The organism is Pseudomonas sp. P105 (genome assembly GCF_032614175.1).
GTDB classification, from domain to species: Bacteria; Pseudomonadota; Gammaproteobacteria; order Pseudomonadales; family Pseudomonadaceae; genus Aquipseudomonas; species Aquipseudomonas rhizophila.
In genome coordinates, this window is sequence record NZ_CP126693.1 from 2,882,455 (window position 1) to 2,940,125 (window position 57,671).

The window sequence follows — 57,671 nt, forward strand, 5'->3', positions numbered from 1 at the left end:
CGTGCCGGCAAGAAGATCCCGCTCAAGACCAACGTCGACGACGCGCTGACCAACCCGGAAACCAGCAGCATTCAGAAAGTCATCGTGTGCCAGCGCACCGGTGGCGACATCGAGTGGAACCAGCATCGCGACATCTGGTTCGAAGACCTGATGAAAGTGGCGGGCAGTGTCTGCGCGCCGAAAGAGATGGGCGCCGAAGAAGCACTGTTCATCCTTTATACCTCCGGTTCGACCGGGAAGCCGAAGGGCGTGCAACACACCACCGCCGGCTACCTGCTGTACGCGGCGATGACCCACGAGCGTGTGTTCGACTACCGCCCGGGCGAAATCTACTGGTGCACCGCCGACGTGGGCTGGGTCACCGGCCACAGCTACATCGTGTACGGCCCGCTGGCCAATGGCGCGACCACGCTGCTGTTCGAAGGCGTGCCGAACTTTCCGGACATTACCCGGATGGCGAAGATCGTCGACAAGCACAAGGTCAACATCCTCTACACCGCACCCACCGCGATCCGCGCGATGATGGCGCAGGGCACTGCGGCCGTTGAAGGCGCTGATGGCAGCAGCCTGCGTCTGTTGGGTTCGGTGGGTGAGCCGATCAACCCGGAAGCCTGGGACTGGTACTACAAGAACGTCGGCAAGTCCCGTTGCCCGATCGTCGATACCTGGTGGCAGACCGAAACCGGCGGCAACATGATGAGCCCGCTGCCTGGTGCTCACGGTCTCAAGCCGGGTTCGGCGGCACGTCCGTTTTTCGGCGTAGTGCCGGCACTGGTGGACAACCTAGGCAATATCCTCGAAGGCGTGGCCGAGGGCAACCTGGTGATTCTCGATTCGTGGCCAGGCCAGGCGCGTACGCTGTATGGCGACCACGATCGCTTCGTCGATACCTACTTCAAGACCTTCCGCGGCATGTATTTCACCGGTGACGGTGCGCGTCGTGACGAAGACGGTTACTACTGGATCACCGGTCGCGTGGATGACGTGCTCAACGTGTCCGGCCACCGAATGGGCACTGCCGAGATTGAAAGTGCGATGGTTGCCCACCCGAAAGTTGCCGAAGCGGCCGTGGTTGGTGTGCCGCACGACATCAAGGGGCAGGGCATTTATGTCTACGTCACTATCAATAGCGACGAAGAGGCGGACGACAAACTGCGTATTGAGCTTAAAAACTGGGTGCGCAAGGAGATCGGTCCGATAGCTTCACCCGATGTCATCCATTGGGCGCCGGGCCTGCCGAAAACTCGTTCGGGCAAGATCATGCGCCGGATTCTGCGCAAGATTGCGACTGGCGAATATGATGGGCTGGGTGATATCTCCACTCTGGCCGATCCGAGCGTGGTTCAGCACCTGATCGACACTCACAAAACAATGAACGCCTCATAAATTAAAAAGCCATGTCGAGCATGAAGCTTCGCCCGGTCATTTACCGTGAGGAGATTCTTTGTCCATTGAGCTGTTGGACAGTAACGTTGTCTTCACCGTGATCTCTGAAAATAATCGATCCCTGGAAAACTCAGGCGCTTCCAACAGGCAGGATCGCTCGGCTGTAACGATACTTAATTCAACATCCTGGCGAAGCGGCCAGTGTGTGACGTCCCGGCCTACTCGGCGCAAAGCGCCGCCGAGTTGGTGATTGCGTCAATCTTCGCCCTGCGTCCACAGCTGTTCGCCTACCAGTCTGCAGCGCTGCAAGACTAGCCGAGTTCACGATATTTTTTGCGCCCGTCGCGCGCCGATTCAGGATGTTCAGGGCAGCGTGCTGGGCATCATCGGTCGGGGGAGGTATCCGCCGCCTGGCCACAGCACGTCTGGCGAACGCCGTGAACATGCAGTTGCTCGTTGCCGACCACCGTGGCGTCGTCCCGGTGCGTCTTAGGAGTGTTTGCGTCCGGCCAAGTCATCTGCCCAACCCCGCAAAGCCAAGACATGGTGTGCACTTGAATTTAAGTGGGCACCATGTCTAGCCTTTTAAACGGGTATTTCATGCAGCGACAACGTCGTTCCTACTCCAAGTCCTTCAAGGCTCAGGTCATTCAAGAGTGTGCCCAGCCCGGCGCTTCAATTGCCAGCATCGCACTCAGCCATAGCCTCAACGCAAACCTCGTCCACAAATGGATTCGGATACACACACACAGAAAACACGGCACTGCAACCTGCATTTAGTCCGCTACCCATGCAGATGGCCGGAGCGAAATCGCAAGGTACCCAGAACCCGCTGTGCTTCGACGAGAACAGTGGGTTATGCAACGCATCGATACTCACCGGTGGGCAGGTCACGGCGTTCGCTCATCGTCAGCAAACCCTGGCCAACCCACCCTGGTGAAAAACGCCGGATTAAGTTGGATCGATCTGCTGCATGTGCATCTCTGACATACGCTCGCCATGCACCGTCAATTTGGAGAACTGCTGCTCCATTGCCAACAGGTCGTCGCTTGCCAGTTGAATATTCAACGCGCCGAGGTTTTCGGTCAGGTGATCGACTATGCGTGTGCCTGGGATTGGGACGATCCAGGACTTCTGTGCGAGCAACCATGCAATCGCGACTTGTGCAGGTGTCCCGCCTTTTGCCGTGGCAACCTTTCTCAGGATGTCCACGACCGGCATGTTCGCTGTCATGTTTTCAGGGGACATGCGCGGGAATGTTCCTCGGAAATCGGTCTTTGGATCGAACTTGGTGTTAGCGTCCATCTTGCCAGTCAGATAGCCTTCACCCAACGGCGCCCATGGGACGAAACCGATCCCTAACTCCTCGCAGGCCGCGAGTACCCCGTTATGCTCCGGGTCTCGATGGAAGAATGAGTATTCCGTCTGAATTGCAGCAACAGGCTGCACGGCGTGCGCGCGGCGAATGGTTTTGGCACTGGCTTCAGATAACCCAAAATGCAGGATCTTGCCTTCCGCAATCAGATCCTTGATAGCGCCCGCTACGTCTTCAATGGGCACGTTGGGATCGACGCGATGCTGGTAGTAGAGATCAATACGCTCGGTCTGCAAGCGTTTGAGAGATTCCTCTACGACCTTTTTGATGTGTTCTGGGCGGCTGTTCAGACCGATGGTGCCATCAATGGCGAAACCAAATTTGCTAGCGATCTTCACTTGGTCGCGAAACGGCTTGATAGCTTTGCCGACCAGTTCTTCGTTGGTATAGGGGCCGTACACTTCTGCTGTATCGAAGAAGGTGACGCCTTTTTCAAAAGCCGTACGAAGCGTTTGAATGCCTTGATCAATATCAGCCGGTGGGCCGTAGTTGGAGCTGATGCTCATGCAACCGGCGCCGATGGCTGAAACTTCTAAACTTCCTAGATGGCGTTTAGTCATTTTTCCAGTTCCTCCAGAAGGGAGTTTTTCGAGTTATGGACAGCAATGGGCGGGACCGATCCTCCCCATACCGAAGCTCCGACTGCAAGGGCAGCCCCTGTAAGCGCTGCTCTCGTCACGAACTCGCGGCGGCCAAGAGATGTGAAAAAGCCGGTACCACTGGCTTGTCGCTGCCCATTAAAACTCCTGAGTTCGTATGGTTTTGCGTCTTATAGAATCAGTGCGCTGTGAAGCCGCCATCGACTGGCAATGCCGTAGCGACAACAAAACTCGCCGCTGAGCTGCACAGCCAGAGCACGGCTGCGGCAATCTCGTCCGGATGACCCAGGCGGTTAATAGGTTGTTCGCGCTTAACCCCCTCCATCGCTTCGGGAGATCGCTCAAGCAGGTCGGTGAACATAGGTGTGTCGATGACGCCAGGACAAACCGCGTTCACCCGGATGCCGCGAGCTGCATATTCAACGCCTGCACTTTTGGTCAATCCGATCACGCCATGTTTGGTCGCGTGATAAGCGGCGCGATCAGCCAGGCCAACCAACCCCCCTAGGGACGAGCAGTTAACAATCGCACCGCTGCCTTGGCGTTCCATCTGGGCCAACTCATGTTTCATACAGGCCCAGACACCACGCAAATTGATGGCGTTGAGTCGGTCGAAAGACTCTGCAGTTTCGTTGGTCAATGGGCCGGAATGGCCAGCGATACCGGCATTGTTGAAGGCCATATCCAGTCGGCCATAAGTGGCTACGGTACGTTCAACCATCGCGGCCACTTGCTTCTCGTCCGCCACGTCGCAGACGACGGCCGTCACCTTGAATCCGGCAGCGCGCAGCTTGTCGGTTTCGCTGTGAAGCGTCGCTTCGTTGATGTCCGCCAAGATGACGGCTGCGCCTGTTTTAGCGAAAGCTTGTGCCGCAGCGAGACCAATGCCAGCACTCGCGCCAGTCACTAAGGCTACCTGTCCGTTAAAATCGTAGATTGGGTTCAAGGATGAGTTCCACACTGAATGTAGAGCCAATCTAGCAGCGCACCGAAAAAATGATTAGATGGTATGGTGGGAATGAACCTATATCAGTTGGATATCAATCATGCGAGATACCGTTAATGACTTGGTCGCCTTCCTAACGGTTGCGCGAGAGCGGAGCTTTACAAAGGCAGCGGCTCAGTTAGGAACGTCACAGCCTGCACTGAGCCGGACGCTGAGGCGTCTCGAAGAGCAATTAGGTGTGCAGCTGCTAACTCGCAGTACCCGAAGCGTTTCGCCGACGGACGCTGGAGAGCGCTTGATAGGCTCTATAAGTCCGCACTTTGAAGGCATCGAAGCTGGACTTGCGGATCTGTCCGAGCTAAGTGGAAAACCGGCAGGCACCTTACGGATCACCTCGGTTGAACATGCCTCAGCAATAATTCTGACTCCAGCAGTCAGTAGGCTCATGCTGGATTATCCAGAGGTCGGGGTTGAAATCAACAATGACTACGGCTTGGTCGATATCGTCGAGCAGCGGTACGACGCCGGGATTCGTTTAGGCGAGCAGGTGGCCAAGGACATGATCGGGGTTCGGATAGGTCCAGACTTCCGACAGGCTGTGGTCGGTTCGCCTTCGTACTTCGAGCGCAGGCCTAAACCCGTTACGCCTCATGATCTGACAGCCCATAACGGAATTAATCTGCGTCTGCCGACATCAGGTGGTCTCTGGTCCTGGCCGTTCGCAAAAGAGGGGCGGGAGGTGAGGGTCCGAGCGGAGGGTCGAATGGTGTGCAACACGGTCCCCCTGATGCTGGACTTCGCGCTCGCGGGCGTGGGACTTGCCCATCTGCCGGAAGACGTTGTTGAACATCACCTCCTCGGAGGCCGTTTGGTACGCGTATTAGATGACTGGTGTCCTACGGTCACCGGGTATCACCTCTATTATCCGAGCCGTAGACAGCCCAAGCCTGCGTTCAAGCTTTTGCTGGACTTGCTGCGTTCAGGCGTGTGATGTGGCAATGAGAATGCGGCTGAGCGGGACTGGCAGTTAGCGCTAATGACTGCTATGGCCGATAGCCCAATCATCGACCTGGCTGTGTGCTGAGTTGCACTGGATCGGTTTCGATAAGCGCTCTTGACAAGATCATCGACTTTGTAGTGCTCACGTATTTCTGAAAATGGGCGGACGCGATATGGCTCTTGTAGGCCGCTTCGTTTGCATAGATTTCGAAGAAATGCAGCCGGTTCGGGTAATCTTTTTCCGCAACCGAATAAATCGCCAGCACGCCTGGCTCAAGACGGACGGAGTCAGCCATTTCCTCCTTGACTGCAGCTTGGTAGGCCACCAATTGATCAGGGTCAATCACGAGTTGCGCAATGCGCACGACCTTTTCGGTCGACTCGGCGGCCAGCACCGAACTTACCCAAAGGCACCCGATGGCAACAGCTGTACGCAGGGCAGACATGTGCATTTACTCCTGATGGTTATTAATGTGGCGTTCTCGGGACGTTGAGCAAGCCACCGGCCCAGTACTTCTTCAGATGCGCCGCCTCCATGAGCGTCGGCGGTGCCTATCATTTTGCCTCGCGATATGAATGAAATTCAGAGGATCTTGGGTGTGCCTCAGCTAAACAACGCGCGCTTAAAAAACGGTGCCAGCTGATTCATTGCCAAATCCGAACCGTGCCCGTCGTAGAGATTCATGTGAGTTGCCCCCGGCATAATGAACAACTCTTTAGGCACAGTAGTTTTCGCATAAAGCGCTTTACTATGCCACAACGACCAGCCTCACTACCGGCAATAATCCCGGTTGGGTGAGCAAGGTATCGGCTCTGTCGAAACCGGTAAATGACACCATCGCTGTCAAGCTGGTGAATAGAAGTTTGTTCGGCGCATTTGGGTGCTGGCTGCGAGGGGTCAGGTAGTAATCTGCCGCTTCTTGAAGATTACGTGGAGCGGTTTTATCCCCAATGCTCCAATGCGGTCAGCGTCAACAAATGGCAATGACCATGTAGTCAACTGAGTGATAGATGTCGTCCACTCGGTTCATCGGATCGTCCAGAAAGTGTGGAAGACTGCCGCTTGCCCCCTTGATGAGAAGCGTCAAAGGCCAAGGTCACAAAACCCTATTCCGCAAGCTTTTGGGCGTATAGGCCAGCCGTCTGCTCTTTCACTCCGCCGTCGGGGTGAATATATTATATTTCAATAAGTCGGACGCTAGATACGAGTCTCGTTTCCCTTTCCAAAAACGCAAAAAACGCCGCTCACTGCAGACCGTGTGAAAACGCGGTCTGCCAAGATCAAAAACAAATGCCCCGACTTGTCGGGGCATTTGTTTTTCTGAAATCGGAAAAATAAAGGGCCTCTCAGCCCATCAGCGCGATCAACTTTTGTGCGCCCAGCACCTTGATCGCTCTTTTCAAATTGTAGGCCTGCACTGCCAGTGCCATTTCGGCTCTGGCGCCTTTCAGCTGTCGCAGCAAGAACCGGCCATTGCCAAACAGCCATTGCTTGAGATTGCCGAAGGGGTGTTCGACGATGGATCGCCGGCGGGTCATCATCTCGGGATGGGCCCGCATTCGTTGCGCCATTCGCTCGAAGGCGGCCTCTTGAGCATGACGCGTGAGGTAGCGGTGGCTCGCTTTGGTGCAGCGACTTTTTAACGGACAAACGCTGCAATCGGCGATAGCTGCCTGATAAATCCGGTCGCCTTTGTTCATCTGCTTGAGCGTTAGCCACTGGCCGGCAGGGCATTGATAACTGTCGCTGTCCTCCTCGTATTTGAAGTCCGCACGGTCGAAAAACTCAGTGCCGCCACCTTGATTGTTAACCGACCGATTAGGGGGCACAAAAGCCGTGATACCGGCCTCTTCACAGGCCTGAAACTGCTCGCCGTTAGAGTAACCAGCATCGGCCGTCACGCTGAGTTGCGGCTGCTGTAATTCAGCTTTGGCGGCTTTTGCCATGGGTTCAAGCTGGCGATTGTCGGTGCCTTCCTGGGTGACTTCGTGGTGCACAATCAGGCAATGCTCCGCATCCACGGCACTTTGAATGTTGTAGGCCACCAGAGGGCCGGACGCCGTTCGCATTTTTTGCGCCTCGGGCTCGCCCACAATGTGCTGAACCAGACCTTGAGCCTCCATCAGCCCTTGACAGGTCTGGTTATTGGCCTTTTTTACCTGCAGCTCACGAAGTGCTGTTTGCACCGCTGAACGATCGATCGACTCCCCATCCTCGCCACGATCTGCTTCATCGAGCTGCGCCAAATAGCGCGCAATTCGTTTGTCGAGTACCGCTTCCTGGTGTTTGAGCTTTTTCGGCGTCATGTGCTTGCGATTAGACGCCACCGCCTGAAACTTGCTGCCGTCGATAGCCACCAACTCACCGGCAATTAGGCCGGCGTGTCGGCAAAACTGAACGAAGGCACGGCACGTGGCGGTAAACGCCGCACTGTTGTCGCGGCGAAAATCGGCGATGGTTTTAAAGTCCGGCGCCAGCCGGCCCAGCAGCCACATGACTTCGACATTGCGCTGACACTCGGCCTCGAGCCGCCGCGACGAGCGAATCCGCTGGAAATAACCGTACAGGTAGAGTTTGAGCAGATCCGCGGGATCGTACGAAGGGCGCCCCGTGGCCTTGGGTCTGGCCTTGTCGAAGCCCAGCTGCTCAAGGTCCAGAAGGGAAATATAGGCCTCGATTACCCGAACCAGATGGTCATCGGGGATAAGTTCGTCCAGCGACAGTGGAAACAGCGCGCTCTGGGAGCGGTTTTCACCTTGGATATAGCGCATAAAGAAAATGCCCGTATCTTGCGATACGGGCATTTTCTTTAACCGGCCAGCAGATTGCTAGGTTTTCACACAGTCTGCACTGAGCGGCGTTTTTGTTTGCGTGTAGTTTTGTTGGGCTGCGTCGAAGAGAGATTACAACCTCTGTTTTCGTTCCGGAAGCTGCCTCTAAACCCGTTCTTGAGGCCTGTAGGTGTAGGCAAGAGACCATTCGAAAAATTAGCCGTTGGTCGAAAAGCAATACTTCATCCAGGGTGTGGGCTGAAGTGTGGGCTGGCAGGTTTTTCCAAAAGCCAAAAACGACAAAGCCCTGAATAATCAGGGCTTTGTCGTATAAAGATGGCGGAGGCGATGGGATTCGAACTCATGGACCTGTTACAGTCGACGGTTTTCAAGACCGTTGCCTTAAACCACTCGGCCACACCTCCGTATTGCGTTGCGGGCGCCATAATACCCGAATGAAACACACTGTCAAACTCTCTACGTAGCTTGTTACAGAGCGTCTGTTATCATCCTTGCCACTGAATGTTTCAAAACCGGAGGAGTGTCGCCATGCGCGAACAGGATTACGCAGTGAACAACAGCGTGCAGGCTGAGCAGCTAGAGGTTAGCCGCGTCCTGCGCAACACTTATGGCCTGCTGGCACTCACGCTCGCTTTCAGCGGTGTGATGGCCTTCGTTGCACAACAGATGCGCGTCGGCTACCCGAACATCTTCGTGGTGCTGATCGGTTTCTACGGCCTTTTCTTCCTCACCAACAAGCTCCGCGATTCGGCCTGGGGCCTGGTTTCGGCCTTCGCCCTGACCGGCTTCATGGGCTTTCTGCTCGGCCCGATCCTCAACCGTTACCTGGGAATGCAGGGTGGCGCCGAAGTGGTCAGCTCGGCATTCGCCATGACCGCGCTGGTGTTCGGTGGTCTGTCGGCCTACGTGCTGATCTCCCGCAAGGACATGAGCTTCCTGAGCGGTTTCATCACCGCAGGCTTCTTCGTGTTGCTCGGTGCGGTAGTTGCCAGCTTCTTCTTCCAGATCAGCGGCCTGCAACTGGCAATCAGCGCCGGCTTCGTGCTGTTCTCGTCGGTCTGCATCCTGTATCAGACCAGCGCCATCATCCACGGCGGCGAGCGCAACTACATCATGGCGACCATCAGCCTGTATGTATCGATCTACAACCTGTTCGTCAGCCTGTTGCAGCTGTTCGGCCTGATGGGTCGCGACGACTGATTGCATGCGTGATATGAAAAGCCCGCTTCGGCGGGCTTTTTTTCGTCCCCGATTTTTCGTTATGGCCAATTGCCCGCAAAAAAGCCGAATCGTGATGGCGCCTTTGAATAATTGATCTACAACTATGACAAGGGATTGCATTGCCAGGGGCGGCATGAGGTAAACCGGTCAACCACCGCGCGAAATCTTCGCCACGTTCCCCCCCGATATCGTTCGCATTCGGCTATCCGAGCCAGGTCTGATTGCGCCCGTTTTTCAGGCGCCAAGGAGGTGTACGCACGTCACTGAGCGTTAACCGTGAGCCGGCGGGGGCAACGCGCCCTGGCCCATAACAAAGGAAGCCCTGCGCATCAATCAGGAGATCGATGATTTGGCAGGCGTTGCCCCTATAAGGAGATACCGATGATTAAGTCCCACGCAAAGATCCTTGTACTCATGACCTTGGCCGGCGGGTCGTCCATGGCCAATGCCGGCACCTTCCCTGATTTCGGCTTCGCCCCTCCCAAGAGTGAATATTCCGGCCCTGCGTTCCAGCTCAGCCAGAACTATCCCACCACTGCCCCTGGCGCCGCGTCGATGCCAGCGTTCTTCAAGATTCTGCCAACAACACGCAGCAATGATTTTGAAACCTGGCGAGCCTATATGGAGGGCGTCAAGCAATACTGTCTGGAGGGCAACGCCGAGACCAACTGGAATGTGCAGAAAAACACCGTCCGCCAGTGGTACCACATGCCCTGGCAGCATTACGGGCCGAGCGGGCGTGAAGGCATCCACGGGCTGACTCGAGAGGCGCCGATTCAGCCTAAACAGCTCGCTCACACACAGTTGGAGTCCGGTCAGACTTATGCGGTGGGGATCTATAACGATATCGGTGCCTTTACCATCGGCCAGGTCTGGAAAGATCCGCAGAACCCTGACCCGAGCTTCACTTCAAAGCCCAAGAGCTTCCCCAACGGCACCGTGGTGTGCAAGGCGTTGTATGCCGACATCGATGTCAATTCGGTGCCGTCGTTGGCCAATCCCTTGCTGCTGGATGCCTACACCGCCGTCACGTTTACATCCACTGATCGCGTCGTGAAAAAAGTCGCATTGATCCAGATGGACATTGCCGTGCGTGACTCGCGTGTCAGCGAGACCGGATGGCTCTTCGGGACCTTTCAGTACAACGGCATCGATAAAAGCAAAGGCGACTGGGAAAACCTGGTGCCGGTCGGAATCATGTGGGGTAACGACCCTGAAGTGACCAGCAGCGAGTTCACCAATCCGACCCCGACAGAAACTAAAATCAACCCGGCATTGAAGCAGACCGCAATCAATGCCAATACCAAAGAACTGCCGCCGACCCACCTGGGTTGGAACGGACGCCTCAATGGGCCGGTGGACAACCCGCAGGCTTCATGCCTGAGCTGTCACATGACCGCTGAATACCAGCAACTGGCGATCATGAACCCGACTTTCCAGGCCAACCCACCAGCGCCGGGTACTGAAGAGTGGATGAAATGGTTCCAGAACATCCCCGCCGGCCAACCCTTTACGCCGGGCACCCAAAGCACGGACTACAGCCTGCAATTGTCCGCGGCCTTGGCCAACTTCTATGACTGGAAATGTAACCACAGTGGCGTCTATGCCGATGGCAAGAATGCTTGTGAAAAAATCGTGCCGCTAAAATTGATGAAAGCAAGCAATGCGCCTCAGGATGAGGTGCAAAAAGTGCAGCGCAGTCCTGAGCTGGAAGACCTCGAGTAACATAAATCCCGGCCTCGGATGACACCGAGGCCGGGTCAGGTTCATGCCATGGGTGGCAGTCGCCGCTTGACCGGAGTCTTCTTGACGATGGCAGTGTTGGTTTCTGCCAGAACATTGAGCTTGTCCAGCAACGTGTCCAGTTGCTCCATCGAACGCACATGCAGCCGAGCGATGAAGCAGTCATCGCCGGTGACCTTGTCACATTCGGTAAATTCAGCGATGGCCTGGATCTGCCGTTCCACTTCTTGCAACTGCCCCGGTAACGGGCGAATACGCACAATCGCCTGGAGCTGGTAGCCGAAGCACTTGGGGTCCACTTCAACGGTGTACGCCCTGAGCACGCCACGCTCTTCGAGCCTTCGAAGGCGCTCGGCGACGCTGGGGGAAGACAGGCCGCTCAAGTTTGCCAGGGTCTTGAGGGAGCGCCGGGAGTCTTCCATCAGCGCGCTGATGAGGATCTGGTCGATGTCGTCAGTCATTTTTCACTCCGTTAGGCCAATGCTCGAAGTTGCCTTGATAAAAAAGGTCGAAAGCCAGTTTAGCCTTTCTCGTGCCATGGAGGAGCGCCCCTTTGGCTCGGCATACTGTGCCCACTTGCTGAAGGAGCCTGAAGATGGACAAGACCTTACGTCGCGGTTCGCTGGAAATGACCGCCGCCATGTTGATTTCCGGAACCATCGGCTGGTTCGTGCTGGTTTCCGGTGTGCCGGTGCTGGACGTGGTGTTCTGGCGCTGCGTGTTCGGTGCTGCGACCTTGCTGCTGATTTGCGCCGGTTTCGGATTCTTGCGTCCGGGTCTCCTGACGCGCACCACCTTCCTGCTGGCGGTGCTCAGTGGCGTGGCGATCGTGGGCAACTGGGTGCTGCTGTTTGCTTCGTACTCCCGCGCGTCGATTGCCATCGGTACGGCGGTGTACAACGTTCAGCCGTTCATGCTGGTGGGATTGGCGGCGTTGTTGCTGGGGGAAAAAATCACCGCCCAAAAGCTGTTCTGGCTGGCGGTGTCGTTTCTCGGCATGTTGGCCATCGTCAGCGCCCACGGTGAGCAAGGGCAGGGTGGCGGCGACTATCTGACGGGTATCGCCCTGGCGCTGGGCGCTGCCTTGCTGTACGCCATTGCGGCGTTGATCATCAAGCATCTGACCGGGACACCGCCGCACTTGATCGCGCTGATTCAGGTCAGCACCGGTGTGTTGCTGTTGGCACCCTGGGCGAACTTTTCGGCGTTGCCGCAGCAGCCCGAGGCCTGGGCTAGCCTGGTAACCCTGGGCATGGTTCATACCGGCGTGATGTACGTGTTGTTATACAGCGCGATTCAACGGCTACCCACCGCATTGACCGGCGCATTGTCGTTCATCTATCCGATCGCGGCGATTTTCGTCGACTGGTTCGCCTTCGGTCATCGCCTCGAGTTGCTGCAGTGGCTGGGTGTGGCAGCGATCCTGCTGGCGGCCGCCGGCATGCAGCAGGGCTGGGGCATCAAGGTGCGCCGTCCAGCCCTGCCATAACCCATCGTTCGGCGCGGGTCAGAAGATGTAGTCGGTGGTCAGGAAGTTAGAGTCCCGCCCGCGGATGATGTCGCTGATCAGCGCCTTGTTGCTGTCCTGGAACTTGGTCGCCACCAACGTGCGGATCGAAAAGGTGCGCAGCGCATCGTGGACCGACAATGTGCCCTCGGCCGAGTTTTTCCGGCCGTTGAACGGGAACGTGTCCGGGCCACGCTGACATTGGGCGTTGATGTTGATGCGTCCGACCTGGTTGGCGAAGATGTCCACCAGTTTGCCGACTTCGGCCGGGTTGTTGCCGAAGATGCTCAACTGTTGGCCGAAATCGGACTCGAGCACGTAATCGACCACGGTATTGAGGTCGCGGTACGGCACGATGGGGACGACCGGGCCGAACTGTTCTTCGTGGTAGACCCGCATTGCAGTGTTCACCGGATAGAGCACGGCCGGATAGAAGAACGAACCGCGGGATTCGCCACCGTGTTCATTCGTCACCTGCGCACCTTTGGCGGCGGCATCGGCCACCAGCGCCTGCAGATAATCGACCTTGCCCGCTTCGGGCAACGGTGTCAGTGCCACGCCATCTTCCCACGGCATGCCAGGTTTCAGGGCAGCCAGCCCGGCGTTGAACTTCTCGATGAATGCCGGTGCCAGGTCTTCGTGGACAAACAGGATCTTCAATGCGGTGCAGCGCTGGCCATTGAAAGACAGCGAGCCGGTCAGCGCCTCGCTGACGGCGTTGTCCAGATCCACATCCGGCAGAACCAGGCCCGGGTTCTTTGCGTCCAGGCCCAGGGCGGCACGTAAACGGTGCGGGCGCGGATGGAGTTTTTTCAGATCGCTTGCAGCTTTGTTGGTGCCGATGAAGGCAAAGATGTCGATCTTGCCGCTGGCCATCAGCGCGCTGACGGTTTCCCGGCCGCTGCCGTAGATCACATTGATCACACCGGCCGGGAAGCTGTCGCGAAATGCCTCCAGCAGCGGCCGCACCAGCAGTACGCCGAGCTTGGCCGGCTTGAACACCACGGTATTGCCCATGATCAATGCCGGAATCAACGTGGTGAAGGTTTCGTTCAGCGGATAGTTGTAGGGTCCCATGCACAAGGCCACGCCCAGTGGCACGCGGCGGATCTGTCCGAGCGTATCCTGTTCCAGCTCGAAACGGCTGGAGCGGCGGTCCAGTTCCTTGAGGGCGTTGATGGTGTCAACGATGTAATCGCAGGTGCGGTCGAATTCTTTTTGGGAGTCCTTGAGATTCTTGCCGATTTCCCACATCAGCAACTTGACCACCGCCTCGCGTTGTTCGCGCATGCGCGCCAAGAACGCCTCCACATGGCGGATGCGTTCTGCAACGCGCATCGTTGGCCACTGGCCCTGGCCGCGGTCGTACGCGCGGACGGCCGCGTCCAGGGCGGTGAGCGCGGTCTGTGCATCCAGCAGCGGCGTGCTGCCCAGTATCACTTGTTCGTCCCCCTGCGGGCCTGCCAGGTACACCGGGCTGCGAACAACTGCCAGCGGCCCTTGCCAGGTTTGCAGCACGCCATCGATCAGGTATTCGCGCTGCTCGATCTGTCCCTCGAGGCGGTAGGCCTGCGGAATATCGGCAGCGCTGGGAAACAGGTTGGCGAAGAGGTTGGCTTGGGTCATGTCGTTACTCCATCAATGAAATGAGCCATGGGCTGACGGCTTTCAGGCGTAAATCGCTTTTAGGGTTATACGCCCAAATGGCGGTGCGTTTTAAGTGCCGGGGGGCGAGGGACAGGATTTTATCGGCGTCAGGCAGGTGTGGAGGCGGGCAGGCTGGACTCATTGTCGGTTGGCATGGCGAGTCGCCAACACATGGCTGCGACCCGCCCTGAAGCGCTGGTTTACCAACGCATCCGTACCCCCAGGCTGCCGATCAGCCCGTTGAGGTCGTTGTCGTCGACGTCGCTGCTGTAGTCAGCGCTGATGTAGAGGCTCACCACCGGTGTAACCCGCGCCACCAACCCCAGCCCTACCTCGACGGTGGAAGATTTGCGGCTGCTGCTGATCTTGTCGACTTTGTCCAGGGTCAAGGTGTCGGCACTCTGGACCGTGTGCCAAAGGTTGGTGCGCACGTAGGGTTCCACGCCCAGGCCGTTGACCTGATACGTCCCTTTGAGGCGTGCCCCGACGCGCCCGCTCCAGGTGCTCAGTTCGTTGCCGGAGCCGTTCTCGGCATTGGGGTTGTCAAGGGTGATGCGCTGGTTGATCAGTTGCGCCTGGGGTTCGACCACCCAATGGTCGCTGATACCGATGGGAAAACCGCCTTCGACCGACAACGTGACGGCATTGCCTTCAGCGGCCTGACGCTGGCCTTGCTCGGTGCGGCTGTAACCGTTGACGCGCCCGCCGCTGGCACTCAGATCCACATGCCAGCCTGCCGGACCGGTCAGGCTCCAGTACGCGCCCAGATGGGTGCCTTGCAGGTTCAGTGCTTCTTTGCCGGGCTCGGCCATGGCCGGTGTCACCAGCGTGCCATTGACGCGGGTGATGACCTGGTTCTGTCCACTGATCAGGCCCACGCGTTGGGTATGGCCGCTGTCGTTTCGCAAGGTGAAGAGGGCGGGACTCTTGCTGGAGGTGGGGTCAGTGTTTATGGAGGCGGCGCCCTGGCTGTCGGACTGTGTTCGGTCATACCAGGGTTGCGACGTCTGCTCGGCGGGCCAGGCCCATACCTCCATGGACGAACACAGTAACAACGAAGTCGAGATTGTGTAGAAAGTGGTAGTGATCTCTTGTGGACGGAGGGAAGTTTTCATGGGGGCCTGCCTTGCAATCGCATGCGTTTCTCGCTTATGGCGTCTCTCCTACCCCGAACGAGGGGCGACCGAATGGATTGAGGCAAACCTCGGGCCGTCCGCTGTAGCGGGGTTCCGAGGCTTGCCCCTGACTGTATTTCCGGGGGTAGTACGTTGTAGTCAAGAAGACCGGTGCCGTCGCGTCAAGAAAATGAACGATGAATGGCAAACTGAAATCAGAGCCAATAAATAACTGATTTTTTTCGGTTATCCAGATCAGTGAATTGACGTCAATCCACCGTTTCCCCTCTGGTTCATCGACTCACCATTTGATTCGAACGCCGATGTTGCCCGACACACTGCGTTGTTGCGTGCTGTCGAGGTCATGGCTGTAGTCCGTCGCCGCATAGATGCTGACCGTGGATGCCAGGCTCACGATGACGCCGACGCCCAGGTCGCCGGTGGAGGCGCGCTGCTGGGTCTCGATCCGATGGGCATCGTCGAATGTCACCGTATCGGTGCCGGAAAAGGTGTGCCAGACATTGGCCCGCAGATAGGGCTCCACCGGCGTGCCGCTGACCAGGTAGCGACCCTTGAGCCGGGCGCCGAGGCGACCGGTCCAGGCACTATCGGCATCGAACTCGACCCTTGAGACCCCGTCGTCCTGCGTATCCAGAGAGATCTTCTGATGGATGACTTGGACCTGGGGTTCCAGGACCCAGTCAGCAGTGACAGCGAATGGATAACCGGCCTCTGCCGACAAGGTCAGGGCGTGCCCGCGATTATCGATTTTGAGACCGCGTTCGGAGCGGTTGTCGCCGTTGAACCGTGTGCCCATCACCACCGCGTCGACATAGCCGCCGCTGGGGTCGGTGAGTGTCCAGTACAACCCGTAGCTGTCGCCGTCGAGCTCTATCTTGCCGGCGTGTCGGCCCTCAAAGCCCAGGTTGAAACCGTCGACCTTGCCATTGAGTTCGGTATGGCCGACGAAGAAACCGATGCGCTGGGTTTGGCCGCCGGACATCGGCGCGCTGTACAAATCGTTGCCCACCTGAAAACCCTTGATGGACCCGTCCAGCCGCGGGGTCACCGTGCCGGCCCAGGTCTGGTCCAGATCCTTGCCGTAGACCCGGCCCCAACCTGCTCCAAACGCACCGGTTTCGGTAAGCAGGCGCTGGTCGCCCTGACGATCATGGAACGTGCCCAAGGCCATCAGGGTCAGTTGCGCGGCGGCGGGAGGCAGCACCGACCAGTTGGGCACTTCCGGGCGGTACAACGGGATGGGCGCGGCACCGGGCACTGCCGCTGGCAAGGCCGGCAACGTCGAGCTGGGCGCCGCTATCGGTCCGGCGACCAAGTCTGAGCGCAGGTACCAGCTGTTTTCATTGCCGGCCACGCCGCCTTTGAACAAACGATAATCGAAGGCGCCGGCCGAGACCGATTGCGCCAGCGAGAAGGCACCGATGTCGCTGACCGCGCCACCCTGAGCCTGGACCAGCTCGATGCCGTTCTGGGTGGTTTGTGCGCCCATGCCGCCCAGGTTCGTGACCGTAATGGACGTGCTGCCTGTGAGTGTTCCGCCATCGACCACCAGTTTGTCGCTGGAAGAGTCGTCGGCGCCGACCACCGTCTGCAGGCGCAACTGGCCGTTCGTACCGACATAGTTGCCTTGCACGGTGAGGGTGTCGTCGGTGCGGGTGTTCTCGCGGGTGAGGTCAATGATCCCGTTGTTGTTGAGGGTTGCCAGCTGGCCGGCGGTAAACGGCGCGACGCTGCCCTGGGTCGACGTCAGGGTGCTGCTGTCATCGATCGTCAGCGTCCCGGTGCCAGTGGCGCTATCACCTAGCACCAGCGCGTCATCCAGATCCAGGCGTGAGTCCCGGATCAGATTGATCGTTTCCCAGTTGGCATAACGGGCTCCCGTGCCGGAGGTGCTGCTCTCAAAGGTCAGTAGGTCCTGGCCCAACCCGCCATCCACACTGGGCGTGGTGGCGAGCCCTGTTTCGTCAAGGGCGCGCAATACCGCCGTGTCGCTGCCTTCACCCATCAGAACAGCCGAGTGAATGAGGCCACCGCTCCACTGCAATCGGTCATCGCCGGCACTGGCCCGGACTTCGCCGATGATTTCGCCACCGCTCACGGTGATACGGTCGTTGCCACCGCTGACGCTGACGTTGCCGCCGATACGGCCTGCGGACAGGATGATGGTGTCGTGGCCGAAACCGGCCACCAGGTTGCCGATGATCTGCCCGCCCGACATGTCGAACACATTGTCATCGAGTTTCATATCGACCCGGCCGATGCTGCCGCCGGACATTCGCGCAATGTCGCCGTCTTCGAACGCATCGACGATGGTGCCGCCGGTCATCGTGAACTGATCGAGGCCATCGCCTTGGGAGATGGAGAGAATCCTGCCGCCATTCATCACGAACTCATCGCCCTCCGAACCTTGCTCGACGTCGCCGTCAATCACGCCGTTGGCATTGATCTCGATGCGGTCGATCCCGGCGTCGAAAATGACGTCGCCCTGAATGATACCGCTGCCATTGGCCGGCATTGTCAGGCTGTTGTTGCCAGAAAGGTCCGTCAGTCCAGGGCTGGTGCCGCTGTCACAGACATAAACGTCATCGCCCGCCGTTGGCGTCAATGTGCAAGCCGCCATGGCAGATTGAGCGGATAACAGGAAAGGGGCCGATACGCATACCGCGTGGAACAGCCGATTGAAACCTTGATCGCGCAAGCTCATGTGCTATCCCTCTGCATCGGCACCCGTGTTATGCCGGTTTCAGCATCGGTTGCACTACAGAAGGCACGCAGGGCCTGGCAACGCTCGCTGTATGGAAAGGACCCTAACAACGAATAACGAGCGTCGCTACTGTCAGAACTTACAGGTATTGCAGGTAAAGAGCAGTGTTTGGCCTCACAAATGCACTTCCACGCAAAGCGGCAGGTGATCGCTCAGGTGTGTCCAGGGTTTGCTGCCCAGGATTTGCGGGGCATGGCTGGTGGCGTTGCGCAGGTAAATACGGTCCAGACGCAGCAGGGGGAAGCGGGCCGGGTAGGTCCTCGCCGGACGACCGTGATGGTGCTCGAAGGCTTCGTGCAGGTATTGGCGACGGGCGAGGGCGGTATTGCCGCGCAACTGCCAATCGTTGAAATCACCGGCGATGATCACCGGGGCGTCTTCGGGCAACGAATCCAGCAATTGGCAGAGCAATTTGAGCTGCAACTGGCGATGGCTTTCCAGAAGGCTCAGGTGCACGCAGATTCCGTGGACCTCGGCATGACCCGGTACGTCCAGCACGCAATGCAGCAGTCCGCGCCGCTCGGGACCGGTGATGGAAACGTCGAGGTTACGAAACTCACGGATCGGGTATTTGGAGAGCAAGGCATTGCCATGATGGCCATCGGGATACACCGCGTTACGGCCGTAGGCAAAATCGCTCCACATGCTGTCGGCGAGGAACTCGTACTGGGACATTGGCGGCCAGTTCTCGTAGCGCGAAGCGTGGCGGTCGTGTTCGCCCAGTACTTCCTGCAGGAACACCAGGTCGGCACCGGTGCTGCGTACCGCTTCACGCAGCTCGGGCAATATGAAACGACGGTTGAGGGCGGTAAAACCCTTGTGGGTATTGACCGTCAGAACCCGTAGCCGATGGACCGCCGCGGGCGTGTCCAACGGCGTTGAATCGGCGGCTTGCCGGTTGGGATCGCCAGTCACGTTCACTCCTGAATCAGACGTACCTGTTCATGCGACTTATGGTGGCTGCCGCAGTTCCGGATTTTTCCCCGTTGCCAGGTCAATCACGTCACCCGCTGAACCACCGTTATCGCGAGCAGGCTCGCTCCCACAGGGTAGGGGGCATCGCTTTTGTGACATCCCTCACACTGGATTGGCGGTGGTCAGATGAACACAATTTCATAGGGCAACCCCATGCGATCAAGAATGACCCGTGGCACCAACGGTGCGATGCCGCTGGCGGGCTCGCCGTTGAGTTGGCTGGCATAGGCGTGCATGGCGTGACGTTTGCGGGCGGTGGTCCAGATATCCAGGCGCAGCTTGCGGGCCCGGTGCCAAGGGATCTTGTTTTGCTCACGGACCGGCCAGTGCCAGGCCCACACCGGCAGCTCAATGAACACCGCCTTGATGCTTTCGGCGGCCAGGGCCCCGGCGCGGCCAACGGCATCATGGTCGCTGTCACCATCCTTGCGCCAGGTACTGAACACAACGTCGCCCGGCTTCAAGTACCGAGCGATGAAAGCGCTCAGTTGGGCCTCATGGTCGGCGAGGGTTTTTTCCGGGAAACCACCGCGCACCCACTGCATGCCACGGGCAGGTACCCCCAGGCGATGCAGGGCGTCCACGCTTTCCTGGGGATGGGGGCGGTAGGCATGCTGGCGCTCATCGGTCCACAGTGGTGAGCCGGGATGGCTGATGCTGCCGTCGGTGACCGAGATCAGCAAGATGGGATGACCCAGATTGCTCAGCAACTGGAGCAGACCGCCACAGGCACCGACCTCATCACCCGGATGTGGAGCAAGGATGACGGCGCGTGCGCCAGCGGGAATGAGGGTCTGGGTACTGATGATTGGAATGTCGGCCAGCTGGGGGGCGCTGTTCCATATTTGCGGATGCTGTCGACCTGGCAAGCGAGAAGCGAGTTTCATGAGAGACGTCCCTGTTTGTATTCAATCTTTCAGCCATGCACCGGGCCGATTGCCCGGTGGTGCCCACCAGGGCCTGACTGCGTGCGGCGATGTTCCGATCCTGGAATCTACCGCTCGCCAAGTATTGATCATGTTGGGCGATTCGTCGCGCCCCATGTTGTTGCGAATGCTGTTTTTCTGCGCGGGGACTGAGCGGGTGAACAAACCGCGTCCCTGCGGTTGTGTTTTTTCACCCGTTTATCGAAGGTTTATTCCTCCTCCTCACGTTGCAACTCGAACAACAACAGCGAGCGGCCGGTGACGGAGTATTCGTAGTCAAAATCGAAACGCTCCTGGCCACGCACCTTTGGCTGGTTAGTGTCGACCATGCATGTCCAGAAACTGCCTTCGGGCACTTCCGGCAGGCGGAAGTTGACGATGTCGTGATGGGCGTTGACCACCAGAAGCAGGGTCGCGTTGCCACCCTTGCGACGAATACCGGTTTCCTGGGCGCGCCCGTCCATCAGCATGCCCAGGCACCGACCGTGGCCGTCGTGCCATTGCTCGGTGGTCATCTCGCTGCCATCGGGGGCCAGCCAGGTGACATCCTTGACGCCCAGGTCTTCGTTGTAATTGCCCACCAGGAACCGCCCGCGCCGCAGGATCGGGTAGGTCAGGCGCAGTTTGATCAGGCGCTTGACGAACTTGAGCAGCGCCTCGCCATCCTCACTGAGGTCCCAATTGACCCAGCCGATTTCGCTGTCCTGGCAATAGGCGTTGTTGTTGCCGTGCTGGGTCCGAGCGAACTCATCGCCAGCGACGATCATCGGCGTGCCCTGGGCCAGCAGCAAGGTCGCAAAGAAGTTGCGCATCTGCCGCTGACGCAGTTCATTGATCTCAGGATCGTCTGTCGGGCCTTCGACGCCATGGTTCCAGGACAGGTTGTTGTTGCTGCCGTCCTGATTGTTTTCGTCGTTGGCTTCATTGTGTTTGTCGTTGTACGACACCAGGTCGTGCAGGGTAAAACCGTCGTGGGCGGTTACGAAGTTCACCGAGGCGTATGGGCGACGACCGCGCTGGTTGAACATCTCGCCTGAGGCGGTCATACGGCTGGCAAAGTCGGCGAGTTGGCCGTCGTCGCCTTTCCAGAATGCGCGCACCGTGTCGCGGAATTTGTCGTTCCACTCCACCCAGCCTGGCGGGAACCCACCCACCTGATAACCACCAGGGCCGCAATCCCACGGCTCGGCGATCATTTTCACCTGGCGCAACACCGGGTCCTGGCGACAGGCGACGAGGAAACTGTGGCGCTCGTCGAAGCCATCGTGGTATCGACCCAGAATAGTCGCCAGGTCGAAACGGAAGCCGTCGACGTGCATTTCCGTGGCCCAGTAGCGCAGGGAGTCGGTGACCATCTGCAGCACGCACGGGTGACTCAGGTCCAGGGTGTTGCCGGTGCCGGAATCGTTGATGTAGTAGCGTTTGTCATCCGGCATCAGCCGGTAGTACGAGGCATTGTCGATGCCGCGCATGGACAGGGTAGGGCCTTGCTCGTTGCCTTCAGCGGTGTGGTTGTAGACCACGTCGAGGATGACTTCCAGGTTGGCCTCGTGCAGGTGCGCAACCATCTCCTTGAATTCGGCGATTTTGCCGCTGGCCAGGTAACGCGGGTCCGGGGCGAAGAAGGCAATGCTGTTGTAGCCCCAGTAGTTGGTCATGCCTTTGTGCAGCAGGTGCTGGTCATTGACGAACGCGTGGACGGGCAGCAGCTCCACCGATGAAACACCCAGCTTGCGGATGTGCTCGAGCACATCGTCCACCATCAATCCGGCGAAGGTGCCTCGCAGGTTTTCCGGTACCGAGGGGTGACGCATGCTGATACCGCGAACATGGGTTTCATACAGGATGGTCTTGTCCCACGGCACACTGACACGCTGGTCGTTGCCCCAGGTGTGGGCCGGGTCGATGACTTTGCATTTGGGTACGAAGGGCGCGCTGTCGCGTTCATCGAAACTCAGGTCGCCGTCCGGGTGGCCGATGGTGTAGCCAAACAGTGCCTCGGACCACTTCAGCTCGCCGACTAATTGCTTGGCGTAGGGGTCGATCAGCAGTTTGTTGGGGTTGAAGCGGTGGCCATTCTCCGGGTCGTAAGCGCCATAGACCCGGTAGCCATAGATCATCCCCGGATGGGCGTCAGGCAGATAGCCGTGGTAAATCTCGTCGGTGTACTCCGGCAGCTCGATACGCTCGAGCTCGACTTCGCCGGTATCATCGAAAATGCACAGTTCAACCTTGGTGGCGTTCGCTGAGAACAGCGCGAAATTGACCCCCAGGCCATCCCACGTCGCACCCAGCGGGAAAGGCAGCCCTTCACGAATCCGCGAAGCCTCGATAACGGGCGGCGGCGTAGTGTTTTTTGGATGGGTCATAGTTGCTCCTGCAAAAGACAGACAGATACGGCAATGCTGTTCACTTAAAATCTATTCTTTTCACTGTGGCGAGGCAGCTTGCTCCCGCTGTGCCGCCTAGCGGCACCATTGATGGACACCGCGCACCCAGGCGTCGGCCTGGTGTGGCGTCAGCACGCGCCCTTGTCAGCACGGGGGCGCATGCCCTTGAGGCGGATGTCAGGTATGGATCAGTTAGCCGGCGGCTTGCGCGGCGCTCGTGGCTTTTTCTCCACAGGTTTTTCCGCCGCGGTGCTGACAGCGGCAGGTTTGGCTGCAGGCTTGGCCTTGGGCGTAGTGCTTTTCGTGGCAGGCTTGGCTGCGGTGCTCTTGGTCGCGGCAGGCTTGCTCGCCGCTGGTTTACCGGCCGCCTTGGCGGGTTTGCTCGGTGCCAGGGCTTCGGCCTCGGCAAGTTTGCGAGCCATCTCCCAGTGGCGTTTTTCCTGCCCGGCAGGCTTACCCTCGGATTCCCAGATCTGATAGGCGAATTCACGAATGCGTTTATCGTCGGTACTCATCGCAGTGCTCCTGACTGAACTCAAGATTGGATAAAGACATTGACCGGGAAATCCCCCAGCGCGTCGCTGACCATCAGCTCCCTTTGGGGTGTGACTGCCGCGCTGGAAAAAAGTCCCTTCAGTTTTTCATCCCCACGGGCAAACGGTAGTGATACGCGGGTGTCGCCCCAGTCCGATGCAGCCACCAGCGGCACGGCACCGTTTTCCAGCAGGCGTGCTGCATGAATCGGTACCACTATGATTGCCCGTTGTTGCTCATGCTCTCGCATAAAGGCCAGGACCCGTTCGGCCTGCGCGCCAACCACTTGCAGTGGCTGATAGCGGCCTTGCTGGAACAGTTGCAAGTGTTCGGTGCGCACGGCCAGTGTCCTGGCGATCAACGCTTGCTTGACCCTGCCATCGCGCCAGGTGCTTACCAGTTGCGCTGGGGTGCCTGGTGTTTGCATCGCCTCGCGGCGCGCCAGGAAATCCACCGGGCGGCGGTTGTCCGGATCCACCAGGCTGAAATCCCAGAACTCATTACCCTGGTACAGGTCCGGTACACCAGGCACAGTCATGCGCAGCAAGGTTTGCGCCAAACTGTTGAGGGCGCCCGCCGGGGCGATGACCTGGACCGCTTCGGCGAGGGCGTTGCGCAGAGGCAGCCCCTCATCACCGAGCAACAGCCGCTCCAGGAACAGTTGGGTCGCCTGCTCATAAGCGTCGTTGACGGCCGACCAACTGCTTTGCAACTTGGCTTCGCGCAAAGCCTTGCGTTGCCATTGCCACATGCGCTCGTTGTAGTCGGCCAGTGCCGTGTGGTCGTGCACATCCAGGTCTAGCGGCCAACTTCCCAGTAGCGCCTGGTACAGAATCAATTCATCACCGGCTGAAGGAGCGGCGGGGTCGCTGTGCAGCGATGGCGCAAGAATGCGCCACTGGTCCACGCACGCCATGTACCAATCAGCTCGTTCGCTGATGACCGCCAGCCGCGCCCTGGTGTCTTCGCCGCGCTTATGGTCATGGGTGGCGGTGGTCATCAGGTTGTCAGGGAAATGCTCCAGGCGCTCGAGGCAGGCGTCATGAAACGCTTGCGGCGGGGCGCTGAACCGTTCGGTGTTGTAGCCCACGTCATTGCGCGACAGCAGTACTGCCGAACGATAAAGCGCCGTGTCTTCCACGGCCTTGGCGGCGGCTGGCGAGGTCAGTTGCTGGAAGCGCACGCAAGCATGGCGCAGCCGTTTGCGCTGACCACCCCGTGGGCGATCCCGCCAGGGCATGCCGCCGAGCCAGTCGGCCAGGTAGTCGAGCACCGGCCAGTCGGCTTCGCTGAGGGTCTGTCGGGCGTCTTCCAGGGCCTGACGAAAAAACACATCGTCTTCGTTGGAGCGGCCGAGCGGGTTGATGTAGGTGCGGTACACCGGGAAGTGCACGATCAGTTCCTGCAACGCGCGGCGAATGGCGCCGAGGGTCAGGTCACGGGTCATCACGTCGTCCCGCGCGACTTGCAACAGGGCCTGGGCGACGCTTTCGAAGTCTCCGGCCAGGGAGCCATTGAGAATCTGTTGACGGGCCAGACGCGCTTCTTCGATGAAGTGCGCCGGTCGCTCGCTGTGGCGACTCCAGAACTCGGCAAGGGGTTCGGCACCGGCCGGGTCATGCTGCAGCAACGAGATCTGGTTCATGAACTCGTAACCGGTACTGCCGTCGATGTTCCAGTCCCGACGCAGGCTCTCGCCATCGCCGAGGATTTTCTCAATGAAAATGGGCAGGTGCCGCGAGGGCGAAAGCGAATCAAGACGCCTGCGCAATTTGCGGCAGTAGCCGCGAGGATCGGCAAGACCGTCGATGTGGTCGATCCGCAAGCCGTCCACCAATCCTTCGGATATCAATTCGAAAATTTTGGCGTGGGTGGCTTCGAACACCGCGGGGCGCTCGACCCGCAGGCCACCCAGCTCATTAACGTCGAAAAAGCGCCGCCAGTTGATGTCGTCCGCCGCCGTACGCCAACTGGCGAGCCGGTAACTCTGGCGCTCCAGCAATTGATGCAGACGCTCGAACCCCTCGGGTTGCCGGGAGTCGTAGGCGCGCAAGTTCTCTTCGATGGTGGCCTGGATACCTGGCTGGCTGGCCAGCTCTTGCAATTGCTGCTGCAGCGGTCGGGCCAGGGTATGGGCGTCGGTCTGGTAGTTCAGCGTGGTAAAACGCTCGGCCAACGCCTTGAGGGATTCGGCCTGTTCGGATGGCAGCGTTTCGGCAGGTTTGAGTAATTCGCCGTACTGCATGGGGCAGATAGGGAAGTGATGCTCGTAATGCTCGGCCAGGAAGCTGCCTTGTGTGGCATCGAAGCGTAACTTCAGGGTGCCTTCCTGCAAGGCCACTCCGTAGTCGCTGCCTAAAAACGGCAGCAACAGTTGGCCCTCCATCAAGGGGTCGGGAGAATGCCACTGGATATCGAAAAACTCGCCGAAGGGGCTCAAACGTCCCCATTCCAGCAGGTCCTGCCACCAGGGATTGTCATTGCCGCCGACGGCCATGTGGTTGGACACGACATCGAGGATCAACCCCATTCGGTGCTCACGCAGGCTGGCGACCAGGCGTCGAAGCGCCGCTTCGCCGCCCAGTTCCGGGTTCACCTGGGTCGGATCGACCACATCGTAGCCATGCATGGAGCCGGCGCGGGCTTTGAGCAGTGGCGAGGCGTAAATATGGCTGATGCCCAACGATGCGAAGTACGGCACCTGGGGGATGGCATCGTCCAAGGTGAAGCCTTTATGAAATTGCAGGCGAAGGGTCGCCCGCAATGGTTGGATCAACGTCTGATTCATCGGTCACGCTCGTTCGCCTGAAGCCTTGCGCAGGCGAGGATTTCCAGACGCCGGGCGGCGCCCGGGTCATCCAGCAGCACCTGGCTGTCACACGCCAGGCGACGCCGCCAGTTGGGGTGGGTATCGGTAGTGCCAGGCAGGTTGGCCTGCTCGTCGATGCCCAGGGCGTCTTCGAGGGGCAGCAACACCAGCGGCGCACGGGTATGGCCGAGAAAACGCACACTGGCGTCGAGTATCTCGTCGGTATCCTGGTGTTCTTCACGAAAGTTCTGCGGGTCCTGATTCAACACATTGCTCAGGCCTTCACGTTCACGCTCGCGGTGTCTGCGCCAGTCCATCTCGGTGTGGGAATCGATCAGGTCCAGCCGGGCATTCCAGTCGATATCGTGGCCGTGCCACCAGCCATTGAGGGTCGGCAAGTCATGGGTACTGGTCGTGGCCAGGGCATTGTCCGGCCAGTCGAGGATGGGTTTGAAGTGGGTGTTGTCCTGTTCGAACAACAGCACGCGCATGCCGAGGATCGACCGGGCGCTGAGCTTCTCGCGAAGGCCCTCGGGCACGGTGCCGAGGTCTTCGCCCAGGACGATGGCTTGATGGCGATGGGATTCAAGGGCCAGCAGACGCAGCAGGTCGTCCACCGGATAATAAAGGTAGGCGCCATCGCTGGGCGGGGCGTCGTTGGGGATCACCCACAGGCGCTGCAAGCCCATCACATGATCGATGCGCAAGCCGCCGGCGTGGGCGAAGTTGGCCCGTAGCATCTCAATGAACGCGCGAAAACCATTGCGTACCAACCCCTCTGGCGAGAATGCCGAGATGCCCCAGCCTTGGCCGGAGCGGTTGAGGATGTCCGGCGGTGCGCCCACGGTCAACGAGGCGAGCAGTTCATCCTGCCGACTCCAGGCCTGGCTGCCTCCACCATCGGCGCCTACTGCCAGGTCAGCGATCAGGCCAATGCCCATGCCGCTGGATTTAGCCGCGCTCTGGACGCGCTCCAGGCACCGGGTAATCAGCCACTGGCAAAACGCGTAGAAGCCGATTTCGTCGGCGTTCTCCTCGGCAAAATGCGCCAGCGTCGAACTACGCGGGTTGCGCCATTCTTCGGGCCAATGGCGCCAGTCCAGGCTCTCTCCCCGAGCCGCACGTTCGGCCTGCAGGGCTTCGAAGCGGCAATGATTCTCCAGGGGTTCGCCGCTGGTGTGGCGGAAACTGCTGAAATCCTCATGCAATGGATGCTCGCCCTGGCTGAAGCCGTCGTACAGGGCGCGCAGGACTTTCTGCTTGGCCTGGGCCGCCACGGGCCAATCCACCAGCGGTTGTTCTTCCAGATTGCGCAGTTGGTTGGTCAAACCAGTGGCGTCAATGGCCGCGCGCAGCGCGCGTTCGCCGAGAACGGTGCCCGGCGCGGCATAGAGACTGTTGAGGAAGAGCCGGCTGGACGGTGAATAGGGGCTGTAACGGCCGGTGTCGCTGCTGAACATCGCGTGCATCGGGCTGATCGCCAGGGCGTCGGCACCGCGCTCGCCGGCGACCCGTACCAACTCCTCCAGGGCCTGGGTGTCACCGAAACCTCCGTCGCCGGGGCGGCGCAGCGCATATAACTGCGCGCTCAGGCCCCAGGCGCGGGGCGTCGGATTATCCACCGCATCGGCCACGCTATAGCAATGTGCTGGCGCGACCGCCAGGGTGAAATGCTGGTCCTGGATGCTGACGTGCTGGTAACCCACCGGGACCATCCCCGGCAACCTGGCGTCGGCGTCGAGTTTCAGGTTCAGTGTGGCACCATCCTCGAGCTGGATTTCGCAGGGCGTGGCGGCTTCGAAGTAGCGGCTCAGATCCACGCTGGCGCCGACATCGGCGGTGATCAGCGGTGGCAATTGATGATTCTGTTGGTCCTGCTGCAATTGCAGCAGGCTGGCGTCGATTTCCTGGGCGGTCCCGGCTGGATGGCCCAGACCGATGAGGACTGAACGCAAGACGGCGGGCGAGACTTTCTGCGCCCGGCCGTTGGCGTCGATCCAGTCCACCGCCAGGCCCGCTCGGCCGGCGAGAATTTCCAGTTGCGCATCGCTCATAGGCGCTCTCCAGTGATGTTGGGCAAGTTTGCCGCGTGCGTCAGACTGACCAGCGCGCTGTAGGGCGCCAGGGCCCCTTGCTGCAACAGACCCATGGCGTGCTGCGGATGTTCGAAAAGAATCTCGGCCTCTTCTTGAGCGGTATGCTTGACCGGCTGATCGCTGAGGTTCAGGTCAATGCGCAACACGCTGCCGTCGCCCATGCGCCAGCGTGCGCTGACTGCGCCATGGCCCAGCACTTCGGCGTCCAAGGCCTGGGCTCCGGGCAAGCGCGGGACGATCGCTTCACGGCGGATTTTCAGCAGTTGTCGATAGAGTGTTTCACTGGCTAGTTGCTCAGCGTGCTGCGCCTCCAGCTCAGGCCTCGACACCTCGAAGGTATCAGCCGCGTTAGGGTCCGGGATGCGTTCACGCTTTTCGGGATCGGCAAAGGCACTGAACGCCTTGAACTCGTTGCGCCGACCCTCACGAACCAGCTCCGCCAGCTCGCCGTGATGGCTGGTGAAAAACAGGAAGGGTTGCCGGGCGGCTACTTCATCGCCCATGAACAGAAGCGGAATCATCGGCGACAACAGCAACAAGACCGTCGCCGCTTGCACGGCCTGAGGCGGGGCCAGTTGGTGCAGGCGTTCACCCAGTGCCCGGTTGCCAATCTGATCGTGGTTCTGCAGAAACAGCACGAAGGCGCTGGGGGGCAGGTGACCGCTGGGTTCGCCCCGGGGCTCGCCGTGGCGGTTGATATGGCCCTGGAAGACAAAGCCCTGGCTGAGGCAGCGTGCCAATTGTTCCGTCGGCTCTTGGGCATAGTCAGCATAATAGGCGTCGGTTTCGCCGGTCAGCAGCACGTGCAGGGCGTTGTGCCCGTCATCGTTCCACTGGGCGTCATAGCCGTGCTCCAGCAGGCTGGCCTGGTTGTGTTCGTTTTCCACGGTCAACCAGACATGCCGAACCGGATCTACCTGTTCGCGCACCCTGGCGGCCAGTTCCTGGAGAAAATCCGGATCTTCGATCGCATGCACGGCGTCCAGGCGCAGTCCGTCGAAACGGTATTCCAGCAGCCACATCAGCGCATTGTCGATAAAGAAGTCCCGCACCTCGCGGCGCCGGAAGTCAATTGCCGCGCCCCAGGGGGTGTGCTTGTCTTCGCGGAAAAAACCTTTTGCGTAACGGTGCAGATAATTGCCGTCGGGGCCGAAATGGTTGTAGACCACGTCCACAATCACCGCCAGCCCGTGGCCGTGGGCGCTGTCGATCAAGTGCTTGAGCTGTTCCGGCGTGCCGTAGGAGGCCTGGGGAGCGTAGGGCAGGACGCCGTCGTAGCCCCAGTTACGGTCACCGGGAAACTGCGACAGCGGCATCAGTTCGATGGCGGTTACCCCTAATCCAGCCAGGCGCGCCAGGTGCTGTTCGACGCCTTGGAAACCACCGAGGGCGCCGACGTGCAACTCATAGATCACAGCTTCATGCCAGGGGCGCCCGGACCATTGGGTATGGCGCCATCGGTAAGCATGAGGGTCGACCACCACGCTGTGGCGGTCAATGTCACCGGCCTGGGCGCGGGACGCCGGGTCGGGAACCTCCAGTTCGCCGTCGATGTTGTAGCGATAACGAGTGCCGGCGGGGCAACGGGTCTGGATCATGAACCAGCCATCGGCCTGGGGCAGTAGCGGTATTGAATCTCCAGTGTCGAGCTCGACACTCACAAAAAAAGCATCCGGGGCCCAGAGGGCGAAGCGGGTGTGCTCGGCATCGAGCATGACCGCGCCATGGGTCCAGGTTTCAGGCGTCCTTGACGGCATTGTTACCTCATTGTCTGGCCGATTTACCCAGTGACTTGGCCACTAGCTGTTCATAGAGTTCGGCGTAGGGTTCCACGGCCTTGCACCAGTTGAATGGCGCTGACATAGCCCGGCAGCGCATCGCGTTGAGCAGGTCAGGGAACTCGAAGACCTTGAAGGCCCGGCTCAATGCCTGTTTGTAACTTTCGGCGGTGGACTCATCGAACAGGAAGCCGGTGATGCCGTCTTCGATGGTGTCCGCCAGCCCGCCGGTATTGCGTGCCACCGGCAGCGAGCCGAAGCGCTGGGCGTACATCTGGCTCAAGCCGCAGGGCTCGTAGCGTGAAGGCATCAGCAGAAAGTCGCTGCCGGCGAACATCCGCCGCGCGTCGGTTTCGTTGAAGCCGATGCGTACACCGATGCGTCCGGGAAAACGCAGCGCCAGTTCACGCATGGCTTGCTCTTCCTCCGGTTCGCCGCGACCGATGATCGCGATCTGGCCCCCGGATTCGACGATGAACTCGGCGACGGCTTCGGTCAGGTCCAGGCCTTTCTGGTACACCAGGCGCGAAACCACGGCGAACAGCGGGCCGCTGGAGTCGTCGAGACCGAACAGATCGCGTACATGAGCCGCGTTCACGGCTTTGCCTTCCCAGTCACCCATGGCGAACTGGCGGAACAAGTGCGTATCGGTGGCCGCGTCCCAACTCTCGTCGATGCCATTGGGAATGCCGCTGAGCAGGCCTTGTTGTGTTTTAGCCGCAAGAAAACCGTCGAGCCCGCAACCGAATGCCGGGGTAGTGATTTCCTGGGCGTAGGTGGCGCTAACCGTGGTGATATGGCTGGAGTAGGCCATGCCGGCCTTGAGAAACGACAACTTGCCGTAGAACTCCATGCCTTCCTGTTGCAGCGCGTGCTCCGGGATACCCAGCTCCGGGCAGGAGGCCAGGCTCACTACGCCTTGGTATGCCAGGTTGTGAATGGTGAACAGGGTAGGCGTGCGTTGCCCACGCCAGTGCATGTAGGCCGGCGCCAGACCGGCCGGCCAGTCATGCGCGTGGACCAGATCGGGGCACCAGTGGATTTGGGCGAGGTTGGCGGCGATATCCGCCGCGGCCAGGCCCAGTCGGGCGAAGCGAATGTGGTTGTCGGGCCAGTCGCGACCGTTGTTGGCCCCGTAGGGTGAGCCTTCACGGGCAAAGAGCTCCGGACAGATCAGTACGTAGATCACCAGGCCGTCGGCCATGTCCATGCGCCCGATCTTGCAGGGCGGCAGCGCGGCGTGGCCGCCCAGTTCACCGATGATGTGGATCGGGTTGCCGCTGTTCATCACCTGCGGGTAACCGGGGATCAGGACTCGCACGTCATGCAGGCCGGCCATGGCCCGGGGCAGGGCGGAAGAAACATCGCCCAGGCCGCCGGTTTTGACCAGGTCGGCAATTTCCGAGGTTACGAACAATACCTTCTTGCGATTGGGATTCTGCCTGACGACCGGGAGCAGTGCCTTGCCGCCGGTGGCCAGCACCGGTGCCGTCGGCGAGTCAGTCGCCAGCGGAAGTTGAGAACGGACTTGCTGTGGTTCCAAGGCAGCACTGATCATAACTTTCTCCCATTTTCTCGATCTGTTTCCGGCAAGCGCCAGAGCTGTTGTTTCATTGGCCGAATCCTGCGGCCAGGCGCACAAGCGCTACGCAAGGTAAGCAAAGCGCTGCCCAATGCGGTTAAGCGAATCAGGTGAAGGGGCTGCTTCAAGGACTTGCAAGGACTGCACCAGCCGTTGTTGCCCTACCTCTAACCTGACCCGTCGCCGTTGCGAAAAGTTTCCACTTTTTTTCGTCTGGACGACCGGTCGGTTTTCTCCCCGGTTTGGCAGTCTAGGTCAGAACCTAGAGCGGTGCGGCGCGCTTCGTCGAATTGTCCGACAATCAGCTTTGTTGGCGGCAATGTCTTACACGACAAAGCGGGATACGCACCGACGAAGTGCAGTTTCTGGAAACGTAATGGGTGTATGGGGAATGGGGGTGTTTCATCGGCGTGCGCGATGCAATGGCGCGATGCACCATCAGGGGGCGGGTGAAATAGAGGCATTTTAGTGGCCATTGTTGGCCCGGAAATACGCTGTTTCTGTGGGAGCAGGCTTGCTCCCACTTAAAACGTGTTCAGTCGCCAGTGGGGGTCAACAGGCGGATCGGTTTGCCGGCCGCCCAGGCTTGCAGGTCTTCGATCATCAAGGAATAGAACTTCTGATAATTGTTCCGGGTGACGTAACCCACGTGCGGTGTGGCCAGTAGATTTTCCAGGGATCGGAACGGGTGGTCGGATGGCAGGGGTTCCTCGGCGAAGACGTCCAGGGCGGCACCGGCCAGGCGTTTGTCGCGCAGGGCGTCGATCAGGGCGGCTTCATCGACGATTGGACCGCGTGCGGTATTGACCAACAGCGCGTGGGGTTTCATCCAGCCCAGCGCCTGGGCGTCCACCAAACCGCGGGAGCGCTCGCTGAGTACCAGATGCACCGAGAGAATGTCAGCCTGTTCGAACAGTTCCTGTTTACTCACGTAGGTCACACCCACTTCTGCGGCCCGTTCAGCGGTGAGGTTCTGGCTCCAGGCAATCACCCGCATGCCGAAGACCTGGCCGAACTGAGCTACCCGTGTGCCGATGCTGCCCAGGCCGAGGATCGCCAGGGTCTTGCCATGCAGGTCGCCGCCCAAGCCTTGCTGCCATAGCCCGGCGCGCAAGGCATTGGCCTCCTGCACCAGGTTGCGGGTCAGGGCCATGATCAGCGCCCAGGTCAGCTCGGGGGCGGCGTGCTTGTAGCTTTCGGTGCCGCATACCTGGATACCCAGTTCTGCGGCTGTCTTGAGGTCCAGAGCGGCATTGCGCATGCCGCCGGTGAGCAACAGCTTGAGGTTGGGCAGGCGGCGCAGCAGGCCTTCGTCGAATGGCGTGCGTTCACGCATCACGCAGATCACTTCGAAGCGGTGCAGGCGCGCGGCGAGGGTGTCGCGCTCGGCAGGGTACTCATGAATAAATGTCACCTGGCCGATGCTATCGAGCACCGACCAGTCCACCACGTCCCGCGCTACGTCCTGCCAATCATCGATGACTGCTATTTGCACCGCCATGGAACACCTCGTCAGGGAATGGGTTTGTTCAGCCAGCCCAGCAAGGCCTGGTGGAACCGGTCCGGCTCTTCCATCTGTGGGGCATGCCCCAGATGGGCGAACTCCACCAGGGTCGACTGGGGAATCAATTGAGCCACCTGCTTGCCCAGCACTTCATACCGGCCCAGTTTGGCTTTCACGGCCGGCGGCGCGATGTCGCTGCCGATGGCGGTGGTGTCGGAGGTGCCGATCAGCAGCAGCGTCGGTACTTTCAGGTCCTTGAATTCGTAGTAGACCGGCTGGGTGAAGATCATGTCGTAGATCAGCGCCGAATTCCACGCGACTTGCGTGTGCCCCGGCCCCTTGTTCAGCCCGGCCAGCATGTCCACCCAGCGCTCGAACTCCGGTTTCCAGCGGCCACCATAGTAGGTCTTGCGCTCGTAGTTGCGGATACCGTCGGCGCTGAGTTTCAGTTCGCGCTCGTACCACTGGTCCACTGTACGGTAGGGCACGCCGAGGGCTTTCCAGTCCTCCAGGCCGATGGGGTTGACCATCGCCAGCCGCTCGACCTGATCGGGAAACTGCAAGGCATAACGGGTGGCGAGCATGCCACCGGTGGAGTGGCCGAGCACAATGCTTTTCTGCACCCCGAGAGCCTTGAGCAGGGCCTGGGTGTTGGTTGCCAGTTGGTGGAAGCTGTACTGGTAATGAGCGGGCTTGCTGGACGTACAGAAACCGATCTGATCCGGGGCGATGACCCGGTAACCAGCCTCGCTGAGGGTCTTGATCGAGTCGCCCCAGGTGGCGGCGCAAAAGTTCTTGCCGTGCATCAGCACCACGGTGCGGCCATTGACCTCGCCTTGGGCCGGCACGTCCATGTAGCCCATTTGCAACGATTGGCCCTGGGACTGAAGGGGGAAGTGCTTGAGTGTGTAGGGGTATTCGAAGCCTTGGAGTTCCGGGCCATAGGCCGGGCCTTCAGGCGGGTTTTCGGCCTGGGCGAACAGCGGCAGGGCGGCCGTCAGAAACAGGCTGGGTAACCAGCGAGCAGTGGAACGCGACATGGGCAATCTCCTTTGGGCATCCGGCCGATCCTGGCGTGGCCCGATTATGGCGACATTAACCACAGGCAACCCAAAGTCGCGAACGTTCAACCCATCCAGCCCAGGGTCGCGAGGGCGAGTGCGCCATAACGCAACCCTTTGGCCAGGGTCACGATCAACACAAAGCGCCGCCACGGCTCGCCCATCACGCCCGCCACCAAGGTCAGTGGATCGCCGATGATGGGCATCCAACTGAGCAGCAGCGACCAACGCCCATAACGCTGATAATGCACGCGGGCCTTGTCCAGATGCGCCGGACTGACCGGAAACCAGCGCCGATCCTTGAACTGCTCCAGGCGTGTGCCCAGCCACCAGTTCACCAGCGAGCCCAGTACGTTGCCCACGGTGGCGACCCCCAGCAACAGCCAGGTTTCATAGCGTTCGCTGAGCAACAGCCCAACCAGCAGTGCTTCGGATTGCAGCGGTAACAAGGTGGCGGCACCGAATGCCGCCAGGAACAAGCCGATGTAAGCCTCGCCCATCAGTGGGCCGGGTAATCCGCCACCACGGTTTGCGTCCCGTCGCTTTTCAGACCGATCACCTGATACGCATCACTCATGCCGTCCGTTTCCATACCGGGCGAACCCATGGGCATGCCAGGCGCGGCCACACCGAGCAGGTCGTTCCCTTTGCTCAACGCCAGGACCTGGTCGGCCGGGACATGCCCCTCAACGAATTTGCCATTGATCTGGGCGGTGTGGCAGGAGCGCAGGTTGGGCGCAACACCCAGGCGTTGTTTGACTGAACTCATGTCGGTTTCAACATGGTCGTTGACCTTGAAGCCGTTTTCTTGCAGATGTGAAATCCATTTTTTACAGCAACCGCAATTGGTATCGCGGTGTACGTCAATGGTGATCGGTTCGGCGGCCTGGGCCAGGGTGGTGACAAAAAACGCGCTCAGGGCGAGCAGGTGCAGGGGATTGGCCATGGGGACAGTCTCGTGTCGAACAGTTTGGGAGGAGGATAACAGAGTAGCGAGCGTGAGCTGACAGTGGGCTGAGGGGCGGATTACAGAGTTGTCAGGTTGGGGGCGATGCTGATTCGAAGTTCGGAGCAAATTCACCCGCCACCGCAGAACCCTGCGGGAGCGAGCCTGCTCGCGATCGCGGTGGTTCAGCTTGGCCAGTGTCGACCTTGCCGCCGTCATTGCGAGCAGGTTCGCTCCCACAGGGTCATGCGCAAACAGCCTGGGGCGCTTTAGCGCCAACTCATCTTCAAGCCGCCGAACCTGCCTGGGCGCTCCTCCAGATGTGCCCTTGGGCTTGCACTTGTTCGTGGAGCCGTTGCATCGGCTCTGAATGCAAGGTGAGCGGGCGATCCAGGGCGCCACGGTGAAACAGCGCCTGCCAGCCGGGGTCGCCTTCGGCAGGCATGATCCCGGTGAAGATGAATCCGGCGTCCATCAATCGTTGGTAATCGTCGGCGAATTGCTGACGCAGTCCGAGTCGCACTGAAAGTGACCAATGGGCCGGCAAGCGCAGCAGTTGCCCGGCCAGGCGAAGGCCTATGTACCCGGCCACAATGTCGATTCTTCCGGGCAGCTGTCGGATTTGAAAAGGCTGTACCGAAGGCAAGGGCGCCTCGAGCGAGGTACCAAACAGCGATGCCAAGGGTTGCGTCAGCCATTGGCATGCCGCGGGCCATTTGAGGTGCGGCAGCGGGCGGCGATGGCCGCTGACCACCTGGCTGCCGACCACGATGGTTTCGGCGTGGACCGTGGCGAAAGGTGAGGGCACATGGTCAGGCAGCAGCCCGGTGTCATGGAACCCCAGGCGTTGTGCCAGACGCTGGCTGTAGCAATGGCTGGTGACTTGCTTGATTGACAGCCTGGCAAGTCCGAGGTCCTGGCAGCTGTCGAGTAATTGCTGCCCCAGGCGCGTCGCAATCTGGCCGCCCTGCACCGCGGGGTCCACCGCGATCAGGGCCAGTTCCGCGTCTTCACCATCGGCCGTCTGCCGACACAATGCGGCATGACCGACCACGCGCTCATCCTCCACGGCGACCATGGAGTGCCAACGGTTCAGCAGGTTGTGCAGGCCAATCATGTGTGGCAGGTAGACGTCTGGTGAGACGTAGTGATCGCCGTAAACCCGGCGGAACAATTCGCTGGTTCCGACGCCATCCGTGGGCCTGAACGCTCGGATGACCACGCTGCTCATCCGGCGTGCCTCGCTGTCAACGGAGCATAGGTGCGGCGGTCGATGATCGACAGGTGCTTGCCAGAGCGTGGATGGCGTTCCAACGCTTGCAGGCCGCAGGCCTGGACGTGCAGGTCGAGTTGGTCGATACCCGGATACTGTTTGGTCAAGGCAGCTTTCAATGTGTTGGAGAGTGACTGGCAAGCCTGGGTTTGCCCGCCAGGCACCCATTTGAGCAACACGCGGTCGTTGTTCTGTGCGTGCTCGATGATCAATTGCCACTGAAGGTCACCGCCAATGCTGCGGATGATGTCGCTGATTTCCTGCGAAAACAGTGAGAAAACGCCTACCCGCACTCGCTGGCTTTTCGCGCTGCGGCCCTGAAGCGCGAACTTGCGTCGCGGGGTGCCAACCGGCTCGCGCCAGCACGCTCGGTCGCCCACTGGATACCGCACGATGGGCATCAGGGTTCGGGTGAGGTTGGTCACCACCAGATTGCCGGGCCGATCGCACGCCTGGATGACCTCACCGCTCAGTTCATCGATGATCTCCACCCGTATCTGTTCGCCGAATACGCGGTGCTCGCCCAGGTTGCAGTCCGGTGCGCTGGCGCCCACCAGCCCGGCGTCGACGCTGGCATAGCCGATGGAGGCGAAGCGTGCCTGTGGGAAGGCGCGCTGCAACGCAGGCAACTGGCTGTCGAACAGATTTTCTCCGCCGAACAGCACGGTGGTGATGCCGGGCAGCGTTCGCCCCTGTTGATCCAAATGGTCGGCAAACGCCAGCAGGTGCGCAGGCACGCCGGCCAGCACATTGATGCGGTGGCCGGTCACCGCCTCGGTCAGCACGTCGAGATCCACCGCCCCGGTGAACGGGAATTCGGTGATGGCTACATCGACTTTGCCAAGGGCGCCATGAATGAACAGGAAACTGGCGTACAGGTCTCCGGAAAAGAACAGGTTGGCGATTCGATCACCAGCCCTCAGTTGTGCTGCCAGGCTCTGACCGAAGCATTCGAGCATCCGCTGCCATTCAGCGTGGGTGTACACAGACAGCTTTCCCTGACTGGTCGTGCCACCGGTTTTGTAGATCAGTGCGTCTTCGACTTTGCCGGTCAGTACGTCCCAATGGTCCAGGTCATGACTGCCGGCCCAATAGTCGGCGACGTCGACAATGGGGAAATCCTCCAGAGCGCAATTCTGCGCGGGTAAATGCCGTAAAGACTTGCGGTAGAACGTTGAATGCGTACGAATATGGGCGAGCCATTGTTCGAATGGTAAAGAGGTGCTCATCAGGGTTCTCTCGGACTCTAACGTCCGCTTATTCAATTACACGGGAAAACAATCAAGCGGTGATTCTGCGATCAATCACCAGCGGTACTTTGCCGCTGTGTTTGTTATGTTCGAAACTTGTCGCCGGACAGGATTGCACGTCCAGTACGAGCATTTCGGACTCCACCAGCGTGGACAGCAGTTCGAGGCCCATGACCTGGCTCCGGACCGTTTGTGCATCGCCATCGGCGCGAATCAACAGGCGTTCGCAGCCGCTGCTGTGGTAATCGAGTACGATCTGAATGGCCGTTTGTGCCTGCTCAGCCAGCTCGTGGGTATTGATCAGGTACGTCACGATGCGTATCAGGGCGCCGTGGCGCTGGCGCAACTCGAACCGGGGTGACTCCAGGCCACACGGGCAGGGAGCGGTGAGCCAGCGCCCGCAATCACCAACTTCGTAGCGGTGAAGGGGCTGCGCTTGGCGTCTGCGCGAAGTGAACAGCAGCCGTCCGGTTTCCCCCGACGCGACCGGAGCGTCCAGTTCCAGCTGGACGATCTCCAGGTGTTGAATGTCCTCCATGAGGTGGAATACACCCTCGCCGCTGGCAGTGCAGGCATGGCCAAGGGGACCCGCGTCGACGCTGCCATAGATGGCTGAGCGAATACTTGTCACGCCGCAGTCCTCAAGCAACTGACGGCAGCCTGGCCCCAGGTGCTCGCCGCCCAGCATGACTTTGCGCACGCCGCCGTAGCCTTGAAGGGTTTCTCGCTGGCTGGAAAACAGGCGCTGCAAGGTACTTGGCATGCCCACCAGGGTATTGACCTTGTGAGCGACGATCATCCGTGCGATCTCTTCAAAGTCCGCATCTGACGTCGCACCCATGGGGTAATGCACGGCGTTCATGTGCTCCAGTATTTTCGAGAAGCTGAAGAAGCCACCGTAGAGGTTGCCGCCATAAAACAGATTCATCACCCGATCCTTCGCCGGATCCAGACCGGCCGCGCGCAGTCCATCGGCGGCGGCCCGCATGTGGCGATCAAAATCGCGGTAGCTGTAGGGCGACAGCACCGGTGCGCCGCTGCTACCACCTGAGCGGAAGAACAACTGGGCCTCGGGTGCGGCAGGCAGCGCCAGGAATGCCGCTTTGTCCATGATCGGCGTCGAGGGTGAAATGGGTGTCGTGGTCGGCGGGGCGTCCAGTGTCACACGATGACTGGCGACCTCTGGTTCAAGACCGACCGATACCCGACGACTCAATCGTTGCAGCGCGTAGACGCCGTCGTGAGGCTCGCCCTCGTAGCCTTGCTGGATGTCTGCGGTTGCCGAGATGCGGGTCACGCCGGCGGCCAAGACGCGACGTGCCAGTTCAGGCGCCCGTTGCGGTTCACAGATCAGCGCGCAGCTCTGCAACACGTTTCGCCAGGGCAGCAGGGTTTCGGTGATCAGCCCGTGGGGCACCGGTCGTAACAAAAGCGTGCGAAACAGTGGCGATGGCAACAGGTCGCGGTGATGCTCCCAAATAATGCGCCAGCCGTGGCCTTCCCAAATCTGGCCGGTTTGTCCTGCAAAGCTGTGGTCGAGTCGGGCAAGTGCCGTGCGGGTGGTGATCTCGCACGCTTCGGCTGCACTGGTTTCCAACGCTGGCCATTGTCCGGCGCGTCGTTCAAATGCGTCAGCCAGGGCCTCACCCAGTGCCAGCATCTGAGCCGGCTCGTCGCTGTCCACCAACAGCCACTGGGGACTGGAACAGGCTTGCTGATCGAGGCGGCAGACCTCATCCACCAGACTGTCCAGCGCCTGCTCGTTGACGGCTTGCGGCGTGACATAGGCGAAGCTGATGCGATGTCCCCAATCGATCCAGCGGCAGCCGCTTGGAAGCTGGTCACGCATGGCCTTGAGTGCTGTCTCGCCACCCCAGGCGCTGACGCCCTGGGCCAGCGCGAAGAGACGCCGGCACTCGTGGTAGGGCACTGGCAGCACCGCAACGTAATCGCGCAACTGGCCGCTTGGGTCGCAATCGAGGAACGTCGCCAGCACCCGCGCCGTCAGGTCTGCATCGCGCGTGCTGGGTCGCAGCCAGTTGACGTTGCCCGCCAGCAGGCTTTCCAGTGCCGCGAAGAACCCCAGCAGCGGAGCATTGCCGGGGGTGACATGCACCACCAGCCCCAGGGGTTGCCAGCTTTCGAAAGGGCCATCGCTATAGTCGATTCGGCGCAGCGAGCGCGCGTCCGCCCCCAGCTCCCGTTCGAGTTTGCGGCTCAAATGCTTGCGTTCGCAGAAGGCGATCAGTGCCTGGCGCTGGTCGTCGTCCAGGAACGGAGTTTGTTCTGGGGCCCGCAGCATCTGTGCGAACGCCTGCGCACAATCGAGCACGCTATCACTGGGGGGCGGTGCGTCCAGAAGAGCAGGCAGTTGCGTCTGCAGGCGTTCAAGGGCTGTATCGAGGGGCAGATCAGCGTGCAGTTGGCCATTGATGAGATACATATCAATTCTCCTTGATCAATTCGGAAGCGGCCATGGCGCAGCTTCGGCTGGCACTGGTGCCGGCCCGACCGTGCAGCTCGAACCATTGGGTGTTCAGGCCGCACTCACAATTGGCCGGATGCAGGGTCGCCAGGTCGCTCATCACCACGGCATGGGCGGGACTGGAAGAGATGTAAGGCGAGACGAACGACAACAATCCCGCCTCACCGAAGGGCTGGACGCTGAAGTTCGAGGGGTGACGTATGAAAGCTTTCGAATAGATCGGCACATGAAACCTGTGGTGCGCACATTCGATGTACGGCACGGCGTGCTCGACGGCACCGTAACCGTCGCGGCAGCGGTGCGCTTCAATGCCCAGTTGCCGGGTGATGTGTTCATAGACCTCGTGGCGGGGGATCTCCTGGGCGGCCTGTTTTTTCCAGCCGCCTCCCAGAAATACCAGGGAGTCGGGGGCAAGTTTGAGGTTCGGCGTCGCAGTTTCACGCATGCGCTCAAGCGCATGACACAGCAGCGCCGGGAAGCCAAAGATCCGCACCGGCAGGCCCTCTTCGGCGAACTCCTGAAGGGTCCGGATCGCGCCAAAGACATCGAACTCATGACCTTTTCCGGTGCGCCGCAGCGCATGAAAAATCCGATTGGCCGGCGCGAAGCTGCGCAAGAACTGGTCTGTATGAGCGGTGCCGACGTGATTGACCTTCTCCGGTTCGTGACTGAACAACAGGTAGTTGCAGGGCGAATCCGGCGTGAACCAGCCGTAATGTTCAAAGATACGCGCCACCATGCCCTGGGCCGCGGCCATGCTGCGCTCGTCGTAGCGCATGCGGCTTTTCTGACCGCTGGTGCCGGAGGATGTCAGCTCTAGCGCGTTCTCGCCGGTGGGGCTGAGCAACAAGCGCTGCTTGAAGTAATTGGCGTAGATGGGCGGCAAGCGCGACCAGTCAGTCAAATGCTCCAGATCCTCTACCGCCAGGCCGTTGGCGTTGAGCCAGTGTTCGTAGCCAGGGGTGTGGTGGCAATGGAACAGGCTGATTTGGGCCATGGCCCGATCAAACAGACCAGCAGGTACCGAATCGGGATCGTAAGGCTGCGCCAATGCACACAGCGCATCGGCGTGGGGAAAATGAATCATGGGTAACGTTCCTCAGGGAGGGGATTTTCAGACGTGAGCGGCCGGTTGCGACAGGAACAGACGCAGCGCCACAAGGCAGCTGAGCCCGGCAATGCCGACCATCAAGGCAAAGGCGTTCAGGCTTGTTCCGGCGCCCAGCAGCGCGAGCAGTGAGCCGGCGGTGCTCATCACTGCGATGGAAATCATCCCGACCATGGCCGAGACCAGCCCTTTGCTGTCGTCGCTGGCGAACAGCGCCAATCGATACAAGGCCGCGTTGCCCATGCCCAGCCCCAGGGCGTAGAGCGCCAGGCCGCTGACCAGCGCGGGTACGCCAAGGTTGAACGGGCTGGCGATCACCAGTGCGATGAGGCCGGTAGAAAAGGGCCACAGGCTGTAGCGCAATACCCCGCGCACGCCCACCCGCTCCACCAGGTGATTGAGCAGGAGATTGCCAAGGATCACGCCCGAGAACACCGGGATTTGCCACAGGCCATACACCAGGGGCGACAGGCCCTGGTCCTGGATCAGCAACAGGGGGGACAGACCGATCCAGGCAATCAGCGGCAGGCTCATCAACCCCAGCGCCACGCACGCGGCCATGAAGCCGGAGTGACCCAGCAGCGCGCCATAGCGCCTGATGAGTGTGCGCAGTTCGAACGGCTCCAGGGCCGGTTGCCGGGGGCAGGAGTGCGCCAGACCGGGGCTTCGGGGCATGAATGTCCATAAGGCCAGCCAGCTCACTGCCCCCAGGCCTGCCAGCAACATGAACAGCTCGCGCCAGGACAGCCATTGCAGCAGCAAGCCACCCAGCAGCGGCCCCAGCAAGGGCGAGAGGAGGGCGAGATTGCCCAGCAACGCCATGACCTTCACAGCGTCCGACTCGTTGAATACTTCCTGTATGGCCGGGTAGCTGACCGCGATCACGAAACCCAGCCCCATACCCTGGATCAAACGAAGCCCGTTGAATCCCTGCATGTGGGTGACCAGGGTGATCGCCGCGCAAGCCAGGACAAAACCGGCACAACCGGCGAGCATGAATGCACGACGCCCATAGCGATCGGATAACGGACCGATCAGCCACGGCAGCAGAACACCGCCCAATAGATACAGATTGAAGGCGTAGGGGATTTGATCCGCGGGCGCATCCAGTTCCCGGGTCACCGCGAGCATGGCCGGCATGACCAGGTCGCTGGCCAGATAAGTCAATAGTTCGAAAAGAGCGATAGCCAGGCAAAAACCTGTCAATCGTATTGGCGAAAGAGTTGCCAGCAAGTTTTGCATGATTTCCAACGTTGATTTTCGGTAAGGAGGTAAGCGCCTCTTATTCGAGAATACGTTGGGGGAATTCAGGGCCGAAAGAAGTCTTCCCCTTTGTTTGTGGCAGAAATATGAGTTAATTCTGTAAGACAAAAGTCCGCCAGGGGCGGACTTCTGTGGTGATGCAGGTAATTAATCTGATGGGCTTCGGTTGCGTGAGTACGCCCGTTCGGCTGTACCATGAGACCCCGTCTGCTGCCTGCCATTTCCAAAACACGGTATGGGGCTGGCAAGCACGGGGATACAGAGCGGATACATTCAGGAAATTGGCAATGACTCAATCGCAACGTTTGAAATACTCGATTCTGGTGGTCCTCGTGGTTCTGGCGATCATGCTGGGACTGACCTGGATGCAGAACAACGGCATGATCAGCGAGCAGCTGTTTCAATACATCGCGATTGCCGTCGCGGTCATCGTGGTCGTGATCAACGGCGTGATGCGACGCAAGGTCAAGCCCTGAGCGCAGGCGTCACTCCCCGCCCTGGAGCACGTGCATGGCCTTGCGGTGCAAACTGTAGGTCTTATCGGGGTTAAGGGTGACGACACCCTCGCTGCACAGGCGCTTCAACACCTCGCGCACGCTGAGGAAGGACAATGGAATGTCCAGCCCCAACAGTTGACTGTGTACGCCCCGCACACCCAGGCTGCGGTTTTCAACGGCGGCCTTGAGCAATGCATCGATGACCTTGAGGCGAATCAGGCTGGTTCTGAGGCCGAAGCTCTTGAGCAAAAGCCTGATGTGTTCATTGCTACCTCGTTCTGCCGGCCTGTCGAACAGGTTGTGAGTGGCTGTCGCCGGAACGCCGGTCGACCTGGGCTTGCCCTCCATGGGCTGACGCGCGTCATGCATGCAAAAACTCCTTACCAGCCTGTTCAGAAAAGGTCACGGATACTCTCCTGTAATAGGACGAACGAACGCGGCCAATCATGAAGGCAAAAAGCTGAAAAATTTGTCTGGAGGCGATCAAACGCCCGTAGTCAGGCGGTGCCAGGCCATTAATTTTTTTTCATCCCATTCGTTTTCAAGGGAGGCACATTCCGGCCAGGCACGCGGTATGTGAATTCCCAGGCAGCCGTCCTGGTTTTAGAAAGTATTGGATCAGGAGTGAACGTGAGAATGTCCGGGCAGTTATCGAGGTTTGGTCTCGCAGGTGTGTTTTTCGCAGTGAGCCTGGGGTTCAGCTGCGTCGCCAGCGCTCAAAGTGATAAAGAACAGGCCAGTGCCGAGATCCGTCGCACCAGTTTTGGCGTGCCACATATCCGGGCTCAGGATGAGCGCGGGTTGGGCTACGGCATCGGGTATGCGTACGCTGAGGATAATTTATGCCTGCTGGCCAATGAGATCGTCACGGTCAATGGTCAACGCTCGCGCTACTTCGGCCCGGAGCAGGTCACGCTCGAACAGCGGGAGAACCGCGTCAGCGATGTATTTTTCAACTGGCTCAACACGCCGCAAGCCGTTTCCGGTTTCTGGCAAGCCCAGACGCCTCAAGTACAGCAACTGGTCGAAGGCTATGTGGCGGGCTACAACCGCGCCTTGGCCGAACGCAAGGCTATCGGCCTGCCCGAGCAATGTGCCAGTGAGTGGGTGCGGCCGATCACCGTGCTGGACCTGGTCAAACTGACCCAGCGCCTGTTGGTGGAAGGTGGCGTCGGCCAGTTCGCCGAAGCCCTGGCGGGCGCTCAGCCGCCACAAGCGACGGCGGACGCTGGCGAGCCGAGGGCAGGTTTTGCAGGCGCAGCCACCCGGCAGCAGCGTTTCGCCCTGGAGCGTGGTAGTAACGCGGTCGCCATCGGCAGTGAGCGCTCCTTCAACGGGCGTGGGATGTTGCTGGCGAACCCGCACTTCCCATGGCTGGGGGGCATGCGTTTTTACCAGATGCACCTGACCATTCCCGGCAAACTGGACGTCATGGGCGCGGCCCTGCCAGGCTTGCCCGTGATCAACATCGGTTTCAGCCAGCACCTGGCCTGGACCCACACCGTCGACACCTCCAAACATTTCACGCTGTACCGTCTGCAACTCGACCCGAAAGACCCGACCCGCTACCTGCTCGATGGTCAATCCGTACCGATGAGCCAACAGACGGTGACGGTGGACATCAAACAACCCGATGGCCAGGTGCAGAGCGTTTCGCGGGTGGTCTACGGCTCGCAGTTCGGTCCGATCGTGCAATGGCCCGGCCGGCTGGACTGGGATGACAAGTTCGCCTACAGCCTGCGCGATGCGAACCGGGAAAATGATCGTGTGCTCGCCCAGTGGTACGCCATGAACAAAGCCGTCACGCTCAAGGACTTGCAGAGTGCGGTCCATGAGATCCACGGTATTCCATGGGTCAACACCCTGGCGGTGGACGATCAGGGGCAAAGTCTCTACATGAACGTGTCGGTGGTACCGAACGTCGATGCCGACAAGTTGGCCCGCTGCAGCGACCCGCGGGCAGGGCTGCAACTCATCGTACTGGACGGCTCGCGCGGCGAATGCGCCTGGGATATCGATCCCGAGGCCGTGCAGAAAGGCATTTACGCCGCCGACAAGCTACCGCAGTTGTTGCGCCGCGATTATGTGCAAAATTCCAACGATTCGGCCTGGATGGTCAACCCTTCACAACCCTTGTCCGGTTATTCGCCCTTGATCAGCCAGCAAGACCAACCGCTGGGCCTGCGTGCGCGTTTTGCTCTGCAGCGGCTGGGTCAACTGGCCAAGGACGGGCCGGTGAAGGTCGATGACTTGCAGCGTATGGTCATGGACGACCAGGTCTACCTTGCTGATCAGGTGATGCCCGACCTGCTGGGCTTTTGCGCCGGTGACCTGGGGGCCGATGCCGTGACGTTGACCCAGGTGTGCAACGATCTCAGGGTCTGGGATCGAACCGCTGGCCTGGACAGCGGATTGGGCTTCATTCATTTCCAGCGCATCATGGCGCAGTTGCAGAGGGTGCCTGATTCATGGCGTGTCCCGTTCGATCCGCAAGACCCGCGACATACTCCAAACGGCCTGGCGATTGAGCGTGCCCCGGTGCACAAGGCTGTGCGTCAAGCCATGCTGGCCTCGCAGGCCTCTGTGAAGGCCGCCGGATTGCCCAAGGATAGCCGCTGGCAGGACATCCAGGTTGCCAGCAGTGGCAGCCGGCAGACGCCAATCCACGGCGGCCCCGGTGAGCTGGGGATCTATAACGCGATTCAGAGCGTGCCAGGGGCCAACGGCAAACGGGAAGTGGTCAGCGGCACCAGCTATCTGCAAGTGGTGAGTTTTGATGGCAAAGGACCTCGGGCTGAAGGTCTGTTGGCATTTTCCATTTCCAGCGACCCGGCATCGCCGTATTCGGCCGACCAGACCCAGGCATTCTCGAAGAAGCAATGGAGTGCGCTACCGTTCACCGAACAGCAGATCAAAGCCGATCCGCACTATCAGGCGGTGATCATCCGTGAGCGTGATGAGGCGGGCAGGGTGGCCGCGCACTGATCGCTGTTGTTTTACACAAAAGCCGCGACCTGATCAGGTCGCGGCTTTTTCAGTTGGACGGCCGTTGACCGATGGAGTTGAGGACTGGATTGCCGTCCTGGTTCTGCGTCAGGTAAACCGGCAGGACTTTGGGCAACGAAGGCACCAGGTTCTTCACTTCGTTGAGGTTGTAGATACCACCGATACGCAGGGCGCCCGTGCTGTTGTCGGCCAGCATGACGGGATGCTCGAGATAACGATTGATCAGCGGGAGTGCATCGCTGAGGGCAAGGTTGTCCAGCACCAGCTTGCCGTTGCGCCACGCCAGCGAGCTGTCGTTGGCATCGACTTCACGGATTTGCGGTTGGTAGTCGCCAGCTTTGTAGCTGGCCTGCATGCCCGGCGACAGTTGCGAGCCGTTACTGGCAAGTGCCTGGTTGCTGGTCACCCATACTGAGCCCTCCACCAGCGTCACCCGGACCTGATCCTGATACATCCATACATTGAAGCGAGTGCCGGTCACGCGCACCTGGCCCTGGCCGGCCCGTACAACGAACGGGTGTTGTGTGTCATGGCTGACGTCGAAAAACGCCTCGCCCTTTTTCAGCGTCACCCGACGCTCATTCTTGTAATTGGCAAATACCAGTTCACTGCCCAGGTTCAGTTCTACCTGGCTGCCGTCACCCAGGGTGATGTGACGCACGCTTGCATCCGCTTCGAATCGTTCGTAGGAGTTGGCAACCCAGCCCAGGTTCCAGCCCGTGTAGGCGGCCAGGGGCACGCCCAGCACAAGCACCGCGGCTGCGACAGCCATCCGACTCCAGCGGGACCGAGGTCGCGGTATTGGCGCGGGAGATGGTGCCGCTTCGACACGCGGAAGATGATCGGCCACGGCCCAGATCTCCAGCATGGCTTGGTATTCGAAAGCGTGCAGGGGATCGGCATCGTGCCATTGTTTGAATGCCAGCCGTTCGGCGTCGGTGCAGTCGACGGCGTGCAAACGCATGCACCAATGCGCGGCCGCATCGGTAATGGCGTCGTATTCGGCTTCCGAGAGTGTATGTTCGGTCATTGACTCTTCCTGGTTTGCCGCATTCTAACCTTCGGCATGACCTGTCGAGAACCGCCATCATGGCGTTTGCACATCAAAATGAGCCTGTTTTTTCCGGTCAAAGGCTCGAACACCGGTATGTCGCGGTTATAGCGTGGCATACATCTCGTGAAAAAAAGATCAAGACCCGTCCGCGCGCAGCGTTCGCAGAGGCCGTTTAAAACGTGGCAGCGGGACTCAAGGGTGGGGAGTCCAGCTGTCGACCCAGCTCACAGATGAGTAGCGTCATGGAGTCGGCGTTTCGCAAGATCACGTCGATGCGTGCTGTCGGTGAACCTGGATCCAGAAAGATACTGCGCGCCTCGCTCATGCTTCTTGCGCCGGTCATCTTCAGGATTTCCCGGGCCATATCCCGATGCTCGGGGAAAAGCTCCAGGCTCTTGAGCCCGCCGGCTGCACTGTCCCAGCCCATGAACAGTTTGGATCGTGGCGTGGTCAACGACAGCCCGTTGCGTTGCTGGTCCTTTTGATAATTGTATTTTGAATGTCCGAACTGAGTGGCATTGGAAATCAGGTCCAGAAACGGCAGTGCCGCGTCCAGATAGACAATATCGAGCGTGTCGAAAAGCTGATGAGAAACTTCGTGGATAAGCACCGCGGCCTGGGCGTGGGCATCGACATTGAAGGAATCCGGGACCGCGTCCTTGTACCAATCCAATCCGACCTCGAAGAAATACTGGGTCAGATAGATTCTTCCTGCCGTTTCCGGTTCGAGCACGAATGCAGTGGCTCTATCGTCCATGTATTTCAAACGGCCGATTACAAGGCGCTTGGCGTTGCGGGTTTCCCAGGACGGGTCGGCCAATGCTCGGCACAGCGGCGAGACGGCGGTGTGTATTTTCTTGATCAGGCTGGCGTCGACTGTCCTCACCCCAAAAAACGTCTTCAGGAAGGTATCCAGCCGAGAGCCCGGCGGGACCTGATGTTTGATCTGATCCAGATTATGCAGGGCGTTGAATGAGTAATACCTGGCCACCTCCAGGGCCTGCTCGATCATGTTTGCGTAAGCCGGGTATTTGCGGCGTATTTGCGCCATGCCCCGAGCCTCAATGTTGAGCGACGTTGAAGCCTTGTAGTCGCTGTAGGAATTGGCCAGCGTTGACATCACTTTGCCGTAGCGAATGGTCTGCCGTTGTGGGTCTACGGTCCATTGCTGGTTATCAGGCGACTGCCTCAGTATTGGGCCCTCTCCCTGTTCATGGACCACGCGCCAGACCTGATTGGCTTTGGCCACCTGAAAAACCATGCCGGCAACAGGTGCGTAAAGCTTGTCGGACCCTGGGGCCCTGTAGGTTCCGTCGATCCGGTTCTTCTGCAGGTTGTGCAGGCTCACCTCCGTGGCTTCGAAGGCCCGCAGGTTGGTGCGCGTCGGGGCGGTGGAGGCGATGTCTTTCCAACGGGGCGGGGTCGCCATGGAGGCGTTCTGCGTGCCGGGACTTATCGGGTCGAGCAGGCCGAAGGTGTCGTCGCGATTCAGGAAGCCAAGTGAGACCATCTCTGCCGCGCCGGCGATGAAGTCGTGCAAGCCTGCTTTCCAGTCATGCTGCTGCAGGGATTCAGAAGAGGCCTTGAAGTCTTGGTAACTTTCCCAAAGCGTTTCGATAAACGTCAGTTTGCCTTGCAACTGCCGCCCCACCAGTTTGACGCCGGCGCTGAACAAATGCAGGGCCGTTTCCCAGTCAAACTGGCGGTTTTTTTCTGTTTGTGCGCTCAGCATGTCCGATAACAGGGTTGTATTGTCGTTGAACAATACATCGAACAGGTTGGTCTTGATCGGATTGGAAGCCAGGGTGATTTCCGATAGAGAACCGACCGTGGCGGCGAACAGGTTCTTGAACGTGGCTTGCTGGCTTTCGGGAAGTCGACGAATCAGCAGGTCTTGCAACGCGCCCGGCGTGTTGAAGGCGGCAATGAGGCTGGCCTGGTCCTTGAACTCGGTGAAGTTGTGGCCCGCATGGTAGGGGGAATACAGCACATGGGGGGCAGTATCATCGGTGCTTGATCCGATCAGGTAGAGCCCCACTGCCTTGATCGCCGCAGCTCCCCGGGTTTTGATCAGCTCCAGTGGACGAATCAACGCGCTGGCGCCGTCCACTGCCTGGCGTGCGATGGCATCCGGCATGTCCAGTACCTGGCGAATCAAGTCAAACCCTGTGGGCGATAGGTGCTGTTGTAGATGCAGTGCGTGGGCATGTTGCAACAGTTGCCAGGGCAACTGCCGGCGAAATCGCTGCTTTCTTTTCTGGCCATCGGTCGAGGTAGTGGAGAGTTCGTCCAGTACGATCTTTTTATAGGCGGTGGGGATGTCCAACGACAGCAGCATTTGTCTGACAGCCGTCTCGTTCAGGCTGTCGGGCAACGCGCGCCCGGAGGTCGAGGACACCCTGAAGCCTGTCTTTTGAGTGAAGTCGGCATGATTGAGGGCGAACTCGGTCAAGCTGCTGGCGGGCCCCGCCAACGCATGGTTCGGGGTGATCAACAGGGTGGCAGGATCCAGGTCTTTTACGGCGAAACGCGCATCCAGGAGCGCTTTGAGCTTTTTGCTCACATAGGTGTGCAGGGGCTCGATACCGTCCAGATAATCCTCGTCATCGTCGACACTGCTTCTGTATTGCTCAAGCAGGTCAATCTGTAGGCGCTGTTCTTCAAGTGGTGCGGCGCCAAGCCAGGCGGGGAGTTTCTGTTGCAAGCGGATCGCCTGGGCGATACGTGTGGCGTGTGTCAGATTGGTAGGCGCGGCCTTTTCAAGCAATGTGCCCAGGCTTTTTACCCGTTCAGGCCCTGTCAGTTGCCAGTCCCCGCTCTTTAGCGTGCTCAGATACCTGTATTGGGCCTCGAACAGTGCGTTGAACGACTTCATCCGATTGAGCAGCACGTTGTCTTCGATCAGCTCAAACACATCCAGTTGATAGCGTCCATGGGGCTTGCGTTGGGCGGGCCAGAGGTTGGCGAGCAGACCAGAGCGCTTTCGTGAGTCGAGCAGGTGGCGATTCAATTGCTGGGTGGCAAGTTCGACTGAGGCAAACACTTGTAAACCATCGGCCGGTATCCAGAGAATTGCCAGGCCGGAATGAGGCGTATCCAGCCCGCCGCGTTCGGTCAGCAGGAAACAATTGGCCAGCGGCAAGGAGACGGTTTTGCCGTCCTCGGTACATGCCAGCCTCAGCGAATAGACATCGGGCCGGAAGCCCTTTACCCCGATGCGTTGAGTGCGGTCCGGATATTCGGCATCAAAGGCAAAGACCGCGGCGATAAGGTCGCGCGCGGCGGGAGACAGGGTTGCGTTGAGTTCTCTGAGTTCGGCTTCTGCACGTATTCCCAGGGAAAAGACGTTGGTCAGTTTAGGAAGAAGGCCTTTCAATGCGTGACGCAGCGAGGTGTCGCTGGAGAGTGGCAATCGGCTCAGTTCGGCATTCAAGGCCTCTTCGACACTGGCGTAGCTCTTGATCTTCCTCTCCAGTTGATCAGCCATGAAATTGGACGGGCGCAGGTCTCCGTAAAAAACCGGCTGCGTGCCCCAGTGTCCAGCGGTTTTTTGCGTCAGCAGGTTTTTGCCGATCAGGCTGCGTATGTCCAGGGCCTTGTCAACGAGCGCGTGGACGTCCACGTCCCCCTGGCGGGACATCTCCATTGCGAAATGAAGGTTTTTCGACTGTTTGCCGATGATCGCATCAGCCAGAGACTCGAATACCGGCCACGTCACCGCCTTACCTGACACCTGGGGATCGTCAAAGCGCAGGAAGCGGTTGCGCTCCTCCAGGCTGAGCAGACTGTAGAGTTCTTCCTTTCGCCCTGCGCCGGTGGGGGTATTGAGCAGTGCATCCTTGAAACCCAGGTAGTTGTCGACTTTCTCAAGGCCGTGGCTGGGGGTATAGAGATAGTGTCCCTTGGCGCTGATCATCAAAGAACCCGCCAGCTCTACGTAGAGCGGCTCATATTCCCAAAGACGCAGGGTTTCGATAAACAGTAGCGGTTCGTCCGGGCGAGATGGCCTGTACAGCCGCAGCAGTTCCTGGGCGTGTGCCTCGGTGAGTTGTCTTTTCTCCCGCTTGATCAGAATCGTGGCTTGTAGCGCATCGCTGAGAACTTGGGAAAGAAAGCGCCGGCGCGAGGTATTGAACGGGCCGGTGGCGTCCCAATAAGCGTCGATACAGTGGGCAAGGCTGGGGATCAGGTTGCTGGCGGTCACCTTCAACACGCTCTCCCATTGACGCTTGTTTTGCGGTGATACGGTGATGCCTGGATGAATGAAGTCAACGTCTTGCCCGGCGGGCCGACCCTGGCTGTGGAAGTAGGCCAGGACCGCCTCGCTGAGCGTCATGCTTCTGGTCAACTGGCTCGCCTTCTGACTCCCCACGCTACTCCACGTGCTCATGGTTACGCGGGTCTGTCGATGATCAAAGTTGGACAGCACCTCATTCAAGATCGCGTCAAGCATCGCGCTGAGGGAGGGTAGCTTGATCAGTTCATCCACCATTGTTCGGGCGTTGAGGCTTTGAGCGAACTCGATGGACTCGACCAGGGTGTTGAAGACGTCACCGTCGATACGTTGCCGGGTCGTCCTGATCGCGGAGGTGCTGTTGAGTTCGGCGCGCTGGGAAATCGATAACAGCCGAAAAAGATCGTCACGCTCGGCTGGACTGTCCAGCATTGCTTCCATCTTCTCTTCGAGAGCTTCGGGGCTGTCGAATTTCCTGATTCCGCCGTAGGGCGTGTAGAGGAACGCAGGCTGGGTCTGCGCTGCGTCTGCGTCTGTCAGCGCTTTGAGCACAAGGCAGCCGGCCAGCGGGATCGGCGCGTTTGCGTCGACCTGCAAGCGAATCGTTTCGGCAGACATGGGGGGCGTCTGCGCGGCGCGCAGCGTATGGTTGGACAGGGACACGTGGTGCAGCCAGTCGAGGTCGGCCTGGGTCAATCCGTGGGGGGCGTCCAAGTCCTCCAGGTTATTGGCGGCCAATACCTCGGGAAATAATAACGGCGTAGTTGCAGTGGTCATCGTTGCTTCTCGCTCAAGGCGCCGCGAGGCGGCACGTTTGGTGGATGAGCGGCCAGACTAGGCAACGATCAATGAGCCAAGGTGGTACATAGTTACCGCACGCAAGCGCGGTGATCAGCGTAATCCGGCACGAGCAAGCTTTGCTCCGACAGTGAAGCGGTGTTTAATCAGCCGGCTGGTTCCCCTTACGCTGTTGCTACCTCCAACAATCACTCTGGAGCTTCAGATGTCTGCGCTATCCGATCATGCCGGTTCAAGCACCCTGTCTTTTTCCGCTTTGGTGAGCTTGCTGGAGAAAATATTCCTGCGACACGGCACGTCGGCCGAGGTCGCCAGGGCCCTGGCCGAAAACTGCGCCGGAGCCGAACGTGATGGCGCCCACAGTCATGGGGTGTTTCGCATTCCCGGTTATGTCTCGACGCTGAAAAGTGGTTGGGTCAATGGTCAGGCAGTACCCACGGTCGAAGATGTGGCATCAGGGTTTGTACGGGTGGACGCTGGTAACGGCTTCGCCCAGCCGGCCCTGGCCGCCGCACGTCCGTTGCTGGTGGCCAAGGCCCGCAGCGCCGGGATTGCAGTGTTGGCGATCCGCAACTCCCATCACTTCGCTGCCCTGTGGCCGGATGTCGAGCCGTTTGCCTATGAAGGTCTCGTGGCATTGAGCGTGGTCAACAGCATGACGTGCGTGGTGCCTCACGGTGCTGACCGTCCACTCTTTGGTACCAATCCCATTGCCTTCGCCGCGCCACGGGCCGATGGTGAGCCGATTGTCTTCGACCTGGCCACCAGCGCGATTGCCCACGGTGATGTGCAGATTGCTGCACGCAAGGGCGAATCGTTACCGCCAGGAATGGGGGTGGACAGCCTCGGTCAGCCGACCTGCGATCCGAAGGCGATTCTCGAAGGCGGGGCGCTCCTGCCTTTTGGCGGACACAAGGGCTCGGCGTTGTCGATGATGGTCGAGCTGCTGGCGGCCGCCCTGACCGGTGGCAACTTTTCCTTCGAGTTCGATTGGCACAACCATCCTGGGGCCAAGACACCCTGGACCGGTCAGTTGTTGATCGTGATCGACCCGAGCAAGGCCGCCGGGCAGAACTTCGCCGAGCGCAGCCAGGAGCTGGTCAGACAGATGCATGGTGTCGGGTTGCGACGGCTGCCGGGTGATCGTCGGCACAACGAGCGCAGCAAATCCAATGAGCGGGGGATCGCACTGGACGAGCAGACATTGGCGCAGTTGCGGGAGTTGGCGGGTTTGTAAAGCCGGCTTCGGATGAGGCTCTGGCGGTTCACGCATCTGTGGCGAGGAAATAAATCTCCTCGCCACACTATCAGTGATCATTCAAACAGGTTTTTGCCAAGGGCTTAACGGCGTCCGAGCAACAACCCCACCACCAGGCCGAAGCCTGCGGAAATGGCCACGGTCTGCCATGGATGTCCGCCGATATAGACTTCGGTGGCATCGACCATCGGCCGGGTCCGCTCCCGTGCGCTGGCAACCGAATCCAGGGCTTGTTGCAGCTTCTGCGAGATCTGGTCGCGCAGGTTTTCAGCGTCTTCGCCGACCAGTGAGGCGCTGCTTTTGAGCAGCTTTTCCGATTCCTCAATCAAAGCCTTCAGTTCACTGAAGGCTTGATCCTTGATTTGCTCTCCATTCCCTTGCAGCGTGCTTTTGCGAGCCATTGAGGTACTCCTTGCTGATGATGGCAGTGAACAATGGAGTGCTGCCCTTGAGCAAAAGTTGCAGCGTCTGGCAGCGGCAGCACTGTGGATCATAAAACGTGGTTAAGACGCGCCTCTTCAAGGTGTAAGATGGCGCATATTTACGCAACAGGTAATTCCCATGAGTTTCAATCTGGCTGACAAGCCCCTGGCCGAGCGCGCGGCACTGGAAGACGAAAAGTCCCGACTTTTTGAACTGTGGCAAAACAATCTGGGCAAGGCCAAGGGTGACGCGGCCCGGTTGTTCGGCGAGCGTTCCAAGCGCAAGGGCAAGTGGTCCGAATGGGTACGTGCCGAACTGGACGGCATGTCGCCGCCTGAGTACGCCAACATGGTGCGCAGTGAAGTCAATCGTCTGATGGCAGCCAACAAATAAACCTCAGGCAAAGGTCGCGATGATAGCCTCACGCACCTTGACCACGGCCGGGTCCATCTGTGTATGGGTTCGCCAGCCCAGTTCGATCGGGTAGCGGGGCAGGTCCAGCGGGCAGGGCAGCAACGCCAGGCCACTGAGGGAGGCGATCGCCGCGGCGGCATGCAGCGGAATGGTCGCCACGGCCTGGCTGCCCTTGAGCAGGAACGGCAGGGCGGCAAAGTGGGTGGTCGAGGCACACACCCGCCGGCTCAGGCCAAGGCCGGCCAACCCTTCGTCGGTGATGCCGATGAACCCACCGGAAGACACGAGCAGATGCTCGCGGGCCACGAACGCCTCCAGGGTCAGCGTCTGTTGGTCCTGCGTCAGGCTGGCCGGGTCGACGAGACAGGCGTAGTCGCCTTCGCCCAGTACCTGACGGCTGAGCAAGCGTTCGGTAAACCCTCCCGCCGTGATCGCCAGATCGAAACTGCGCTCCATCAGCGCCCGGCCGACGATCTGGCTATGGGTCTGGCGAAAAATCAATCGCAGCCCCGGCGCGCGTCGTGCCACGTCCTCAATCAAGCGCCGGCCATGGGCAATTTCGAAATCATCGGACAGCCCGACGATGACCGAACGACCTTCGTAATGACTGGCGCCGGGGTCAACCATCGCCAGGCTCTGGCGACATTTATTCAGTGCGTCGCTGATCACCGGTTTGAGCTGATTGGCCCGTAAGGTCGGCGCCAGGCCGCGGCCAGTGCGCACAAACAATTGATCGTCATACAGGTTTCGAAGCCTGCGCAGCGCCGCGCTGATGGCCGACTGGGTCACGCCCAGGCGCAGCGCGGCGCGGCTGGCGCTGGATTCATCGTGCAGGGCTTCGAAGGTCTTGAGCAGATTAAGGTCGACATCCGCGATATTCATAACACTCATATCATTTAGCAGCGTATGGGGCTTTATTCATGATCGTCTGGCATCTGAAAATCAGCAACCCCAGATGATCGAGGAGTTGAAAACCATGCCCAAATCCATTGTGGCTGCCCTGCAGATTGGCTCGTTGCCCGGAGGCAAAGCTGACACCCTGGCGCAGATCCTTTCCTATGAAGATGCCGTACGCCAGGCCGGAGCACGCTTGGTGGTGATGCCCGAAGCGCTGCTGGGTGGGTATCCGAAGGGAGAACGCTTCGGTACACAGCTGGGGTACCGGTTGCCCGAGGGGCGCGAGGCCTTTGCTCGTTATTTTGCCAACGCCATCGACGTGCCGGGCAGTGAAACCGAGGCCTTGGCCGGGTTTTCGGCGCGCACGGGGGCAAGTCTGGTAGTGGGTGTCATTGAGCGTGACGGCAGTACCTTGTACTGCACCGCCCTGTATTTCGAGCCCGATGCCGGCCTGGTGGCCAAGCATCGCAAGCTGATGCCCACTGGCACCGAGCGTCTGATTTGGGGTAAGGGCGACGGCTCGACTTTACCGGTGATCGACAGCCAGGTCGGTCGCGTAGGCGCGGCGGTGTGTTGGGAGAACATGATGCCGCTGTTGCGCACCGCGATGTACGCCAAAGGGGTGCAGGTCTGGTGTGCGCCGACGGTGGATGAGCGGGAGATGTGGCAGGTGACCATGCGTCATATCGCCCACGAAGGTCGTTGTTTCGTGATCAGCGCCTGTCAGGTTCAGGCCTCGCCTCAGGCGCTGGGCATTGAAGTGGCGAACTGGCCCGCCGAGCGTCCCTTGATTGCCGGCGGCAGTGTAATTGTCGGCCCCATGGGGGACGTCCTGGCCGGTCCGCTTAAAGGCACAAGCGGGTTGTTGACCGCCGAAATCGATACCGATGAACTGGTACCAGCGCGCTACGACTATGACGTGGTCGGCCATTACGCCAGGCCAGATGTGTTCGAACTGGTGGTGGACGAGCGGGCCAAACCCGGCGTGCGTTTCACTCGTTGATTTACCAAGTGGCCGCGGTACCCGGCAAGTCCAGGGTGCCGCGATCCACGAAGCGCAGGGTGCCGAACAGTCCACCGGCCAGTTTGCCTTTGAGTACATAAGGCAGGTTGTCCAGGCTTTGGGTCTGGCTCAGGCCCAGCGTCTGGCGCAGCACGGAGAAAGCCGAGATGCTCACTGGCACGCTCAGTACCGCCTCGGAGAACCGTGGGATGGATCCGGTCTGATCGCTGACCCCCGATGCCAGTGTCCGGCCATTAACCTCGAGGTCGAGCGCGACACCGTTGTAATCGATGGCGGTTTCGTTAGGGTTCTGCAATCGCAGTTTCACGGCAAAGCGCATCTCCAGCTCCTGGCTGGGCAACGGTTCGATGCCCACCACGGTGATGTTCAGCGGATCGCGGTGCGGGAAGAGGGCGCAGGCGCTCAGACTGAGCAACATCAGGAAAAGGGACACACCGAGGGCTCTGCGCATGGATAAACTCTCACGATAATAGGTAGGGCAAACGGGCGAGCTGTTGAGCACGATAACCCACATTTCTCTCAAACCACCGCACATCACGCGGTTTCCCGTCCAGTTCAATCCAGACAGGGCTCATGGCTCCTGACAGTTTCTGACACCAGGCTCTGCTAATCTGCGTCAATCGTTTTTCCGGATCGTCCATCGTGTCGCGTACCACTCGACTGCTCACATTATTGCAAGTCTTGCGAGGCAAGCGCTGCCCGGTTACCGCTGCGACATTGGCGGCCGAGTTGAAAGTGTCCGAGCGCACGCTCTACCGCGATATCGCCGAACTCTCGGCCCTGGGGGCGCCGATCCAGGGCGAGGCGGGCATTGGCTATGTGTTGCGCAGCGGCCTGTTCCTGCCGCCATTGATGTTCACGGCTGATGAAATCGAAGCCATTGTGCTGGGGCTGCGCTACGTTGATCAGCGTGGCGACGAGGTGCTGGGCAAGGCCGCCGCCGACGCTTTGGCCAAGGTGGCCGCAGTGCTGGCGCCTGACGTCCGGGATGCCCTGCGCAATCCCACGGTGTTGCCCGGGCCTCCTGGCTATGGCTACCCACAGAATACGGTGGAGCTGAATGTGTACCGCCAGGCCATTCGGGCTCAAGCAAAGCTGCATATCGACTACGCCGACGTGAACAAAACCCCCAGCCAGCGCCTGATCTGGCCGTTGGCCCTGGGTTTTTTCAATGAGGCGCGGGTAGTGGTTGCCTGGTGTGAGTTACGCGGCGCCTATCGGACCTTTCGCACTGATCGGATTGCTTCTGCCACCGAGCAGGGCGAGCGCTATCCTGGCCGGCGCAGCGACTTGTTGCGCGCCTGGTTCAAGCTGATGGAACTGGACGAAACGGGGCGTTTCACTCCTGACAAAAACTGACACAAGGCTGTTCTAGCATGGTGTCAGATCGATAAAACAAGGAGCCCTACCATGTCCAATCCCGTCTCTTCCCTGGCCCCGGCCATCGCCGGCTACATTGCGGCCGCCAATGCCCGTGACAGTTCGGCGGTGACGCGTTTTTTCGCCGAGGATGCCAATGTGTTCGATGAAGGCCAGCACCGCGCCGGCACCCAGGCCATCGCTCAATGGATGGAAGACACCGCCCGGCGTTTACAGCCTCGGGTCGAGGTGCTCAATGTGCAGCAACGCACCGGTAAGGTGCTGGTGCATAATCTGATCTCCGGAACTTTCCCCGGCAGCCCGCTGGAGTTGCGCTACACCTTCCGGCTCGACGAGCAGGGGAAGATCAGTCGGCTGGATATCTCGATCTAGATGTTTGCACGTTGGTTCGTCAACACCTGTGGCGAGGGGGTAAATCGCCCTCGCCCCAGGGTTTTGCTTGAATTCACAGGCAGGTGAGATCACTCACTCAAAGCCACCGACATGGCATACTCCCCGACCTCGTTTTCCGGATCAGGGCCGTATGACTTTCGACTCCCCCTTGAGCGCCTGGCAGCATGCCATCGAACACCATGGCTTTGTCCAGGATG

46 protein-coding genes and 1 tRNA gene (2 of these 47 only partly in view) are annotated in these 57,671 nt (G+C 59.7%); 14 read left to right on the forward strand and 33 right to left on the reverse strand.

Annotated elements, in window-relative coordinates; translation table 11 throughout:
• Both acs and QOM08_RS29105 read left to right on the forward strand, forming a co-directional pair.
• Window positions 1-1,386, forward strand: partial view of an acetate--CoA ligase gene (gene acs, locus QOM08_RS13075; protein ID WP_316913143.1) — the 3' portion only. 570 nt of this gene lie to the left of the window's left edge; 1,386 of the gene's 1,956 nt are visible here — the last part of the coding sequence; its start codon lies off the left edge, out of view; the stop codon is at window positions 1,384-1,386.
• A gap of 600 nt (window positions 1,387-1,986) precedes the next feature.
• Window positions 1,987-2,166: a transposase gene (locus QOM08_RS29105; protein WP_410479133.1), complete on the forward strand. Its 180-nt coding sequence runs from the start codon at window positions 1,987-1,989 to the stop codon at window positions 2,164-2,166.
• A 171-nt stretch (window positions 2,167-2,337) separates the two neighbouring features.
• On the opposite strand, the gene QOM08_RS13080 is transcribed toward QOM08_RS29105, so the two are convergent.
• From QOM08_RS13080 to QOM08_RS13085, 3 genes are all read right to left on the reverse strand, one after another.
• Window positions 2,338-3,321, reverse strand: coding sequence for an aldo/keto reductase (locus tag QOM08_RS13080; protein ID WP_316913144.1), 984 nt, complete (start codon window positions 3,319-3,321; stop codon window positions 2,338-2,340).
• Window positions 3,318-3,440, reverse strand: a complete 123-nt coding sequence (locus QOM08_RS29110) for a hypothetical protein (RefSeq protein ID WP_410479134.1) — start codon at window positions 3,438-3,440, stop codon at window positions 3,318-3,320. The genes QOM08_RS13080 and QOM08_RS29110 overlap by 4 nt, the downstream gene beginning before the upstream one ends.
• A 98-nt stretch (window positions 3,441-3,538) precedes the next feature.
• A complete protein-coding gene (locus tag QOM08_RS13085; RefSeq protein ID WP_316913145.1) occupies window positions 3,539-4,306 on the reverse strand; it encodes an SDR family oxidoreductase in 768 nt (255 codons plus the stop codon).
• Between the two features lie 97 nt (window positions 4,307-4,403).
• Between QOM08_RS13085 and QOM08_RS13090 the strand changes: the two genes are divergently transcribed.
• Window positions 4,404-5,297 carry a LysR family transcriptional regulator gene (locus QOM08_RS13090; RefSeq protein WP_410479144.1) on the forward strand — a complete coding sequence of 298 codons (894 nt, stop codon included), beginning with the start codon at window positions 4,404-4,406 and terminating at the stop codon, window positions 5,295-5,297.
• A gap of 70 nt (window positions 5,298-5,367) precedes the next feature.
• Here the strand turns inward: QOM08_RS13090 and QOM08_RS13095 are convergent, their stop codons facing one another.
• The 3 genes from QOM08_RS13095 to QOM08_RS13105 all read right to left on the reverse strand — a co-directional run bounded on the left by QOM08_RS13095 (window position 5,368) and on the right by QOM08_RS13105 (window position 8,502).
• Window positions 5,368-5,751 (reverse strand): putative quinol monooxygenase, encoded by a 384-nt coding sequence (locus tag QOM08_RS13095; protein WP_316913147.1) that lies wholly within the window; start codon window positions 5,749-5,751, stop codon window positions 5,368-5,370.
• A gap of 901 nt (window positions 5,752-6,652) precedes the next feature.
• Window positions 6,653-8,077: an IS1182 family transposase gene (locus QOM08_RS13100; protein WP_316913230.1), complete on the reverse strand. Its 1,425-nt coding sequence runs from the start codon at window positions 8,075-8,077 to the stop codon at window positions 6,653-6,655.
• Between the two features lie 337 nt (window positions 8,078-8,414).
• Window positions 8,415-8,502: transfer RNA gene (locus QOM08_RS13105), tRNA-Ser, on the reverse strand.
• A 124-nt stretch (window positions 8,503-8,626) separates the two neighbouring features.
• Between QOM08_RS13105 and QOM08_RS13110 the strand changes: the two genes are divergently transcribed.
• Window positions 8,627-9,298, forward strand: coding sequence for a Bax inhibitor-1/YccA family protein (locus tag QOM08_RS13110; protein ID WP_039588756.1), 672 nt, complete (start codon window positions 8,627-8,629; stop codon window positions 9,296-9,298).
• Window positions 9,299-9,700: 402 nt separating this feature from the next.
• On the forward strand, window positions 9,701-11,044 hold the full coding sequence (locus QOM08_RS13115) for a hypothetical protein (protein ID WP_160892614.1): 1,344 nt from the start codon (window positions 9,701-9,703) through the stop codon (window positions 11,042-11,044).
• 41 nt (window positions 11,045-11,085) lie between these two features.
• Here the strand turns inward: QOM08_RS13115 and QOM08_RS13120 are convergent, their stop codons facing one another.
• Window positions 11,086-11,523, reverse strand: coding sequence for an Lrp/AsnC family transcriptional regulator (locus QOM08_RS13120; protein ID WP_316913148.1), 438 nt, complete (start codon window positions 11,521-11,523; stop codon window positions 11,086-11,088).
• A gap of 134 nt (window positions 11,524-11,657) precedes the next feature.
• On the opposite strand from QOM08_RS13120, the gene QOM08_RS13125 reads away from it, so the two are divergent.
• The gene (locus QOM08_RS13125) at window positions 11,658-12,551 is read left to right on the forward strand and encodes a DMT family transporter (RefSeq protein WP_305468337.1); all 894 of its coding nucleotides are present in this window, start codon (window positions 11,658-11,660) and stop codon (window positions 12,549-12,551) included.
• Window positions 12,552-12,569: 18 nt separating this feature from the next.
• Here QOM08_RS13125 and QOM08_RS13130 read toward each other — a convergent pair whose 3' ends face one another.
• The 20 genes from QOM08_RS13130 to QOM08_RS13225 form a co-directional block, all read right to left on the reverse strand.
• On the reverse strand, window positions 12,570-14,195 hold the full coding sequence (locus QOM08_RS13130; RefSeq protein ID WP_047226581.1) for an NADP-dependent glyceraldehyde-3-phosphate dehydrogenase: 1,626 nt from the start codon (window positions 14,193-14,195) through the stop codon (window positions 12,570-12,572).
• 221 nt (window positions 14,196-14,416) lie between these two features.
• Window positions 14,417-15,331 carry an autotransporter outer membrane beta-barrel domain-containing protein gene (locus tag QOM08_RS13135; protein WP_316913149.1) on the reverse strand — a complete coding sequence of 305 codons (915 nt, stop codon included), beginning with the start codon at window positions 15,329-15,331 and terminating at the stop codon, window positions 14,417-14,419.
• 301 nt (window positions 15,332-15,632) lie between these two features.
• The gene (locus tag QOM08_RS13140) at window positions 15,633-18,056 is read right to left on the reverse strand and encodes an autotransporter outer membrane beta-barrel domain-containing protein (protein ID WP_310662529.1); all 2,424 of its coding nucleotides are present in this window, start codon (window positions 18,054-18,056) and stop codon (window positions 15,633-15,635) included.
• Window positions 18,057-18,230: 174 nt separating this feature from the next.
• Window positions 18,231-19,031, reverse strand: a complete 801-nt coding sequence (locus tag QOM08_RS13145; RefSeq protein WP_316913150.1) for an endonuclease/exonuclease/phosphatase family protein — start codon at window positions 19,029-19,031, stop codon at window positions 18,231-18,233.
• Between the two features lie 182 nt (window positions 19,032-19,213).
• Complete coding sequence (locus QOM08_RS13150; protein ID WP_316913151.1) at window positions 19,214-19,978, reverse strand: PIG-L family deacetylase; 765 nt, start codon at window positions 19,976-19,978, stop codon at window positions 19,214-19,216.
• 248 nt (window positions 19,979-20,226) lie between these two features.
• Window positions 20,227-22,386 (reverse strand): glycogen debranching protein GlgX, encoded by a 2,160-nt coding sequence (glgX, locus tag QOM08_RS13155; protein WP_047226577.1) that lies wholly within the window; start codon window positions 22,384-22,386, stop codon window positions 20,227-20,229.
• A gap of 209 nt (window positions 22,387-22,595) precedes the next feature.
• Window positions 22,596-22,922 carry a DUF2934 domain-containing protein gene (locus tag QOM08_RS13160; RefSeq protein WP_107322529.1) on the reverse strand — a complete coding sequence of 109 codons (327 nt, stop codon included), beginning with the start codon at window positions 22,920-22,922 and terminating at the stop codon, window positions 22,596-22,598.
• Between the two features lie 20 nt (window positions 22,923-22,942).
• Window positions 22,943-25,729 (reverse strand): malto-oligosyltrehalose synthase, encoded by a 2,787-nt coding sequence (locus QOM08_RS13165; RefSeq protein WP_173407004.1) that lies wholly within the window; start codon window positions 25,727-25,729, stop codon window positions 22,943-22,945.
• Window positions 25,726-27,804, reverse strand: a complete 2,079-nt coding sequence (gene malQ, locus QOM08_RS13170) for a 4-alpha-glucanotransferase (protein WP_139050374.1) — start codon at window positions 27,802-27,804, stop codon at window positions 25,726-25,728. Before malQ ends, QOM08_RS13165 begins: the two co-directional genes overlap by 4 nt.
• Window positions 27,801-29,603: a malto-oligosyltrehalose trehalohydrolase gene (treZ, locus tag QOM08_RS13175; RefSeq protein WP_316913152.1), complete on the reverse strand. Its 1,803-nt coding sequence runs from the start codon at window positions 29,601-29,603 to the stop codon at window positions 27,801-27,803. The genes malQ and treZ overlap by 4 nt, the downstream gene beginning before the upstream one ends.
• Window positions 29,604-29,610: 7 nt before the next feature.
• The gene (gene glgA / locus QOM08_RS13180; protein WP_047226572.1) at window positions 29,611-31,182 is read right to left on the reverse strand and encodes a glycogen synthase GlgA; all 1,572 of its coding nucleotides are present in this window, start codon (window positions 31,180-31,182) and stop codon (window positions 29,611-29,613) included.
• 559 nt (window positions 31,183-31,741) lie between these two features.
• The gene (locus QOM08_RS13185) at window positions 31,742-32,707 is read right to left on the reverse strand and encodes a D-2-hydroxyacid dehydrogenase family protein (RefSeq protein WP_139050372.1); all 966 of its coding nucleotides are present in this window, start codon (window positions 32,705-32,707) and stop codon (window positions 31,742-31,744) included.
• Between the two features lie 11 nt (window positions 32,708-32,718).
• Window positions 32,719-33,750 (reverse strand): alpha/beta fold hydrolase, encoded by a 1,032-nt coding sequence (locus tag QOM08_RS13190; protein ID WP_047226570.1) that lies wholly within the window; start codon window positions 33,748-33,750, stop codon window positions 32,719-32,721.
• An 86-nt stretch (window positions 33,751-33,836) separates the two neighbouring features.
• Window positions 33,837-34,271, reverse strand: a complete 435-nt coding sequence (locus tag QOM08_RS13195; protein ID WP_076385003.1) for a YqaA family protein — start codon at window positions 34,269-34,271, stop codon at window positions 33,837-33,839.
• A complete protein-coding gene (locus QOM08_RS13200) occupies window positions 34,271-34,717 on the reverse strand; it encodes a DUF411 domain-containing protein (protein ID WP_316913153.1) in 447 nt (148 codons plus the stop codon). The genes QOM08_RS13195 and QOM08_RS13200 overlap by 1 nt, the downstream gene beginning before the upstream one ends.
• 286 nt (window positions 34,718-35,003) lie before the next feature.
• Complete coding sequence (locus QOM08_RS13205; RefSeq protein ID WP_160892630.1) at window positions 35,004-35,948, reverse strand: GNAT family N-acetyltransferase; 945 nt, start codon at window positions 35,946-35,948, stop codon at window positions 35,004-35,006.
• On the reverse strand, window positions 35,945-37,219 hold the full coding sequence (locus QOM08_RS13210; protein WP_305468350.1) for a phenylacetate--CoA ligase family protein: 1,275 nt from the start codon (window positions 37,217-37,219) through the stop codon (window positions 35,945-35,947). The genes QOM08_RS13205 and QOM08_RS13210 overlap by 4 nt, the downstream gene beginning before the upstream one ends.
• Before the next feature lie 52 nt (window positions 37,220-37,271).
• Window positions 37,272-39,683, reverse strand: a complete 2,412-nt coding sequence (locus QOM08_RS13215) for an acyl-CoA reductase (protein ID WP_316913154.1) — start codon at window positions 39,681-39,683, stop codon at window positions 37,272-37,274.
• A gap of 1 nt (window position 39,684) precedes the next feature.
• Entirely contained in the window at window positions 39,685-40,812 is a 1,128-nt protein-coding gene (locus QOM08_RS13220; protein WP_316913155.1) for an acyl-protein synthase, read from the reverse strand.
• Between the two features lie 27 nt (window positions 40,813-40,839).
• A complete protein-coding gene (locus QOM08_RS13225) occupies window positions 40,840-42,075 on the reverse strand; it encodes an MFS transporter (RefSeq protein ID WP_316913156.1) in 1,236 nt (411 codons plus the stop codon).
• A 308-nt stretch (window positions 42,076-42,383) separates the two neighbouring features.
• Here QOM08_RS13225 and QOM08_RS13230 point away from each other — a divergent pair, with 308 nt between their 5' ends.
• Window positions 42,384-42,572: a hypothetical protein gene (locus tag QOM08_RS13230; protein WP_047226561.1), complete on the forward strand. Its 189-nt coding sequence runs from the start codon at window positions 42,384-42,386 to the stop codon at window positions 42,570-42,572.
• Between the two features lie 9 nt (window positions 42,573-42,581).
• Here QOM08_RS13230 and QOM08_RS13235 read toward each other — a convergent pair whose 3' ends face one another.
• Window positions 42,582-42,962, reverse strand: coding sequence for a fe2+ zn2+ uptake regulation protein (locus QOM08_RS13235; RefSeq protein ID WP_310662536.1), 381 nt, complete (start codon window positions 42,960-42,962; stop codon window positions 42,582-42,584).
• 267 nt (window positions 42,963-43,229) lie between these two features.
• Between QOM08_RS13235 and QOM08_RS13240 the strand changes: the two genes are divergently transcribed.
• Complete coding sequence (locus tag QOM08_RS13240; protein WP_310662537.1) at window positions 43,230-45,578, forward strand: acylase; 2,349 nt, start codon at window positions 43,230-43,232, stop codon at window positions 45,576-45,578.
• A 49-nt stretch (window positions 45,579-45,627) separates the two neighbouring features.
• On the opposite strand, the gene QOM08_RS13245 is transcribed toward QOM08_RS13240, so the two are convergent.
• Window positions 45,628-46,629, reverse strand: coding sequence for a FecR family protein (locus tag QOM08_RS13245; protein WP_160892642.1), 1,002 nt, complete (start codon window positions 46,627-46,629; stop codon window positions 45,628-45,630).
• Window positions 46,630-46,825: 196 nt separating this feature from the next.
• A complete protein-coding gene (locus tag QOM08_RS13250; RefSeq protein WP_316913231.1) occupies window positions 46,826-51,145 on the reverse strand; it encodes a dermonecrotic toxin domain-containing protein in 4,320 nt (1,439 codons plus the stop codon).
• Window positions 51,146-51,890: 745 nt separating this feature from the next.
• Between QOM08_RS13250 and QOM08_RS13255 the strand changes: the two genes are divergently transcribed.
• Complete coding sequence (locus tag QOM08_RS13255) at window positions 51,891-52,922, forward strand: Ldh family oxidoreductase (RefSeq protein WP_047226557.1); 1,032 nt, start codon at window positions 51,891-51,893, stop codon at window positions 52,920-52,922.
• 104 nt (window positions 52,923-53,026) lie between these two features.
• Here QOM08_RS13255 and QOM08_RS13260 read toward each other — a convergent pair whose 3' ends face one another.
• Window positions 53,027-53,344, reverse strand: a complete 318-nt coding sequence (locus QOM08_RS13260) for a YqjD family protein (protein WP_047226556.1) — start codon at window positions 53,342-53,344, stop codon at window positions 53,027-53,029.
• A gap of 160 nt (window positions 53,345-53,504) precedes the next feature.
• On the opposite strand from QOM08_RS13260, the gene QOM08_RS13265 reads away from it, so the two are divergent.
• Window positions 53,505-53,759, forward strand: coding sequence for a hypothetical protein (locus QOM08_RS13265; protein ID WP_076384979.1), 255 nt, complete (start codon window positions 53,505-53,507; stop codon window positions 53,757-53,759).
• Between the two features lie 3 nt (window positions 53,760-53,762).
• Here QOM08_RS13265 and QOM08_RS13270 read toward each other — a convergent pair whose 3' ends face one another.
• The gene (locus QOM08_RS13270; RefSeq protein WP_310662540.1) at window positions 53,763-54,662 is read right to left on the reverse strand and encodes a LysR family transcriptional regulator; all 900 of its coding nucleotides are present in this window, start codon (window positions 54,660-54,662) and stop codon (window positions 53,763-53,765) included.
• Between the two features lie 94 nt (window positions 54,663-54,756).
• Between QOM08_RS13270 and QOM08_RS13275 the strand changes: the two genes are divergently transcribed.
• Entirely contained in the window at window positions 54,757-55,680 is a 924-nt protein-coding gene (locus QOM08_RS13275; protein WP_310662541.1) for a carbon-nitrogen hydrolase family protein, read from the forward strand.
• Between the two features lies 1 nt (window position 55,681).
• On the opposite strand, the gene QOM08_RS13280 is transcribed toward QOM08_RS13275, so the two are convergent.
• Entirely contained in the window at window positions 55,682-56,152 is a 471-nt protein-coding gene (locus QOM08_RS13280; protein ID WP_047226553.1) for an LEA type 2 family protein, read from the reverse strand.
• A 191-nt stretch (window positions 56,153-56,343) separates the two neighbouring features.
• On the opposite strand from QOM08_RS13280, the gene QOM08_RS13285 reads away from it, so the two are divergent.
• The 3 genes from QOM08_RS13285 to zapE all read left to right on the forward strand — a co-directional run.
• Window positions 56,344-57,060 (forward strand): helix-turn-helix transcriptional regulator, encoded by a 717-nt coding sequence (locus QOM08_RS13285; RefSeq protein ID WP_188251687.1) that lies wholly within the window; start codon window positions 56,344-56,346, stop codon window positions 57,058-57,060.
• 51 nt (window positions 57,061-57,111) lie between these two features.
• Complete coding sequence (locus QOM08_RS13290; protein ID WP_047226551.1) at window positions 57,112-57,453, forward strand: nuclear transport factor 2 family protein; 342 nt, start codon at window positions 57,112-57,114, stop codon at window positions 57,451-57,453.
• 151 nt (window positions 57,454-57,604) lie between these two features.
• Window positions 57,605-57,671: the beginning of a cell division protein ZapE gene (gene zapE / locus QOM08_RS13295; protein WP_310662542.1), read on the forward strand. The gene runs 1,055 nt beyond the window's last position; the window shows 67 of its 1,122 coding nt (coding positions 1-67); the start codon lies at window positions 57,605-57,607; its stop codon lies beyond the right edge, outside the window.

Excerpts from the sequence above, each read along its gene's own strand:
- QOM08_RS29105 (WP_410479133.1), top strand. The coding sequence starts at position 1,987 with ATGCAGCGACAACGTCGTTCCTACTCCAAGTCCTTCAAGGCTCAGGTC.
- QOM08_RS13080 (WP_316913144.1), bottom strand. The coding sequence starts at position 3,321 with ATGACTAAACGCCATCTAGGAAGTTTAGAAGTTTCAGCCATCGGCGCC.
- QOM08_RS13095 (WP_316913147.1), bottom strand. The coding sequence starts at position 5,751 with ATGTCTGCCCTGCGTACAGCTGTTGCCATCGGGTGCCTTTGGGTAAGT.
- QOM08_RS13100 (WP_316913230.1), bottom strand. The coding sequence starts at position 8,077 with ATGCGCTATATCCAAGGTGAAAACCGCTCCCAGAGCGCGCTGTTTCCA.
- QOM08_RS13110 (WP_039588756.1), top strand. The coding sequence starts at position 8,627 with ATGCGCGAACAGGATTACGCAGTGAACAACAGCGTGCAGGCTGAGCAG.
- QOM08_RS13115 (WP_160892614.1), top strand. The coding sequence starts at position 9,701 with ATGATTAAGTCCCACGCAAAGATCCTTGTACTCATGACCTTGGCCGGC.
- QOM08_RS13120 (WP_316913148.1), bottom strand. The coding sequence starts at position 11,523 with ATGACTGACGACATCGACCAGATCCTCATCAGCGCGCTGATGGAAGAC.
- QOM08_RS13125 (WP_305468337.1), top strand. The coding sequence starts at position 11,658 with ATGGACAAGACCTTACGTCGCGGTTCGCTGGAAATGACCGCCGCCATG.
- QOM08_RS13130 (WP_047226581.1), bottom strand. The coding sequence starts at position 14,195 with ATGACCCAAGCCAACCTCTTCGCCAACCTGTTTCCCAGCGCTGCCGAT.
- QOM08_RS13135 (WP_316913149.1), bottom strand. The coding sequence starts at position 15,331 with ATGAAAACTTCCCTCCGTCCACAAGAGATCACTACCACTTTCTACACA.
- QOM08_RS13140 (WP_310662529.1), bottom strand. The coding sequence starts at position 18,056 with ATGAGCTTGCGCGATCAAGGTTTCAATCGGCTGTTCCACGCGGTATGC.
- QOM08_RS13150 (WP_316913151.1), bottom strand. The coding sequence starts at position 19,978 with ATGAAACTCGCTTCTCGCTTGCCAGGTCGACAGCATCCGCAAATATGG.
- glgX (WP_047226577.1), bottom strand. The coding sequence starts at position 22,386 with ATGACCCATCCAAAAAACACTACGCCGCCGCCCGTTATCGAGGCTTCG.
- QOM08_RS13160 (WP_107322529.1), bottom strand. The coding sequence starts at position 22,922 with ATGAGTACCGACGATAAACGCATTCGTGAATTCGCCTATCAGATCTGG.
- QOM08_RS13165 (WP_173407004.1), bottom strand. The coding sequence starts at position 25,729 with ATGAATCAGACGTTGATCCAACCATTGCGGGCGACCCTTCGCCTGCAA.
- malQ (WP_139050374.1), bottom strand. The coding sequence starts at position 27,804 with ATGAGCGATGCGCAACTGGAAATTCTCGCCGGCCGAGCGGGCCTGGCG.
- treZ (WP_316913152.1), bottom strand. The coding sequence starts at position 29,603 with ATGCCGTCAAGGACGCCTGAAACCTGGACCCATGGCGCGGTCATGCTC.
- glgA (WP_047226572.1), bottom strand. The coding sequence starts at position 31,182 with ATGATCAGTGCTGCCTTGGAACCACAGCAAGTCCGTTCTCAACTTCCG.
- QOM08_RS13185 (WP_139050372.1), bottom strand. The coding sequence starts at position 32,707 with ATGGCGGTGCAAATAGCAGTCATCGATGATTGGCAGGACGTAGCGCGG.
- QOM08_RS13190 (WP_047226570.1), bottom strand. The coding sequence starts at position 33,750 with ATGTCGCGTTCCACTGCTCGCTGGTTACCCAGCCTGTTTCTGACGGCC.
- QOM08_RS13195 (WP_076385003.1), bottom strand. The coding sequence starts at position 34,271 with ATGGGCGAGGCTTACATCGGCTTGTTCCTGGCGGCATTCGGTGCCGCC.
- QOM08_RS13200 (WP_316913153.1), bottom strand. The coding sequence starts at position 34,717 with ATGGCCAATCCCCTGCACCTGCTCGCCCTGAGCGCGTTTTTTGTCACC.
- QOM08_RS13205 (WP_160892630.1), bottom strand. The coding sequence starts at position 35,948 with ATGAGCAGCGTGGTCATCCGAGCGTTCAGGCCCACGGATGGCGTCGGA.
- QOM08_RS13210 (WP_305468350.1), bottom strand. The coding sequence starts at position 37,219 with ATGAGCACCTCTTTACCATTCGAACAATGGCTCGCCCATATTCGTACG.
- QOM08_RS13215 (WP_316913154.1), bottom strand. The coding sequence starts at position 39,683 with ATGTATCTCATCAATGGCCAACTGCACGCTGATCTGCCCCTCGATACA.
- QOM08_RS13220 (WP_316913155.1), bottom strand. The coding sequence starts at position 40,812 with ATGATTCATTTTCCCCACGCCGATGCGCTGTGTGCATTGGCGCAGCCT.
- QOM08_RS13225 (WP_316913156.1), bottom strand. The coding sequence starts at position 42,075 with ATGCAAAACTTGCTGGCAACTCTTTCGCCAATACGATTGACAGGTTTT.
- QOM08_RS13230 (WP_047226561.1), top strand. The coding sequence starts at position 42,384 with ATGACTCAATCGCAACGTTTGAAATACTCGATTCTGGTGGTCCTCGTG.
- QOM08_RS13235 (WP_310662536.1), bottom strand. The coding sequence starts at position 42,962 with ATGCATGACGCGCGTCAGCCCATGGAGGGCAAGCCCAGGTCGACCGGC.
- QOM08_RS13240 (WP_310662537.1), top strand. The coding sequence starts at position 43,230 with ATGTCCGGGCAGTTATCGAGGTTTGGTCTCGCAGGTGTGTTTTTCGCA.
- QOM08_RS13245 (WP_160892642.1), bottom strand. The coding sequence starts at position 46,629 with ATGACCGAACATACACTCTCGGAAGCCGAATACGACGCCATTACCGAT.
- QOM08_RS13250 (WP_316913231.1), bottom strand. The coding sequence starts at position 51,145 with ATGGTGGATGAACTGATCAAGCTACCCTCCCTCAGCGCGATGCTTGAC.
- QOM08_RS13255 (WP_047226557.1), top strand. The coding sequence starts at position 51,891 with ATGTCTGCGCTATCCGATCATGCCGGTTCAAGCACCCTGTCTTTTTCC.
- QOM08_RS13260 (WP_047226556.1), bottom strand. The coding sequence starts at position 53,344 with ATGGCTCGCAAAAGCACGCTGCAAGGGAATGGAGAGCAAATCAAGGAT.
- QOM08_RS13265 (WP_076384979.1), top strand. The coding sequence starts at position 53,505 with ATGAGTTTCAATCTGGCTGACAAGCCCCTGGCCGAGCGCGCGGCACTG.
- QOM08_RS13270 (WP_310662540.1), bottom strand. The coding sequence starts at position 54,662 with ATGAATATCGCGGATGTCGACCTTAATCTGCTCAAGACCTTCGAAGCC.
- QOM08_RS13275 (WP_310662541.1), top strand. The coding sequence starts at position 54,757 with ATGCCCAAATCCATTGTGGCTGCCCTGCAGATTGGCTCGTTGCCCGGA.
- QOM08_RS13280 (WP_047226553.1), bottom strand. The coding sequence starts at position 56,152 with ATGCGCAGAGCCCTCGGTGTGTCCCTTTTCCTGATGTTGCTCAGTCTG.
- QOM08_RS13290 (WP_047226551.1), top strand. The coding sequence starts at position 57,112 with ATGTCCAATCCCGTCTCTTCCCTGGCCCCGGCCATCGCCGGCTACATT.